Origin of the sequence: Nocardioides sp. AX2bis (assembly GCF_902506435.1) — a bacterium.
Taxonomy (GTDB): Bacteria; Actinomycetota; Actinomycetes; order Propionibacteriales; family Nocardioidaceae; genus Nocardioides.
On sequence record NZ_LR733215.1, the window covers coordinates 2,377,145 to 2,423,884 of the forward strand.

Here is a 46,740-nt window from a genome sequence, read left to right on the forward strand (position 1 = left end):
CCGGAGCCCCCACCCATGAGCCCCTTCAAGCGACCGGTGGCATGTGGTCTCGTCGTCTCGACGGCCGCCCTGTTCACCCTCACCGCCACCCCCGCGCCGGCCGTCGCCGACGTCGCCGACCAACCGCTGACCAGCTCCGCCTCCGCCCAGGTCCTCGAGCTCGGCGCACTCAAGCTGCCGGGCCTCCCGGCCGTCGCCGCCGCCGGCGTGGCCACCTCCGAGGGCACGGTGACCACGACGGTCGCCGGCGGTCAGGCGGCCACGGCCGACGCCCGCAACCTCGACGCCTCCCTCCTCGGCACGAGCCTGCCGGGCCTGCTGGCCGAGGCCAGCCAGACGGCGCCGCCGGACAACGCGCAGCCCACGGTCGACGGTGGCGCTCCCGGCACCGTGCCGGGGCTGCTCACCCTCGGGATCTCGCGGGCCGAGGCCCAGGCCCGCGCCGTCGCTCGGGGGTGCCCGACCGGCCCCTTGACGTCCTCGACCGTCTCGACCGCGAACCTCTCGCTGCTGCCCGTGCCGACCCTGGGCACGCTGCTGGCGCTGCCCGGCACCGTCTCGACGTCGCAGCGCACCGAGCTCGTCGAGGTCGGCGGCCCCGACTCCCAGGGCGTGGCCAGCTCCGCCCGCGGCAGCATCGCCTCCCTGGACCTGCTCAGCGGCTCGGTCCAGGTGCGCGTCCTGTCGGCGCCCGAGCTGACCGCGACGGCCACGGGGCAGGCGGGCGCCGACGGCGCGACCGTCACCTACGACGCACCGGTCGTGGAGGTCACCGGCGGCGGGCGGACGCGCACCCTGCCGGTCGACGGCAGCCCGCTCAGCTTCACCTCGCCCGACAACCCGCTGCTGCAGGTGACGCTGCGCGCCGGCCAGCTCGACGTGTCCGCGGACGCCCCCGACGGCACGCAGGCCGCCGGCTCTGCGGCGGTGCTCGAGGTGCGGGCGGGCTTGCTGGGCGCGGTGCCCGTGCTGGAGACCGAGCTGTTCCCGCTCGAGGCGGCGGCCACCGCGCCGGTCGGCGGACTCGACTGCACGCTGGTGCCGGGCGAGGACGAGGACGGCGACGGCCTGACCAACGCCGAGGAGACCGACCTCACCGGGACCGACCCCCGCGACCCCGACACCGACGGTGACGGCACCCGCGACGGCGCCGAGGACCCCGACGACGACGGGCTCACCAACCTCGAGGAGGTCGACGGCTCGGAGAACGTCGGGTACGGCAACCAGCCCACCGACCCCCGCGACCCCGACTCCGACGCCGACGGCCTCACCGACGGCGACGAGGTCGCGGCCGGCACCGACCCCAACACCGCCGACACCGACGGTGGCGGCGTCGACGACGGCACCGAGACCGACAACGGCACCGACCCCCTCGACCCCGCCGACGACACCCCCGTCGACCCCGGGGCCGACGACGACGGCGACGGCGACGGCCTGACCAACGGCGAGGAGACCGACCTCACCGGGACCGACCCCCAGGACGCCGACACCGACGGTGACGGCACCCCCGACGGCGCCGAGGACCCCGACAACGACGGGCTCACCAACCTCGAAGAGGTCTCCGGCTCCGAGAACGACGACTACGCCAACGAGCCCACCGACCCCCGCGACCCCGACTCCGACAACGACGGCCTCACCGACGGCCAGGAGATCGACCTCACCGGCACCGACCCCAACACCGCCGACACCGACGGCGACGGCACCCCCGACGCCGCGGACGACGCCGACAACGACGGGCTCACCAACCTCGAGGAGGTCTCCGGCTCCGAGAACCCGTTCGGCGGCGACCCCACCGACCCCCGCGACGCGGACAGCGACAACGACCGCCTCACCGACGGCCAGGAGGTGACCGGCTCGGAGAACGACGCGTTCGGCGAGGAGCCCACCGACCCGAACACCGCCGACACCGACGGTGGCGGCGTGCCTGACGGCACCGAGGTCTCCGGCACCCCCGCCGGCGACCCGAACGACGCCGCCGACGACGCGGTCACCGACCCCGACGCGGACGACGACGGGGACGGCCTGACCAACGGCGAGGAGGTCGGCCAGACCTTCACCGACCCGGCGGACCCGGACACCGACGGTGACGGCACGACCGACGACGCCGAGGACCCCGACGGCGACGGGCTCACCAACCTCGAGGAGGTCTCCGGCTCGGAGAACGACGGGTACGGCAACGCGCCCACCGACCCCCAGGACGACGACACCGACGCCGACGGCCTCACCGACGGCGAGGAGGTCGACCTCACCGGCACCGACCCGAACGCCGCCGACACCGACGACGACGGGACCACCGACGACGCCGAGGACGCCGACGGCGACGGGGCGACCAACCTGGAGGAGGTCTCCGGTTCGGAGAACGACGGCTACGACAACGAGCCCACCGACCCCCGCGACCCCGACTCCGACGCCGACGGCCTCAGCGACGGCGACGAGGTCGACGTCACCCTGACCGACCCGAACGTGGCGGACACCGACGGCGGCGGCGTGGACGACGGCACCGAGGTCGGGGCCGGCACCGACCCCCTCGACCCGACCGACGACACACCGGTGGTCGACGGGGACACCGACGGCGACGGCCTCACCGACGCCGAGGAGCAGGAGCTCGGGACCGACCCGCTCGACCCCGACACCGACGACGACGGCCTGCAGGACGGCCCCGAGGTCAACCAGCACCAGACGGACCCGCTGCGCAAGGACACCGACCGCGACGGGCTCACCGACGGCCGCGAGGTCCTGAGGACGTCGACCGACCCGCTGCGCAAGGACACCGACGGCGAGGGCCTGACCGACGGACGAGAGGTCAAGCGCTTCAAGACGGACCCGCTGCGCAAGGACACCGACCGGGACGGGCTCAACGACCGGGTCGAGGTCACGGGCTCGGCCAACAAGCGCTACGACCGGTGCCCGACCAACCCGCTGCGCAAGGACACCGACCGCGACCGCCTGAGCGACCGGGCCGAGATCAAGCGCTACCGGACCAACCCGTGCGACCGGGACACCGACAACGGCGGCATCAGCGACGGTCGCGAGGTCCGCAACGGCACCGACCCCCGGGTGAAGGGCCCAGGGAAGGGCGGCCGCGGCTGACCGCTCCACCCCACCAGCACGACGCCGCCCGGAAACCCCCCTACCCGGGCGGCGTCGTCACGTCCGGCCCACCCCTGACCGAACCCCCCCGGAGGACACGTGCGACACGGTGTCGCAGCAACCGCCCCACCGACCACCTCCGGGCGCTACCGTCGGCGCATGGTCTCCTCCGTCCCCGTCGTCGTCCCCGGCCCCGGGTGGTCGCGCGTCGCGGCGCTCGCCGCGCTCCCGGTCGACCTGGCGGTCGCGGCCACGAGGGCCACGCTCGCCGTCGGCGTCCTCGCCGCGCCGGACGGCCCGATCCGCCGCCAGGGCGGGTACGCCGACCTGGTGCTGCGGGTCATCGGCGACGGCGGGTACGCCGAGCAGCTGGTCCGGGTGCTCTCCGACCGCGAGGGCCCGGTGCGCCTGGCCCACACCCTCAACGAGCTGACCGCCCCCGACCGGCCGCTCGGTCGGCTGCTCGAGCCTGGCGGGGCGCTCGACCGGTTGCTGGCCGAGCGTGGTGCGGTGCTGACGCTGCTCGCCGAGGGCGGCCCGCTGGACCGGCTCCTCGTCGAGGGCGGCGCCCTGGACCGGCTGCTCGCCGACGGCGGCCCGTTGGACCGGCTGGTCGAGGCCGACGGGGTGCTGGAGCGGCTGCTGGCCCCCGGCGCCGCGCTCGACCGGCTGACCGTGGAGGACGGGGCCCTGGACCGCCTCGTCGCCCCGGGCGGCCTGCTCGACCGGGTGCTCCTGGAGGACGGCTTCGTCGAGAAGCTCGTCGCCGACGGCGGCACCCTCGACCAGCTGGTCACGCTCGGCGAGACGCTCGAGCAGATCCAGCCCAGGCTCGCGACGCTGAGCGAGCTGATCCCCTCCTTGGAGGCCGCGGCCGACGGCCTCGGGCGGGCGGTCGGTCCGCTCGCGGACCTCGCCGGACGGCTCCCCCTCCGCGGCCGGCGCACGGTCGGGGTCGACTGACACCTCAGTCCGGCTGGGCGTGCCAGTCCCTCGCACGGGCGACGGCCAGCAGCAGCGCGCGGGCCCGGCCCGCCTCGGGGTCGAGCGGCATGTCTGCTCCCGGTCTCGCCGCGAGGTCGAGGAGCGCGACCAGGTCTGCCGCCCGCGCCCGGTCGAGCAGGTCGCGACGTCCCTCGGCGGCGGGCACCCGCTCGCGGTACGCCGCAACGACTCCCTCCACATAGGCAGGGCGGCGGTCGTGCCGCAGCAGGTTGCCCAGGTCGGTGGCGGGGTGGCCGGCGTGGGCGAACTCCCAGTCGAGCACCGCGGCGATCTCGAGGCTCGTGGGGTCGACCAGCACGTTCTTCGGGTTGAGGTCGCTGTGGACCAGGCTGCGGCGGCGTACGTCGGAGAGCACCTCGTCGGCGCAGCCGGCCAGCTCCTCCAGCCCGTCGAGCTCCGACGGTCCCCACCCGTCGGCGAGGTGCAGGTCGTCACGGCGCGCCGCGAGAACACCGCCGACGTCGACCTGGTCGCCGTACGACCCGATCCGCAGGTCACCGTCCAGGAACGGCCCCGTGCTCGGCTGCGGCATGCACGCGAGCAGCCCGGCCACCCGGCCGAGGCCGCGCCCGAGACGGGCCAGCGCCTCGTCGTCCTCGCGGATCCCGTCCAGCGCCAGGTCGCCGCGCACCCCTGGCACGAACGAGGTGACCAGCAGGCCCGGCGAGCCGGACACCGGGTCGGCGCGGCGGACCTCCAGCACGTCCGGCACCGGGAGCAGCCCGCGTACGAGCGCCAGCACCGCCGCGTCGACCTCGGGCGCCGCCGGTCCCCGGGCCAGCGAGCGGCCGCCGTACACCCGCACGACCGTGCGCTCGGCTCCGACACCGGCCAGGAAGGTCTCGCCGGACCAGCCGCCGCTGAGGGGTTCGAGGGTCGGCTGCACGTCGTCCATGGTGCCAGCGCCCTGCGACCGGCCACCGGTCCCGCACGAGGTGCTCCCGCTAGGGTCCGGGGGTGGCCGAGCACGAGTTCCCACCGCCCGCCCCGGTCGTGGTCGAGCGGCGCGCCGTCGACGAGGACGAGTCCCGCCGGGCCAACGGCCCCGACTGGGACCGCTACGCCGACGAGTACCAGGCCACCCACGGCGCCTTCCTCGGCGACGCCGGCTTCGTGTGGGGCCCCGAGGGGCTGACCGAGGACGAGGCCGGCGTGCTCGGTGAGGTCGCCGGGCGCGACGTCCTCGAGGTCGGCTCGGGCGCCGGGCAGTGCTCGCGCTGGGTGCGGTCACGCGGAGGCCGCGCGGTGGGGCTCGACCTGTCCCACCGTCAGCTCCAGCACTCCCGTCGGCTCGACGAGTCCACCGGCGTCGTCGTGCCGTCGGTACGCGCCACCGCCACCGCCCTGCCCTTCGCGGACGCCTCGTTCGACGTCGTCTTCTGCAGCTTCGGCGCCCTGCAGTTCGTCGCGGACCTCGACGTCGCGCTGGCCGAGGCCGCGCGGGTGCTGCGCCCCGGGGGGCGGCTCGCGTTCTCGATCACCCACCCGACGCGCTGGATGTTCCTCGACGACCCCGGCCCCGAGGGCCTGACGGCCGTCTCCTCCTACTGGGACCGCACGCCGTACGTCGAGGTCGACCCCGCCACGGGCGAGGTGGCCTACGTCGAGCACCACCGCACGCTGGGCGACTGGGTGGCGCTGCTGCACGCCGCGGGCTTCGTGATCACCGACCTGCTCGAGCCGCGCTGGCCCGAGGACCACGACCGGGTCTGGGGCGGCTGGTCGCAGCTGCGCGGGCGCCTGACGCCGGGCACCGCGATCTTCGCGGCCGACCTGCGGGGCTGAGCGCAGGAACGTGTCACGAGAAGCAGCCCCGGAGGCAGTCAGGACCTGCTTGTCATGACACGTCCGGTCTGACGGTGGGGGTCCGGTACGCAGCACGGCCCCGGTCCGAGGACCGGGGCCGTGCTGGTGGTGCGGGTCGTCTCAGACCAGGAAGCGTCGACGGATCAGAAGCCCGCCACCGGCGAGGGCCGCAACCCCACCGGCGAGCAGCCCGCGACCGAGGTTGCGACCACCGGCCCCGTCCTCGCCCTGCAGCACGAAGCTGTAGGCCGTGAGGCCCTCGGCACCCGCGGGCGCCCCGTAGGCCATGTCCTCGGTGTCGGCGCGCTCGGCGCCGGCGACCAGGGAGGCGTACATCTCGCCGTAGGACTTCGCGGTGTCCTCGCCCTTGCCGATCAGCACCTTGGTGCCCTCGTCGGACAGGCGCTGCGCACCGTCGACGAGCTTCGGCGCACCGTCGGCAGCCGTGCCGAGACCGTCGGCCAGCTGCACCGAGCCGTCGGCCGCGTCGCCGATGCCGTCGGACAGCTCCTGCGAGCCGGCGGAGAGGAGGAAGGCACCACCGGCAGCGGCGCTGGCACCCGCTGCAAGCTTGCCTGCACCGGTATCGAGCTCGCCGGCTCCGGCGGCGAGCTCACCGACTCCGTCGTCCAGCTGCACGGAGCCGTCAGCGAGTGCCTTGGAACCATCGGCCAACTGCTGCGTTCCCTCACCGAGGTCACCAAGCCCGACGGCGAGCTTCCCAGCACCGGCGGAAACCTTCTGGCCGCCGGCGTTCAGCTCCTCGACTCCGCTCACGAGGTCTGCGACCCCGGTGACCAGGTCATCGCCGCCGACGCTGAGAGCGTCCGCGGCGCAGGCCAGCGTCTGAGTGGGGTCGCAGCCCGGGGCGCCGTTACCGATCGAGTCGAGAAGGCTCGTGCTGATGTTGGCGGTGAGGCCGTCGATGAGCTGGGGGATGCCACCCTGCACGAGCTGAACGGCCTGCGCCACCCCGCAGTCGTCGGCCGGGTTCGAGTCGTCGGCCTTGATCCGGTCACACGTGGTGGGGAGTCCATTGCTAAGCCCCGCTCGCAGTTGATCAATGCCTGCACCGGGCCCCGTGATTTGAGCCTTGACGCTGTTGGACAGCAGTTCGAGTCCGTTGCGAAGCTCGGTCAACCTGGCAGTCTGAGCCTCGGCAACTGCATCTGCTGTGCCGCTGGCGGTTGCCCGGCAGACTGGGCCACAGTCCGGGGCCGAAGCAATATTGGCAATCGAGGCGCGGAGCCTAGCGACCGTGCCGTCGGCCGTCACCGGACCCTGAAGGGCCTGGTCGAGCGCCTGCACTGTCGTGTCAACGTTGCCGGTCAGGCCGTTCAAGCCGCCTTTAATGCGATTCAAACCACCCAGCAGGGTCGGCTGCGTCGTGTCGGACAAGGTGCCGATACCAGCTACGACGCCTTGGAGTGCCCCCAGCAGCTGCTGATAGTCGGGATTCTGGGCTAACTGCGCCCGCACACCCGCTGGGAGCGCACTCACACCCGCACGAAGCTTTGCCAGACCATCGACCAGTCCCTTCTGGCCGGCTGCCAACTGACCGACTCCGCTGCTCAGCTCGGGCAGCTTGCCGTCGAGAGTGTCGATCCCCTCTCCAAGCCGCTGCGCCCCGTCGGCGAGCTCGGCACCTCCCGCTGCCGCGTCCGAAGCTCCGTCACGGAGCTTGATCGCGCCCAGGGACAGGGCACCCGACCCGTCGCGGAGCTTCGACGTCCCAGTCATGAGCACGCCGACTCCGACACTCAGCTTGCCGGTCCCCTCCGCGAGCTGTCCCGCGCCGGTGTCGAGCTGCCCGAGACCGTCCGAGAGTTCTCCTGCGCCGGCCGCCAGCTCGGCGGCACCCGGAGCAGCCTGACCGACCAGGCCCTGGGAGAGCTCCTCGGACCCCGCCTGCAGCTTGATGAGGCCGGCCAGGAGGTCCCCGGCGCCGTCACGCAGCTTGAGCAGGTTGTCGTCGATCTCGACTGCACCTTCGGTCAGCGCGACACCCGTCTGGGCGCCACCCTGGTAGCTCTCGGCGGCCTTGGCGAAGCTCGGGCTCTTGAGCGGGTTCACCGGAAGGCCGGTGAAGTCGGCACGCGGCACCACGCCGTCGGTGATGTCGGCCTCGTAGCCGAAGACCGCGGTGTCGTCGCCGATCGGCGGGATGAGGGTGGCGGTGAAGGACAGCCTGGTGCCTCCCTTGCCGTCACCGGCCATGTTGGCCTGGGAGGAGGTCACCTCGTCGAAGGTCGGGGGCGCGACCGTGGTCAGCGAGCCGACCATCGGGATCGGCACCTCGACCGTGTCGGTGACCTCGCCGCCCCGGCCGTCCGGGTAGGAGATCTCGGTGGCGACGCCGCTGACGTTCTTGATCGTGTACTCGACGACCAGGTGGCCGGACTCACCGACCACGTCACCAGGCTCGACGGGCTCGCCGTCGAGCTCGTAGGTCGCGGAGACCGCCAGGGGGAGCTCACCGTCGAACTCGCTCACCGAGCGCAGCTGCTCGACACCGTCGACGGTCGTGGTCGTGACCTGGGACCCGTCCTCGGTCTCGACCCCGCCGAAGCCGTCGAGGTTGCGCAGGCCCTCGAGCGCGATCGGGTTGTCCAGCGTGACGGTGCCCTGACCGCTGAGCTCGACCTGCTCGTAGACGCGCTTGGTGTCGACCGCGCCCTCGGCGTCGGTGTAGACCTGCACGGTCTCGGTATTGACGACCTCGACGTCACCGCTGTCCGCGGCGGCGAAGGTCGGCCCGAGGGACCAGGACGCGACAGCGGCAGCCCCGACCGTGACGGCGGCGACGTGCAGGGGGCGCCGGAGACGGCTACGAGCGTGACGGTGACGGGCGGCGCCGGTCATCGGGTGACCTCCATGGTCTGTGCCCCGGTGGGGGCCTGGTCGGGGGGGCCTGGTCGGGGGTGGGGGCGCCGGTGGGCGCGGTGGGACGGGCAGCGTTCGCCCGCGGTGCGAGCGAGGCGACCAGGAAGCCGACGGCGACCGTCAGCGCCAGCGCGGTCAGGGTGTTGACCGAGGTGGTGGCGGTCTCGGCGACGGCGGCTGCGAAGGTCCGCTCGTAGACGCCGGCAAAGGCGCCCGCGCCGAGCAGCAGGGACCACAACGGCAGCCGGTCGAGGCTGGCCGCCGCGATGGCGGTGCAGAGCAGGACGGTGGCGATCGCGGCCACGGCCAGCCCGCTCGCAGCGTCGGGCAGGGTTCCTGCCCGCAGCAGGTAGCAGGCGAAGGCGACCAGGACGCCGACGGCGAAGCCGCCGAGGCGTACCCCGATGGAGCGGGCCGGCACCAGACCGACCACCGCCCCGAGCAGGACCCCGCTGAGGACGACCTGCGAGACCTGGAGGTCGAGGACGGCGTCGAGGCCGACCGCGACGGCCACCCCGATCGCCAGGACGACACCGGTGATCAGGGTGGCGGGGACCGGAGTGCCCCTCGCCCCTTCCTGCCCGTGGTCGTCGATGTTGGTGCGCGCCGACAGGCGTGCGGGCATGACTCACTCCCCTTGTGTCGACGGCCACCCTCCGTGGCCGACGTAGAACGACGTGCCGCCCCTCAGCAGCACGTGACGCACCCCACTCGTTCCGAGGTGCCGCCGGATCATAAGCCAGTTACCTTTCGGTAACAAAGGGACGAACGTCCCGTGTCCGAGACTCCGCGAGTGGCGACATCCAGGTGAACGGACCCTCCACGAGCGCGCTGCCTGGGTGGTCCGGGGCGGGTTGACCTAATCTCGGCCTCGTGACCGCGACCCCCCAGGCGACCCCCCAGGCGCCCGCGCGAAGCCTCGGCACCCGCCTGCGCGACGCCACCCGCGACGGCGGCGCGATCGCCGCGGCGATCGTGATGATGAATGTCGCGACGTACTCCTTCCAGATGGTCGCGGCCCGCGTCCTGGGCCCCGAGCAGTACGGCGGGGTGTCGGCGCTGATGGCGCTCTTCCTGGTCGTGGCCGTGGTGCAGCTCGGCCTGCAGGCCACCGCGGCGCGCCGGATCGCTGCCGACCCCGACGACGTGGAGCAGATCGAGCGGGTGATGCTGACGGTCACCTACCGCGCCGGGTGGCTGGTCGGCGGCGTCCTGCTGCTGCTCGCCCCCGTGGTGTGGCAGGTCCTCCGGCTCGACAGCATCGTCCCCGCGCTGCTGCTCGCCGCAGGCGCCGTGCCGCTCACGATCATGGGCGGCCAGGCCGGCGTCCTCCAGGGCGAGCGCCGCTGGGTGCCGCTGGCCCTGGTCTACCTCTCCCTCGGCGTCCCGCGGCTCGTGCTCGGCACCGTCGCGATCCTGATCCGTCCCACCGAGGGCGCGGCCATGGCCGGGGTCGCGGCGGCGATGCTGGTCCCGGTCGCCGTGGGCTGGTGGGCCCTGCGCGGCACCCGCAGCCCGGGCGCCGACAACGACCACAACCGGATCCGCCCGACGGTGCGCGAGGCCGTGTCGGGCTCCCTGGCGCTGATGGCGTTCTTCGTCCTGTCCAACGTCGACATCGTGATCGCGCGCAACGTGCTGCCGGCCCAGGAGGCCGGGCTGTACGCCGGCGGGCTGATCCTGACCAAGGCCGTGCTGTTCCTGCCGCAGTTCGTGGTCGTGGTCGCGTTCCCCGCGATGTCGACGGTGGCCGAGCGGCGGCGAGCGCTGCTGCGGAGCCTCACGGCGGGTGCGGTGCTCGGCGGCGGGTGCGTGGTCGGCGCGCTCGTCCTGGCCGACCTCGCCACGTTCTTCGTCGGCGGGTCCGAGTACGCCGGGGTCAGCGGCCGGCTGTGGGCCTTCGCGACCGTCGGCACGCTGCTGGCGCTCCTGCAGCTGCTCGTCTACTCCGTGCTGGCGCGCCAGGGCACCGCCTCGACGTACCTGACCTGGGGGGCCGCGGTGGTGCTGGTCGGCATCGCGCTGCTGCAGGACACCGTGAACGGGCTGCTGCTCACCGTCGCGGGCGTCGACGCCGTCCTGCTCGTCGTGCTGCTCGCGATGAGCCTGCGGCACATGAAGCACGACCAGGCGCCGGTCGCGGACTGACGGGCCGCGACCGGGTCGTGGCTAGTGCGCGGCCTCGTGCCAGCTGCGGCCGGTGCCGACGGAGACGTCGAGGGGGACGGTCAGGTCCGCGGCGCCACCCATCTCACGACGGACCAGGGCGTCCAGCTCGTCCGCCTCGCCGGGGGCGACCTCGAAGACGAGCTCGTCGTGGACCTGCAGCAGCATCCGCGAGGAGAGCTCCGCCTCGCGCAGCGCCACGTCGACCCGCAGCATCGCCAGCTTGATCAGGTCGGCCGCCGAGCCCTGGATCGGGGCGTTCAACGCCATCCGCTCGGCCATCTCCCGGCGCTGGCGGTTGTCGCTGGTCAGGTCGGGCAGGTACCGGCGACGACCCCAGATGGTCTCGGTGAACCCGGTCCGGCGGGCCTCCTCGACGACACCGCCGAGGTAGTCGCGGATCCCTCCGAAGGTCTCGAAGTACTCGTCCATCAGCTCGCGCGCCTCGCCGGGGTCGATCGAGAGCTGCTGGCCCAGGCCGTAGGCGGACAGCCCGTAGGCGAGGCCGTAGTTCATCGCCTTGATCTTGGCCCGCATCTCGGAGGTCACCGCGTCCGCGTCGGTGTCGAAGACGCGGGCCGCCGTGATCGAGTGGAAGTCGCGGCCGGAGCGGAACGCCTCGATCAGCAGCGCGTCCTCGGAGAGGTGCGCCATGATCCGCATCTCGATCTGGCTGTAGTCGGCGGTGAGCAGCGACTCGTACCCCGGACCCACCACGAAGCCCTCCCGGATCCGGCGGCCCTCCTCGGTGCGGACCGGGATGTTCTGCAGGTTGGGGTCCGTGCTCGACAACCGCCCGGTGGCGGCGATGGTCTGGTTGAAGGTGGTGTGGATGCGACCGTCGGGCGCGACGGTCTTGAGCAGGCCCTCGATGGTCTGGCGCAGCCGGATCACGTCGCGGTGCCGCAGCAGGTGCAGCAGGAACGGGTGCTCGGTCTTCACGTAGAGCTGCTGGAGCGCGTCGGCGTCGGTGGTGTAGCCGGTCTTCGTGCGCTTGGTCTTGGGCATCGCCAGCTCGTCGAAGAGGACCACCTGCAGCTGCTTGGGCGAGCCGAGGTTGATCTCCTTGCCGATCACGGCGTACGCCTCCTCGGCCGCCTGCGTGACCTCGGCGCCGAAGTGGGACTCGAGCGACTCGAGGTGCTCGGCGTCGACGGCGATCCCGGTCTGCTCGAGACCCGCGAGCAGGTCGACCAGCGGCAGCTCGACGTCGGCGAGCAGCTCCGTGCCGCCGTGCTCCTCCACGGCCGCGTCGAGCGCCTCGGCGAGGTCGAGGACGGCGCGTGCGTGCAGCATCGCGGTCTGCGCGACCTCCTGGTCCTCGTCGAAGAGCATCCCCTGGTCGCCCGCGTCCTCCCCCTTGAGCTCGCGCCGCAGGTAGCGCAGCGTCAGGTCGGCGAGGTCGTAGGAGCGCTGGTCGGGGCGCACGACGTAGGCGGCGAGCGCGGTGTCGCTCTGCAGCCCGCGCAGGGTCCAGCCCTGCGCGGCCAGCGCCAGGCCCGGACCCTTGGCGTCGTGGAGGACCTTGGGCCGCTCGGGGTCGGCGAGCCAGCCGGCCAGCGCGGCGTCGTCCTCGGGGGTGAGGGTCTCGGTGGAGACGTACGCCGCGCGGCCCGTGCCGCTCGCGAGCGCGAGCGCGTCGACGCGGCCGGTGCCGGCGCCCCACGCGCCCCGCACGTGCACCCCGACGGTGCCCGTCGGCAGGTCCGCGAGCCAGGACGCGACCTCGCCGCCCCCCAGCACGTGGCCGTCGAGGTCGAAGCCGCTGCCGTCGACGTCCTCCTCGGACTCGAGGGTCTCGAAGAGCCGGTCGCGCAGCACCCGGAACTCCAGGCCGTCGAAGAGGGTGTGCACCTCCTGGCGGTCCCACGGGCGCAGCGCGAGGTCGCCCGGGGCCGCGGTCAGCTCCAGGTCGCGGACCAGGGCGTTCAGGCGGCGGTTGCGGAGCACGTCGTCGAGGTGCTCGCGCAGCGACTCCCCCTTCTTGCCGGTGATCTTGTCGGCATGGGTGATCACGTTGTCGAGGCCGTCGTAGGTCGCCAGCCACCGGGCGGCGAAGCCGGGACCGACCCCGGGGACGCCGGGCAGGTTGTCGGAGGTCTCCCCCACGATCGCGGCCAGCTCGGGGTAGCGCTCGGGGCGCACGCCGTACTTCGCCTCGACCGCGTCAGGCGTCATCCGCGCCAGGTCGGAGACGCCGCGCATCGGGTAGAGCACCGTGGAGCGCTCCGTCACCAGCTGCAGGGCGTCGCGGTCGCCGGTGAGGATCAGCACCTCCATGTCGTCCTCGGCCAGCGCCTGCGTGGTGAGCGTCGCGATGATGTCGTCGGCCTCGTACCCGGGCTTCTTCACGTACGGGATCCGCAGTGCGTCGAGGACCTCCTCGATCAGCGGCAGCTGGCTGCTGAACTCGTCGGGCGTCTTGTTGCGCCCGGCCTTGTACTCGGCGTACTCCGCCATCCGGAAGGTCTGCCGCGAGACGTCGAAGGCGACCCCGACGTGGGTGGGCTGCTCGTCGCGGAGCACGTTGATCAGCATCGAGGTGAAGCCGTAGACCGCGTTCGTGGTCTGCCCGGTGGTCGTGGAGAAGTTCTCCACCGGCAGCGCGAAGAACGCGCGGTAGGCCAGGGAGTGCCCGTCGAGGAGCAGCAGTCGGGGACGTGGGGGGATCACGGAAGCAGCCTCGGGCACGGTCGCGACTCTAACCGCCGCCGGCGACACCGTCGCGGTGGGTGATGATGACCGGCATGAGCCACGACGACGACGCGACGCCCGACCTCGACGCCTTCCTCGCCGCGATGCCGGCCGGCGCGCTGAACGAGAAGATGGGCGTCGAGATCACCGAGGTCGGCCCCGAGCGGGTCGTGGCCACGATGCCTGTGGAGGGCAACACCCAGCCGTACGGCCTGCTGCACGGCGGGGCGTCGGTCGTGCTGGCCGAGACCCTCGGCTCGGTGGGGGCGGCCCTGCACGCGTGGCCGGACAAGGTCGCCGTCGGCGTCGACATCAACGCCACGCACCACCGCGCGGCGCGTGCCGGCACCGTCACCGGGGTCGCCACCCCGGTCCACCTCGGCCGCTCGATGGCGAGCTTCGAGGTCGTCGTCAGCGACGAGCAGGGCCGGCGCGTGTGCACCTCGCGGATCACCTGCGCCCTGATCGACGCTCCGCCCGCAGCCCGCTGACCGTCAGCCGGTCGGCTCCTGACCCTCGGACGAGGGCCGCTGCTCCTGGGCGCGGCGCAGGGAGCGGCGTGCGGCCAGGACGCTGCCGATCGAGCGGGCCCCGGTGGCGGGGTCGGTCCGCGGGCCCCCGACCTGGGCGCGCACCATCGCCGTCGAGGCGGTCCGGTAGGTCGCGCGCTGGCTGAACCCCAGCCGGGCCATGAACCGGTTGGCCTCCCGGGACCCGGCCTCCGCGGCGGTCGCGACGTGACCGGCGTCGTGCTCCTCGGCGAAGACCACCGCCGCCTCCATCAGCGCCCGGCCCACCCCGTGGCGCCGCAGGCGCGGCAGCACCGTCGGGACCAGGACCTGGACCACCGGGTCGAGGTCCACCGGCGACAGCGTGGTCAGCCTCAGCAGCACCGCACCGGCCGGCTCGCCGGCGTGCTCGGCCACCAGGACCCGCTCCCCCTCGAGCTGCTCGGCCCGGGCCAGGACCGCGGCCACGTCGCGCAACCGGTCGGCGTCCTCGCCCCGGCGCATCGAGGCGTGCCAGACCTCGGCGAGGAACGCGGCGTCGTCGGGGGTCGCGTCACGCAGCACCACCGCGCTGCGGGGCGTGCGGGCCACGGCCACTCCTCCTCGGGTCCACGGACGGCGGTCCGGGGTCGGACGGCCGGGCGCAGACTACGCTCGGCGCGCGCCGAGCGGTCACCGAGAGCACATCTCGAGCAAGGAGAAGGACCATGGTCCCGGGTCTGGGAACCCTCGTGAACGTCGTCACGGTCCTGGTCGGGGCGGGGCTCGGCCGCCTGATGGGAGACCGGCTGCCCACCCGTACGCGGGACCTGGTCACCGACGCGCTCGGCCTGGTCACCCTGCTGATCGCGGGCACGTCGGCCGTCGCGGTCCTCGACCCCGCCCTCGCCGACCGGGTCGGCGACAGCGCTCCGATGCTCATCGTCCTCGGCGCGGTCGTGGGCGGCGGCATCATCGGCTCCGCGCTGCGGCTCGAGCTGCGCCTCGAGCAGCTCGGCGGCTGGCTGCAGCGGCGGCTGACCCGCCGCGCCTCGGCCGACCGAGAGCGGTTCGTCGAGGGGTTCGTGGTGGCCTCGCTGCTGTTCTGCACCGGCCCGCTGACGATCCTCGGCTCGCTCAACGACGGTCTGGGCAACGGCGCCGAGCAGCTCTACCTCAAGGCGGTGCTCGACGGGTTCGCCGCGATGGCCTTCGCGGCCTCCTTCGGCTGGGGCGTCGCGGCCAGCGCCGTGACCGTCGTGGTGGTCCAGGGCGGGCTGACCCTGCTGGGGGTCCTGCTCGGCGACGTGCTCCCGGCGGCCGAGCTGGCTGCCACGACCGCGGTCGGCGGCCTCGTCCTGGTCGGGGTCGCCCTGCGGCTGCTGCGGATCCGGGAGGTGGCGGTGGCCGACCTGCTGCCCGCCCTGCTGCTCGCCCCCCTGCTGGTCACCGTGGTGGGCTCACTGCGATGAGCGCGCTCGTCCTCGCGCCTGCGTGAGGACGGTCACGACACGGGACTGTGGCCTTCTCGTGACCTCCGACCCGCGACTGCCACACCCCGGAGGACGTACGCTCCGTGACGCCTCGCCGACGTGCGCGACCCGCTCGGGGGCTACGATCCGGCGACCACCCCGCCGCCTGTGACAGGAGACACATGCCTCACGGCCCCGCCTCGCCGCGGCCCGCGCCCGACCTCCGGGCCGGTCCACGCGCCGCTGCTCTGCTGCTGACCCTCGTCACCGGGGTGCTGCTCGCCCTGCTCTCCGTGGCGACGCCCGCCTCGGCCTCCGGGGACGGCGGTGAGGAGGAGAACAGCAACACCGTCTCGGGCACGCTCACCAACACCGCCACCGACGGCAGCCCCGTGCCCGGCGTCGAGATGATCGTGCGCGACGCCGCCGGCGAGGAGTTCTCCGACACCACGGCCGAGGACGGCACCTGGTCCATCGAGGTCCCCGGTGAAGGTGGCCTGGTCGAGATCGAGCTGGTCATCGACAGCCTGCCCGAGGGCGTCGAGCTCCGCCAGGAGGACAACGTCCGCGAGCTCAACCTGCTCCCCGGCCAGAGCCTGCCGGTGCTGTTCGCGATCGGCCCGGACAACCGGGACGTCGAGACGGCCTGGGACCGCGTGCCCGGCCTGATCTACAGCGGTCTGCTGTTCGGCCTGATCATGGCGCCCGCGGCGCTGGGCCTCTCGATGGTCTTCGGCACCACCGGCCTGACCAACTTCGCCCACGGCGAGCTGGTCACCTTCGGGGCGCTGATCACCTACCTGTCCAACACCGTGCTGGGGATGCCGTTCGTGCTCGCGGCCGTGGTCGCGGTGGTCGTCGGCATGGCCTTCGGCTGGGCGCAGGACGCCGGGCTCTGGCGCCCGCTGCGTCGACGCGGCACCGGCCTGATCGCGATGATGATCGTCTCGATCGGCCTGCAGTTCTTCCTGCGCAACATGTACCAGTACTTCACCAAGGGCCGGCTGCTCAGCTACGACGAGTACCTCACCCCGGCCGGGCGTGACGTCGGCGGCCTCTTCGTCTTCACCAGCCGCGACCTGGTCATCGCCGTCACCAGCATCGTGGTCCTCGCGGCCGTGCTGCTCGCGCTGTCGCGGACCCGGCTCGGCCGCGCCACCCGGGCCGTGTCGGACAACCCCGCGCTGGCCTCGGCCACGGGCATCGACGTCGACCGGGTCATCTCGGTCGTCTGGATCCTCGGCAGCGGACTGGCCGCCCTGGCCGGTGTCTTCCTGGGCTTCCAGCTCGGGGTCACCTTCCAGATCGGCCAGCTCATCCTGCTGCTGCTCTTCGCCGCCGTCACCGTCGGCGGGCTCGGCTCGGTGTGGGGCGCGGTGATCGGTGCGCTGCTCATCGGCGTCCTGATCGACCTCTCCACCCTGGTGGTGCCGGCGGACCTGAAGAACGCCGGCGCCCTCCTGCTGCTCATCGTCATCCTCCTGGTCCGTCCCCAAGGCCTGCTCGGCCGCCGGGAACGGGTCGGTTGAGGCCGGAGAGGACAACGACATGGACCTGATCACCAGCCCCCTCTACGACGCCTTCACCCCGACGGCGATCTCCTTCGTCCTGGCCGCCATCGGCCTGAACATCCACTTCGGCTACGCCGGCCTGCTCAACTTCGGCCAGGCCGCGTTCGCCGCGGTCGGCGCCTACGGCATGGGCGTGGCCATCGCCTCGTTCAACCTGCCCCTGGTCGTCGCGATCCTGGTCGGCCTGGTCGCCGCGGTGCTGCTCGCCCTGGTCATGGGCGTGCCCACGCTGCGCCTGCGGGCCGACTACCTGGCCATCGTCACGATCGCGGTGGCCGAGATCCTGCGCCTGGTCTTCTCGACCACGTTCAAGGAGTACTTCCGCGCCCGTGACGGCGTGAGCGGCTTCACCGGCAGCTTCCGCAGCCTGAACCCGCTGCCGGACTCGATGGACACGTTCTTGAACTTCAGCCGCAACGACCTGTGGGTGATGCTCGTCGGCTGGCCGCTGGTCGGGCTGATCCTGCTCTTCGTGTGGGCGATCATGCGCTCGCCCTGGGGCCGGGTGGTGAAGTCGATCCGCGAGGACGAGGACGCCGTACGCTCGCTGGGCAAGAACGTCTACAGCTACAAGATGCAGGCCCTGATCCTGGGTGGTGTCATCGGCGCGGTCGGCGGGTTCGTCGGCGCGCAGGGACTGGCCTCGGTGCAGCCCGACTCGTACAACCTCGACTTCACCTTCATCGCCTTCACCATGCTGATCCTCGGCGGCGCCGCGCGCGTGATGTCGCCGGTGGCCGGCGCGGTGATCTTCTGGGCGCTGCTGTCCTTCCTCGGGGAGCTGCTCACCAAGCTCTCCAGCGGGGACAACCCGATCATCCCGCCCGAGTTCATGACGCCCGACCAGGTCGGCAACATCCGCTTCGCGTTCGTGGGCCTGGCCCTGATGCTGCTGATGATCTTCCGTCCGCAAGGCCTGTTCGGCGACAAGAAGGAGATCGCGCTCGATGCCCGCTGACATGGACAAGACCGACGCCTCGGTCGGCGCGCGCGCCGGCCTGCGGGGCCTGGCGACCGAGCCCGGGGTCAAGAAGCCCGACCCGATCCTGGTGGCCACCAACGTGAGCCGCAGCTTCGGCGGCCTGAAGGCCGTCGACGTCGACCACCTGGAGGTCCAGCGCGGCGTCATCACCGCGCTGATCGGCCCCAACGGGGCCGGCAAGACCACCTTCTTCAACCTGCTGACCGGCTTCGACGACGCCGACTCGGGCGACCGTGCCTTCAACGGCAAGTCCCTGAACCGGGTCTCGGCCTCCAAGGTCGCCCGGATGGGCATGGTCCGCACCTTCCAGCTGACCAAGGTGCTCTCCAAGCTGACCGTGCTGGAGAACATGCGGCTGGGCGCGACCGGGCAGAAGGGCGAGAAGTTCTGGGCCGGCCCCTTCGCGTTCCTGTGGCGCAAGGAGGAGGAGGCCAACAGCGACCGTGCGCGGGACCTGCTGCGCCGCTTCAAGCTCGACGCGAAGGAGTCCGACTTCGCCGGGTCGCTCTCCGGCGGGCAGCGCAAGCTGCTCGAGATGGCGCGCGCCCTGATGGTGCGTCCGGAGCTGGTGATGCTCGACGAGCCGATGGCCGGGGTCAACCCCGCCCTGAAGCAGTCGCTGCTGGGCCACGTGAAGTCGCTGCGCGAGGAGGGCATGACCGTGCTCTTCGTCGAGCACGACATGGACATGGTCCGCGACATCTCCGACTGGGTCGTGGTCATGGCCCAGGGCCGGATCATCGCCGAGGGCCCGCCGGACTCGATCATGTCCGACCAGCGCGTCATCGACGCCTACCTCGGCGCCCACCACGACACCGACATCTCCGAGCTCGACAAGGCCGCCCTCGAGGTCGAGGCCATGGCGGAGATCGACACGCTGAAGAAGGAGGGCCGATGAGCCTCGCCGCCACGCCCGACCCCGCTGCCGAGCAGCGCGCGCAGGCCGCGCGCGACGCGCACCTGCGCGCCGCCGACGGCGCCGTGCTGCGCGCCGACAACCTGATCGCGGGCTACCTCCCCGGGGTCAACATCCTCAACGGTGCCGACATCTACTGCCAGCCCGGTGAGCTGGTCGGCATCATCGGCCCCAACGGCGCCGGCAAGTCGACGTTCCTCAAGGCGCTCTTCGGCCTGGTCAAGATCCACACCGGGACCGTCACGCTGCGCGGTGACGAGGTCACCAACCAGCGTGCCGACACCCTGGTGGCCAAGGGCATCGGCTTCGTGCCGCAGAGCAACAACGTCTTCCCGAGCCTGACCATCGCCGAGAACCTGCAGATGGGGTGCTACCAGGCGCCGAAGAAGTTCACCGAGCGCTTCGACTTCGTCACCGGCATCTTCCCGGCGCTGGCTGCGCGCAAGAACCAGCGGGCGGGCTCCCTGTCCGGCGGTGAGCGCCAGATGGTGGCCATGGGCCGGGCGCTGATGATGGAGCCGTCGGTCCTGCTGCTCGACGAGCCGTCGGCCGGCCTCTCCCCCGCCATGCAGGACGAGGTCTTCGTGCAGACCCGCGAGATCAACAAGGCAGGTGTCTCGGTCGTGATGGTCGAGCAGAACGCCGCCCGGTGCCTGCAGATCTGCGACCGGGGCTACGTGCTGGACCAGGGCCGCAACGCCTACACCGCCACCGGTCGCGAGCTGGCCACCGACCCCAAGGTCATCGAGCTCTACCTCGGCACGCTGGCCAAGAAGGCCTGAGCACCACCCGCCCCCAGGGCGCCCTCGCAGCGGCGCGGACCCAGCCGGGTCCGCGCCGCTTCGACGTTCCCAGCCGGCACGAGGAGCCACGCCAGGCCCCCGACCGGACGGAGGGTCGCCGGGCGGGCCGTACGGCCGTCGCCGCGGCCGCGAGGGGGCCGTCCGCGATAGAGCTCCGGGGGGCCGCTCCGCCTCGTCGGGGTCTGACGACGCAGGTCGCGACCGAGGGGCTCGTCCTCGACCGCGGCGTCCGGCGCCGCAACCGTCATCTCGGCTGCCCGCGAGCGTCACCTCGGCTGCCCGCGAACGTCACCTCGGCTGTCCGCGAGCGTCATCTCGGCGGAGCACGAAGGCCCCGGGTGCGCGGTGTGCGCGCCCGGGGCCTCGTGGGTGGTGCTGGTCGATCAGGTGGTGCGGTGGTGCTGGGTCAGCTGTTCTGCCCGACGCCCGCACGGATGAGCTCGGGCACGATCTTCTTCGTCTCGTCGAAGGCGATCAGCACGATGGCGTCGGGGTCCTCCGAGGCCAGGGACTGCACCTCGGCGTTGAAGTTCGGCGCCTCGGGGCTGTAGGTCTGGTAGGAGACCACGGTGCCGCCGGCCTGCTCGTAGAAGTCGCGGACGTTCTCCGCGAGCGCCTCGCCGTAGGAGTCCTGGCGGGCCAGGATGGCGATGTTCTGCTTGCCGTCCGCGATCAGCGTCGAGGCCATGACCTGGCCCTGCAGCACGTCGGACGGGGCGGTGCGGAAGTAGAGACCCGCGTCGTCGTAGGTGTCGAACTCCGTGGAGGTGTTCGCCGGGGAGATCTGGGCGACGCCCGCCCCGGTGATGCGGTCGATGACGCTGAGCGAGACCGAGGACGAGGCCGCACCGACGATCACGTCGGCACCGCCGCGCAGCAGCTTGTCGGTCTCGGACGGGGCGATGAGCGGGGTGCCGTCGCCGGAGTCGGCGGAGACCGACTCGACGTCGTTGCCGTTCACGCCGCCGGCCGCGTTGATCTCCTCGACGGCCAGGTCGACGCCCGCGATCTCCGGGGGGCCGAGGAAGGCGAGGTCACCACTCTGCGGGAGCAGGGTGCCGACGGTCAGGGTGCCGTCGCCGGACGGGATGTTGCCGCTGATCTCCTGGCCGGCGGCGACGTTGTCGACGTCGGGGATCTCACCGGTGATGTACTCGACCGGGGCGTAGGTGTTGTCGCTGCCGTACTCGAAGATCCCGATCGTCGCGGCGGACGGGCTGCCGGTGGAGTTCAGGTCGATCGGGCCGGAGACGCCGTCGTAGTCGATGTCGGTGCCGTCGGCGAGGAGGTCGAAGCACTGCTGGATCTCGGTGCACACCTCGCCCTCGGTGGTGACGTTCTGCAGCTCGGAGCCGATGGCCTTGCCCGAGTCGGCGCCGGCGGCGGTGGCGGCCAGGGCCGCGATCACGGTGGCGTCGTAGGACTCGGCGCCGTAGGTGAAGTCCTTGAGCTGGGGGTCGACGCCCAGGAGGCGGTCCCGGAAGTCGTCGTTGAGCTCGGAGCCCGGGTAGGTCGCCTTGACACCGTCGAGCGTGCCCGGGTCGAAGTCCTCCGAGTAGTCGGCGGTGTTGCCGTCGACGAAGTAGAGCTGGGTCCCCGAGGCCTCCTCGGTGGAACCCGAGCTCTCGCTCGAGCCCTCGGAGGGGCTGCTGGCGCCCTCGTCGGAGGAGGTGTCGCTGCCGCACGCGCTGAGCGTGAGCCCCGCGACGGCGAGCACCGCGATCGCGGTACGACGGATGGGGGTGGGGCGGGTCATGGGACCTCCATGGGTACAGGCCGGGCCCGGACTCGGTCCCGGGCCGCTGCGACGTGATCGGAACTGTAGTGGCGGGAGGCTGTGCGTCCAGGGGCCAGAGACCCGGTTGACCCAGACGTGCCTCAATCGTGACCCGTCAGGGTGAGCGGAGACCGTGTTAAGGCCCGCGAGACCGGTCCGTGACCGCAGGACGTCCCGTCGGCAGGACAGGGCGGCGTCAGGACTGCGCGAGCCCCGGACCGTGGGACACGACGCCCTCGGCGACCTCGCGCATCGACAGCCGGAGGTCCATCGCGGTCTTCTGGATCCACCGGAACGCGTCCGGCTCGGCCAGCCCGAGCTGCTGCTGGAGGATCCCCTTGGCGCGTTCGACGGCCTTGCGGGTCTCCAGCCGGTCGCTCAGGTCGGCGACCTCGAGCTCCAGCGCCGACAGCTCGGCGTACCGGCTGACGGCCATCTCGATGGCCGGCACGAGGTCGGACTGCGAGAACGGCTTGACCAGGTACGCCATCGCGCCGGCGTCGCGGGCCCGGTCGACGAGGTCGCGCTGCGAGAAGGCGGTCAGGATGACGACCGGGGCGATCCTGGCGGCGGCGATCCGCTCGGCCGCGGCGATGCCGTCCAGCACCGGCATCTTGACGTCGAGGATGACCAGGTCCGGCCGGAGCTGCTCGGCCAGCTCGACCGCACGGGCGCCGTCCCCGGCCTCGCCGACGACCTCGTAGCCCTCCTCGGAGAGCATCTCGGCGAGGTCCATCCGGATCAGGGTCTCGTCCTCGGCGACCACGACGCGTCGGGCGGGCGGGCCCACGGCGTCGGGGGCGGACGGCTGGTCGGTCACGGGCCGAGGGTAGCGGGCGGCCGCGCCGGCGAGGTCGGCTAGGGTCTCCGCCGGCGGCCCCGGTATCCCAACGGCAGAGGAAGCGGTCTCAAACACCGTCCAGTGTGGGTTCGAGTCCCACCCGGGGCACGTGCGCCCGTCCCGATCCCGCCACCTGGCCGCGCTCCTGGCGCTGGCCTGCGTCGGCGCGGCCTGCTCCCCCGGCACCGGGCAGGGCGGGGGCGACAGCAGTGGCGGCGACCGCGAGGTGGAGCGTGCCCGGTGCGTGGTCGCCGACCCCGAGGGCGAGCTGCTGCTGCAGGTCTGGTCGGTGCGCGCACCGGACGGCGGGCTGGGCCTCGCCGACGTCGCGCTGGTCGACGGCCTCAACCTCGAGGTCGTCGACGCCGTGGCCGTGCCGTTCGCCGGGACGCCCGGGACCCAGGGCGTCGTCCTGGACTACCCGCCGCGCAAGGACGCCGGGCTGGTCGACGGGCTCGCACGGTGGGAGGACAGACGCCCGCTGGACGACCTGAGGCTGCGGCCGCGCGACGGCGAGCAGGCGCTTCTCGTCGCGCTGCGCCTCTCGGACCCGACGACGCTCGGCCACCTCACCGGCACCTCCGTCGGCACCCGGACCGACCGTGGGGTGACCGTCACCGAGCACCCTCAGCCGCTCCTGGTCAAGCCGCACGACCAGCCCTGCCGCGTCGACGACCCGGACGAGGTCGCCGACTGGTGACCCCGGCGCCTCCCGGCACGCGAGGGGTCAGTCCTGGCGGCGGTAGCCCGGCGCCAGCTCGTTGATCGCGTCGCCCATCCGGTGGATGCGCAGCGCGTTCGTCGAGCCGGGGATGCCCGGCGGGCTGCCCGCGACGATGACGACCAGGTCGCCCTCCTCGACGCGGCCGATGCGCAGCAGCTGCTCGTCGACCTGGCGGACCATCTCGTCGGTGTGGTGCACCTCGGTGGTCTTGAACGTCTCGGTGCCCCAGCTCAGCGCCAGCTGCGAGCGCACCCGGCCCTCGGGGGTGAAGGCCAGCAGCGGCATGCTGCTGCGGAGCCGCGAGAAGCGGCGTGCGGAGTCGCCGCTCTGGGTGAAGGCGACCACGAACCTGGCTCCCACCCGCTGGGCGACCTCCTCGGCCGCCTTGGCGATCACGCCGCCGCGGGTGTGGGGGTCCCAGGCGACCTCGCGGATGCCGCTGAGCCCGACCGTCTCGTGGGCGCGCCGCTCGGTGGCCGACACGATCCGCGCCATCGTCTCCACGACGTGCACGGGGTGCTCCCCCACGCTGGTCTCGCCGGACAGCATCACCGCGTCGGCGCCGTCGAGCACGGCGTTGGCCACGTCGCTGGCCTCGGCGCGCGTGGGCGAGGGGCTGGTGATCATCGACTCGAGCATCTGCGTGGCCACGATCACCGGCTTGGCGTTGATCCGGGCCTTCTCGATGACCTGCTTCTGCAGGAACGGCACGTCCTCGAGGGGGCACTCCACCCCCAGGTCGCCACGCGCGACCATGAACCCGTCGAAGGCCGCGACGATGTCGTCGAGGTTCTCGATGGCCTGGGGCTTCTCGATCTTGGCGATGACGGGCAGCCAGACACCCTCCTCCTCCATCACCGTGCGCACGTCGTCGACGTCCTTACCGTCGCGGACGAACGACAGGGCGATGAAGTCGACGCCGAGGTGCAGCGCGAAGCGCAGGTCCTCGATGTCCTTCTCGGACAGTGCCGGGACGGAGACGGCGACCCCGGGCAGGTTGATCCCCTTGTGGTTGCTCACCGGGCCGCCGGTCAGCACGTCGCAGTGCACGTCCTGGCCCTCGACCGAGGTCACCCGCAGCCGCACCTTGCCGTCGTCGACCAGGATCGGGTCGCCCTCGGCCACGTCGCCGGGCAGACCGGCGTACGTCGTCGAGGCCACCTCGGCGTCGCCCGGGACGTCGCGGGTGGTGATGGTCCACTGCTGCCCGCGGCGCAGCACGACCGGGCCGTCGGCGATCTTGCCGAGCCGGATCTTGGGGCCCTGCAGGTCGGCCAGGATGGCCACGCCGTGGCCGCTGGCGTCGGAGGCCGCCCGCACGTGGCGGTAGGCCTCCTGGTGGTCGGCGTGGGTGCCGTGGCTCATGTTCAGCCGGGCGACGTCCATCCCGGCGTAGACCAGCTCACGTATCCTCCGCTCGCTGCTCGTCGCCGGACCCAGGGTGCACACGATCTTGGCTCTCCGCACACTGCTGAGCATAGCGCGTTTGAACGTTCCAACACCCTCGGCGGCCTGACGTCCGGGTCAGACGGTCAGGGGACGCTCCGTGGGCTTGATCGGCGCCGGCAGCGTGGTCGAGCCGGTCAGGTGCGTGTCGACGGCCGCGGCGGCGGCCCGACCCTCGGCGATGGCCCACACGATGAGGGACTGGCCGCGGCCGGCGTCGCCGGCCACGAAGACGCCGGGCACCGAGGAGGCGTACGTGTCGTCGCGCGCGACGTTGCCGCGCTCGTCGAGCTCGACCTCGAGCGACTCCACCAGACCGGGCTTCTCCGGGCCGGTGAAGCCCATCGCGAAGAGGACCAGCTGGGCCGGGAGCTCGCGCTCGGTGCCCTCGATCTCCTGGGGGCGCCCGTCCTTGAACTCGACGTCGACCAGCAGCAGCGCGCGGACCCGGCCGTCCTCGTCGCCGAGGAACGCCTTGGTGTTGACCCCGAAGACCCGGTCGCCGGCCTCCTCGTGCGCCGAGGAGACCTTGAAGGTCATCGGGTAGGTCGGCCACGGCTGTCCCGCGGGCCGCGAGCCGGGCGGCTCCGGCATGATCTCCAGCTGCGTGATCGAGGCGGCGCCCTGGCGGGTGGAGGTGCCGAGGCAGTCCGCGCCGGTGTCGCCGCCACCGATGATGACCACGTCGAGACCCTCGGCGCTGACCTGGTCCAGCACGGGGTGGCCGAGCGCGGCGCGGTTGGCCTGCGGCAGGAAGTCCATCGCCTGGTGCAGGCCGTCGAGCTCGCGGCCCTCGGTCTGCAGGTCGCGCGGGACCGTCGAGCCCATCGCCAGGACCACGGCGTCGAAGCGGTCGCGCAGGCTCTCGGCCGTGAGGTCGCGGCCGACCTCGACACCGGTCCGAAAGACGGTGCCCTCGCGGCGCATCTGGTCCAGGCGCCGGTCGAGGTGCTTCTTCTCCATCTTGAACTCGGGGATGCCGTAGCGCAGCAGCCCGCCGACCTGGTCGGCGCGCTCGAAGACGACCACGGTGTGGCCGGCGCGCGTCAGCTGCTGCGCGGCGGCCAGGCCCGCAGGCCCGGACCCGACGACCGCGACGGTGCGGCCCGAGAGCCACTCCGGCGGCTGCGGGCGCACCAGGTTGGACTCCCACGCCCGGTCGATGATCGAGACCTCGACGTTCTTGATCGTCACCGGGTCCTGGTTGATGCCGAGGACGCAGGAGGTCTCGCACGGCGCCGGGCAGAGGCGGCCGGTGAACTCGGGGAAGTTGTTCGTGGCGTGCAGCCGCTCGATGGCCCCGGCCCAGTCGTCGCGCCAGACCAGGTCGTTCCACTCCGGGATGAGGTTGCCCAGCGGGCAGCCCTGGTGGCAGAACGGGATGCCGCAGTCCATGCAGCGCCCGGCCTGGGGGCTGATGATCGGCAGCAGCGCGCGGCCGACCCCGTCGGGGTAGACCTCGTTCCAGTCGTGGACGCGCTCCTCGACCGGTCGACGCTCGGCGCCCTCACGGCCGTGCTTCAGGAATCCCCGCGGGTCAGCCATGGAGTGCCTCCATCATCTTGTTCGCCGTCTCCTTCTCGTCGAGCCCGTCGGCCTCGGCCTTCGCCTTGGCCTCGAGCACGATCCGGTAGTCGCGCGGCATGATCTCGGTGAAGCGGGTCAGCGAGGTCTCCCAGTCGGCCAGCAGCTCCTCGGCCACCGTCGACCCGGTCTCCTCGTGGTGGGTGCGCACGAGCCAGGCGAGCTCCTCGGCCGCCTCCTCGGTCACCGGGCCGAGCTCGACGAGCTCCTTGTTGACCCGGTGCTCGGCGAGGTCGAGGACCCAGGCCACACCGCCGGACATGCCGGCGGCGACGTTGCGCCCGGTCGGGCCGAGCACGGCCACGCGGCCGCCGGTCATGTACTCGCAGGCGTGGTCGCCGACGCCCTCGGTGACCGCCCACGCGCCGGAGTTCCGCACGCAGAAGCGCTCCCCCACGCCGCCGCGGACGAAGATCTCGCCCGACGTGGCGCCGTAGCCGATCACGTTGCCGGCGATGATCTGCTCGCTCGCCTCGAAGACCGCCGAGCGCTCGGGGCGCACCGCGATCCGGCCTCCGGAGAGGCCCTTGCCGACGTAGTCGTTGGCGTCGCCCTCCAGGCGCAGGGTCATGCCCGAGGGCACGAACGCACCGAACGACTGGCCGGCCGAGCCGGTGAAGGTGAGGTCGATGGTGCCCGCGGGCAGGCCCTCGCCGCCGTACTTCTTGGTGACCTCGTGGCCCAGGATCGTGCCGACCGTGCGGTGCACGTTGCGGATCGAGACCTGGGCGCGCACCGGCTCGCCCCGCTCGAGGGCGTCCTGCGCCAGCGGGAGCAGCTCGGTGACGTCCAGCGAGCGGTCCAGGCCGTGGTCCTGCTGCTGGGTGCAGCGCCGGTCCTGATCCTCGAAGTGGCCCAGGCCCGGGTCGTGGAGCACCGGCGTCAGGTCCAGACCGGCCGCCTTCCAGTGGCGCACCGCGTCGTCGACGTCGAGCGAGCCGACCTGGCCGACGGCCTCGTCGAGGGTGCGGAACCCGAGCTCGGCGAGCAGCTCGCGGACCTCCTCGGCGATGTAGGTGAAGAAGTTGACGATGTACTCGGCCTTGCCGGAGAAGCGCTCGCGCAGCACGGGGTTCTGCGTGGCGACACCCACCGGGCAGGTGTCGAGGTGGCAGACCCGCATCAGGATGCAGCCCGAGACCACCAGCGGTGCGGTGGCGAAGCCGTACTCCTCGGCGCCGAGCAGGGCGGCGACGACGACGTCGCGGCCGGTCTTGAGCTGGCCGTCGGCCTGCACCACGATCCGGTCGCGCAGGCCGTTGAGCAGCAGGGTCTGCTGGGTCTCGGCGAGGCCGAGCTCCCACGGACCGCCGGCGTGCTTGAGCGAGGTCAGCGGCGCCGCGCCCGTGCCGCCGTCGTGGCCGGAGACCAGCACCACGTCGGCGTGCGCCTTCGAGACGCCCGCCGCGACCGTGCCGACCCCGACCTCGGCGACGAGCTTCACGTGCACCCGGGCCGAGGGGTTGGCGTTCTTCAGGTCGTGGATGAGCTGGGCGAGGTCCTCGATCGAGTAGATGTCGTGGTGCGGCGGCGGGCTGATCAGGCCGACGCCCGGGGTGGAGTACCGGGTCTTGGCGATCCACGGGTAGACCTTGTTGCCGGGCAGCTGGCCGCCCTCGCCGGGCTTGGCGCCCTGCGCCATCTTGATCTGGATGTCGTCGGCGTTGGTGAGGTACTCCGAGGTCACCCCGAACCGGCCCGAGGCGACCTGCTTGATCGAGCTGCGGCGCTCGGGGTCGTAGAGGCGCTCGGCGTCCTCGCCGCCCTCACCGGTGTTGGACTTGCCGCCGAGGCGGTTCATCGCGATCGCCAGCGTCTCGTGCGCCTCGCCGCTGATCGAGCCGTACGACATGGCGCCGGTGGAGAAGCGCTTGACGATGGCCTCGACGGGCTCGACCTCGTCGAGCGGCACGGCCGCCCGACCGGTGGCCCCGGCGTCCTTGAAGCGGAACAGGCCACGCAGCGTCATCAGCCGCTCGGACTGCTCGTCGACGCGGGCGGTGTACTGCTTGAACACGTCGTAGCGCCCGGTGCGGGTGGCGTGCTGCAGGCGGAAGACCGTCTCGGGGTCGAACAGGTGCGGCTCGCCCTCGCGGCGCCACTGGTACTCGCCGCCGATCTCGAGCTCGCGGTGCGCCGGGGCGATCCCGCCGCGGGGGTACGCCGAGGCGTGCCGGGCCGCGACCTCGTCGGCGATGGTGTCGAGGCCGATGCCGCCGAGCTTGGAGGTGGTGCCGGTGAAGTACCGGTCGACGACCTCCTGGGAGAGACCGAGCGCCTCGAAGATCTGCGCGCCGGTGTAGGAGGCCACGGTGGAGACGCCCATCTTGGACATCACCTTCAGCACGCCCTTGCCGAGCGCCTTGACCAGGTTCTTCACCGCGGTCTCGGGGTCGGCCTGCACGTAGTAGCCCTCGCGGGCGAGGTCCTCGACGGACTCCATCGCCAGGTACGGGTTGACCGCCGCGGCGCCGTAGCCGACCAGGAGCGCGACGTGGTGCACCTCGCGCACGTCGCCGGCCTCGACGACCATGCCGACCTGGGTGCGGGTCTTCTCGCGGACCAGGTGGTGGTGCACGGCGGCGGTGAGCAGCAGCGACGGGATCGGGGCCATCTCGGCGGTGGAGTGGCGGTCCGACAGCACGAGCACGCGCGCGCCCTCCGCGATCGCCGCGCTGACCTCGGCGCAGATCTCCTCGATCCGGGCAGCCATCGCCTCACCGCCGCCCTCGACGGGGTAGAGCCCGCGCGAGACGTGGGTGGTGAAGCCGGGCATGTCGCCGTCGCGGTTGATGTGGCGGATCTTGGCGAGCTCGTCGTTGTCGACCACCGGGAACGGCAACACGACCTGGCGGCAGGAGGCCGCCTGCGGCTCGAGGAGGTTCGACTCGGGGCCGATGGAGCCGTTCAGCGAGGTGACGAGCTCCTCGCGGATGGCGTCCAGGGGCGGGTTCGTGACCTGGGCGAAGAGCTGGCTGAAGTAGTCGAAGACCAGCCGCGGCTTGGCCGAGATCGCCGCGACCGGGGTGTCGGTGCCCATCGAGCCGATCGGCTCGGCGCCGGTGTTGGCCATCGGGGTCAGCAGCACGCGCAGCTGCTCCTCGGTGTAGCCGAAGACCTGCTGGCGCCGGGTCACCGAGGCGTGGGTGTGCACGATGTGCTCGCGCTCGGGGACGTCCTTGAGGTGGACCAGACCGGCGTGGAGCCACTCGCCGTACGGGTGCTCGGCGGCCAGACCGTGCTTGATCTCCTCGTCCTCGATGATCCGGTGCTCGTCGGTGTCGACGAGGAACATCCGGCCCGGCTGGAGGCGGCCCTTGCGCACGATGCTGGCGGGGTCGAGGTCGAGCACGCCGACCTCCGAGGCCAGCACGACCAGGCCGTCGTCGGTGACCCAGTAGCGCGAGGGGCGCAGGCCGTTGCGGTCGAGGGTGGCGCCGATCTGGGTGCCGTCGGTGAAGACGACGCAGGCCGGGCCGTCCCAGGGCTCCATCATCGTGGAGTGGAACTCGTAGAAGTCCCGCTGGTCCTGCGACATCTCGGCGTGGTTCTCCCACGCCTCGGGGATCATCATCAGCACCGAGTGCGGCAGCGAGCGCCCACCCATGTGAAGCAGCTCGAGGACCTCGTCGAACGAGGCGGAGTCGGAGGCGCCGGGCGTGCAGATCGGGAAGATCCGGTCCAGCTCGCCGGGGATGAGCTCGGAGCGCAGCAGCGCCTCCCGGGCGCGCATCCAGTTGCGGTTGCCCATCACGGTGTTGATCTCGCCGTTGTGGGCGATGAACCGGAAGGGGTGCGACAGCGGCCACGACGGGAAGGTGTTGGTGGAGAAGCGCGAGTGCACGACGGCCAGGGCCGAGGCGACGCGCTCGTCGACCAGGTCGGGGTAGAAGTTGTCCAGCTGGTCGGTGGTGAGCATCCCCTTGTAGGCCAGGGTGCGCGCCGACAGCGAGGGGAAGTAGACGTCCGTCTCGTGCTCGGCGCGCTTGCGCAGCACGAAGGCGAGCCGCTCGAGCGCCATCCCGGTCACGCGGGTGCCGGCGCCGGCCAGAAAAACCTGGCGGAAGGTCGGCATGACCCCACGCGCGGTGCTGCCGAGGATCTGGGGGTCGATCGGCACGTCGCGCCAGCCGAGGACGGCGAGCCCCTCCTCGGCGGCGAGCTCCTCGATACGGGCCGCGGTGGTCGCCACCTGCTCCTCGTCGCCGGGCAGGAAGGCGGTGCCCACGGCGTACGCCGAGGCCGGCGGCAGCTCGAAGCCCAGCCGCGTCGCCTCCTCGCGCAGGAACGCGTCGGGCACCTGCATCAGGATGCCCGCGCCGTCGCCGGAGTTCGGCTCGGCACCGGCGGCGCCGCGGTGGTCGAGGTTGCGGAGCGCGGTGAGGGCCTTGGCCACGATGTCGTGGCTGGCCTCACCGGTCAGCGTGGCCACGAAGGCCACACCGCAGGCGTCGTGCTCCCGGGTCGGGTCGTAGAGCCCCTGGGGCGGCGGGAAGGCGTGCGAGTAGGTCACCGGAATGACTCCCGTCGTCGTGCGAGTCCTCATGACGTCGGCCGCTGAGGGCCGGGACGCACGGGACGACCTTGGCCCACGCGGCTATGGCCAGAAGATTACCACCGGGTTTCACGACCCCCGGTGGCGGCGACGCCTGTCGGGACCGGACCCGTCGTCGGTGGGCTCCGAGGTCGGCTTCCCGGCCTTCTCCGCGGGCGGTGCGGCGGGGTCCTCGGGCTCGTCGTGCTCCGGCCCGCGCCCGGTGTCGTAGACCGACTCCTCGCGCCCGGGGTGGCGTCGGCCGGCCCACACGAAGTACGCCGTGGCGGCGACCAGCAGCACCAGCGAGGTCCACACGTTGAGCCGCAGGCCGAGGACGTCGTTCAGCTCGACGTCGTCGATACGCAGGTTCTCGATCCAGGCCCGGCCCAGGGTGTAGGTGATGACGTAGAGGGCCAGCACGCGGCCGTGGCCGAGCCGGAACCGGCGGTCGGCCCACACCACCACGGCGAAGGCGGCGAGGTTCCAGAGGAACTCGTAGAGGAAGGTCGGGTGGAACAGCGTCGCGGGCGTCAGCCCGAGGGTCTCGGCGGCGCCGGAGGGCCAGTACGAGGGATCGATCTCCAGGCCCCAGGGCAGCGTGGTGGGGCCGCCGTACAGCTCCTGGTTGAACCAGTTGCCCCAGCGGCCGATGGCCTGGGCGACCAGGACACCGGGGGCCATCGCGTCGAGCACCGGCAGCAGCCGGATGCCGCGCCGGCGGGCACCGATGACGACCCCGACGGCGCCGAGGGAGATGGCACCCCAGATGCCGAGGCCGCCCTGCCAGACGTAGAGCGCGGCCCACGGGTCGCCGCCCTCGCCGAAGTAGCGGCCGGAGTCGGTGATGACGTGGTAGAGCCGGCCACCGACCAGGCCGAAGGGGACCGCCCAGACGGCGAGGTCGGAGATCTCCCCGGCGCGGCCGCCGCGGGCCACCCAGCGGCGCTCGGCGATCCAGATCGCGGCGACGATGCCGAGGATGATGCACAGGGCGTAGCCGCGCAGCGGCAGCGGGCCGAGGTACCAGGTCCCCTGGGAGGGGCTGGGGATGGCCAGCAGGGTGAGGCTCACGCGGACTCCTGGTCGGGCGGGTCCGGCCGGGGCCGGGAGGCGGTCCCTAGCTGGTCAGCAGGGTGTGGATGTCGGCGGCGTACTCGGTCGCGGTGGTCTCCTGGGTCCACAGCACGGGGACCTCGTCGGCGACGTCGATGCCGAGCACCTGCGTGGAGTGGGTGACCTCGTAGCCACCGCTGGGCAGGCGGTCCTCCTCGGTGAAGCCGACCGCCATGGAGGACGCGACCTGCTCGATGGTGCCGAGGTCGCCGGTCAGGCCCTCGAAGGAGGGGTCGAGCCGGTCGAGGTAGCTGCGGATCACGCCCTCGTTGTCGCGGGCGGGGTCGGTGGTGACGTAGACCATCTGGACGTCGTCGCGGTCCTCGGCGTCGAGCTGCTGCACCGCCGAGGCCAGCTGGGCCATCACCACCCCGCAGATGTCGGGGCACTGGGTGTAGCCGAAGAAGACCAGCGTCAGGCGGGCGTCGGTGTCGTCGACCAGCGAGAAGCTGCTGCCGTCGGTGGCCGTCAGCGGGGTCGGGTCCACCTGGTACGGGTTGTCGAGCACCGTGCCGGCGAAGGCGTCGTCGCCGGAGGCCGGGCCCCCGCAGGCCGAGACGACCAGCGCCAGCGACGCCAGGGCCCCGGCCAGGGTGGTGCGTCGGGCGCGCCCGACCGGCGTCCTGCGCTCAGCCACGACGCACCCCGTCCGCGAGGTCCTCGGTCAGCGCGCGCAGCGCGGCGAGGCCCGCGCGGCGGTCGTCGGCGTGGTCGAGCAGGGTCCGCACGAAGGCGGAGCCGACGATGACGCCGTCGGCGTAGGCCGCCACCGACGCGGCCTGGTCGCCGTTGCCGACGCCGAGGCCGACGCCCACGGGCAGGTCGCTGACCGCGCGGGTGCGGGCCACGAGCGGACCGGCGAGGTCGCTGGTGGTGGTGCGGGCGCCGGTCACGCCCATCACCGCGGTCGCGTACACGAACCCCCGGCAGGCGGCCGTGGTCATCGCGATCCGGTCGTCGGTGGAGGACGGTGCGACCAGGAAGATCTTGTCGAGGCCGCGCGCGTCGGCCGCGGCGATCCACTCGGGGGCGAAGTCGGGCGTGAGGTCGGGCGTGATCAGGCCCGCTCCCCCGGCGTCGGCGAGGTGCTGGGCGAACCGGTCGACGCCGTAGCGCTCGACGGGGTTCCAGTAGGTCATCACCACGGTCGGGACCCCGGTCGCCGCGACCGCCTCGACGGTGCGCAGGACGTCGGTGGTGCGGGTGCCCTGCTCGAGCGCCACCTGGGCGGCGGCCTGGATGGTGGGGCCGTCCATGACCGGGTCGGAGTACGGCAGCCCGACCTCGATGACGTCGCAGCCGGCGTCGACCATCACCTGCAGCGCCTCGATCCCGCCGGACACGTCGGGGAAGCCGGCCGGCAGGTAGCCGACCAGGGCCGAGCGCCCCTCGGTGCGGGCGGTGGCGAAGGCGGTCGCGACACCGGTCGTGGTCGTGGCGCTCACAGCTGCTCCCCCGCGCCGCTGCCCTCACCCTGGGTCACGTCGACCCCGCCGCCGGCGTCCGTGCGACCCACCGGCTCCTCGGTGACCCGGTCGGGGTCGCCGAGGCCGAAGTACTCGATGGCGGTGCCCATGTCCTTGTCGCCGCGCCCCGAAAGGTTGATCAGCACGGTGGCCTCCGGGCCCTTCTCGACGGCCAGCCGCTCGGCGACCCGCAGGGCGCCGGCCACGGCGTGCGCGGTCTCGATCGCGGGGATGATGCCCTCGGTGCGGCTGAGCAGGGCCATGGCGTCCATCGCCTCGGCGTCGGTGACCGGCACGTAGGTGGCGCGGCCGATGGCCGAGAGGTGCGCGTGCTGCGGCCCCACCCCGGGGTAGTCCAGCCCGGCCGAGATCGAGTGGGACTCGATGGTCTGGCCGTCGTCGTCCTGCAGGACGTAGGTGCGGGCGCCGTGCAGCACCCCGCGGGCACCGGCGTGGATCGTGGCGGCGTGGCGGGGGGTGTCGACGCCCTCGCCGCCGGGCTCGAAGCCGTAGATCGCGACGTCCTCGTCGTCGAGGAACGCGGTGAACAGGCCGATCGCGTTGGAGCCGCCGCCGACGCAGGCCGCGATCGCGTCGGGCAGCACGCCGTACCGCTCGAGGCACTGCGCGCGGGCCTCGTCACCGATGCCGCGGGTGAAGTCGCGGACCATGGTGGGGAACGGGTGCGGCCCGGCGGCGGTGCCGAAGAGGTACGCGGTGTGGTCGACGCTGGCGACCCAGTCGCGCATGGCCTCGTTGATGGCGTCCTTGAGGGTGCCGCTGCCGGACTCGACCGGCACGACCGAGGCGCCGAGCAGGTGCATCCGGGCCACGTTCAGGGCCTGGCGGCGGGTGTCGACCGCCCCCATGTAGACGGTGCAGTCGAGCCCGAAGTAGGCCGCCGCGGTGGCGCTGGCCACGCCGTGCTGACCGGCGCCGGTCTCGGCGATGACGCGCTTCTTGCCCATCCGCCTGGTCAGCATCGCCTGGCCGATCACGTTGCGGATCTTGTGGGCGCCGGTGTGGTTGAGGTCCTCGCGCTTGAGCAGCACGCGGCAGCCGACCATGGCGGACAGGCGCTCGGCCTCGTAGAGGGGGCTGGGCATCCCGGCGTAGTCGCGCAGGACGGCCTGGAACTCGGCGACGAACGCCGGGTCGGCCATCGCCTCGCGACGGGCCTCGTCGAGCTCGTCGAGCGCCGCGACCAGGGCCTCGGGCATGAAGCGCCCGCCCCAGCCGGTCTCGGACCCGCCGAACCAGCCGAGACCGTCGGCGTCCCAAGACGTGGCCCCGGACGGCACGGCGCCGGGCGGGACGGCCCCGGCGGGGGTGCCGGGGGTCGTGGAGGTGGTCGGGTTCTCGGTCGTGGTCATGCGTCGGCTCCTGTGCGGGCGGGGCGGAGGCCGGTCATCGCGGCGACGGCCTCCTGGGGGGCGCCGCCGCGGACGAGGGCCTCGCCCACGAGCACGGCGCGGGCGCCCTGGTCGGTGTAGCGCTGGACGTCGGTGGGCCCGGTGACGCCGGACTCGGCGACCAGCACACGGTCGGCAGGCAGCTGGGCGACCAGCCGCCCGAAGGCGTCGGGGTCGACGTCGAGGGTCTTCAGGTTGCGCGCGTTGACCCCGAGCAGCTCGGCGTCGAGGGCCAGGGCCCGCTCGGCCTCGGCCTCGTCGTGGACCTCGACCAGGACGGTCAGGCCCAGGCCGCGGGCGCGGTCGTGGAGGCGGCGCAGGGTGTCGTCGTCGAGCGCGGCCACGATCAGCAGGGCCAGGTCGGCGCCGGCGGCGCGGGCCTCGACCAGCTGGTAGTCGGTGACGATGAAGTCCTTGCGCAGCAGCGGCGTGTCCACCGCGGCCCGGACGGCCCGCAGGTCGGCCAGGCTCCCCCCGAAGCGGCGCTCCTCGGTGAGGACGCTGATCGCGGCGGCCCCTCCGGCGGCGTACTCGACGGCCAGGGCGGCGGGGTCGGGGATGTCGGCGAGGTCGCCCTTGCTGGGACTGCGCCGCTTGACCTCGGCGATCACGCTCGACCCGGCCGCGCGCAGGTGCGGCATCGGGTCCCGCGGGGCGGGGGCGTCGGCCGCGGCGGCCTCGACCTCCCGCAGCGGGACGTCGGCCTCACGCCGGGCCAGGTCGAGCCGGACGCCGGCGACGATGTCGTCGAGGACGGTCATGTCGGGCGGGACCTCCGGGTCGTGGAGCGCTGTGCGTCAGTGGCTGCTGCGGTTGAGCACCTTGTCGAGGACGAAGTACAGGACCAGGGCGACGAGCGCGATGGCCACGCCGATCCAGAACACCGTCATGTTGATCGGCGAGAACATCAGACCCACGCCGCCGACGACGAAACCGACCAGGCCGAGCACGACGGCCGTCCATGCGGCCGGGGTGTTGCCGTGGCTCTCGTCAGACATCAAGGCTCCTTGGTGATGGGGTCTCGCCGGAGTCCCCATCCTAGGGGGGAGGCGGTCACCTCAGGTCGTCGGGTCGCGGCCCTGGTCGAGCGACTTCCAGAGCTCCAGGTTGCTCGCCTCGCTGCCCGGCTCGGGCGCCGCGGGAGCGGCGCCGGGGGCGTCGTACCGGCGTCCCATCTCGGGCCAGGACGGCGCCCAGCGCACGGCCAGGACCGCCGCGACCAGCGCCGCCACCGCTCCGAGGCCGGTCAGCCACAGCGAGACGGTGAACCCCACCGAGGGCTCCCCCTGACCCAGCACGGCCACCGCGTCACGGACGTCCTGGCGCACGCCCTGCGCACCGACGACGACGGTGGCGACCACGCCGGCCGCGGCCGCCGCGGCGAGCAGCGCCAGGAGCCGCCGCACCCGGCCGCGGGTGACCAACAGCACGCCCCAGCAGGCCAGGGCGACCAGCGCCAGCGCGCCGGCCAGCGGGACCTCGCCGCTGCCGGCGGCCACGGCGGACGAGCCGAGCGCGTCGACGGCCTGCGGAGGGGCGGCGTCGTCGGCCGCCGCCCACGCCCGGCTCCCGCCGAACGCGGCCAGGCCGGCGCCGGCCAGCCCGAGCAGGATGACCGGCCCGAAGGTCCGGCGCGGGCCCCGACCCCCGCCGGCCCCGGTGCGGGTCACGCCGTCACCGGGTCCGGGCCGAGCGGGAGGACGTCGGCGTCGAAGCACGTGTGGTCGCCGGTGTGGCAGGCCGCACCGACCTGGTCCACCCGCAGCAGCAGCGTGTCGCCGTCGCAGTCGAGCCGGACCTCCCGGACGTGCTGCACGTGCCCGGAGGTGTCGCCCTTGACCCAGTACTCCCGCCGGGACCGGCTCCAGTAGGTCGCCCGGCCGGTCGTCAGCGTCCGGTGCAGCGCCTCCTCGTCCATCCAGCCCAGCATCAGCACCTCGCCGGTGTCGTGCTGCTGGACCACCGCGGGGAGCAGGCCGAGCGAGTCCGGGCCGGTGCGCTTGAGCCGGGCCGCGACGCCGGCGTCGAGGGAGGAGGTCACGTCTCCAGTATGGCCACCGGGGGGTGGGTGACCTCAGGCGCCGTGCTGGGCGGTCCAGGACGCGTGCAGCCGGGCGTACGGCGTGCCGGGCTGCGCGACGAGGGCGGCGTGCGGGCCGCGCTGGACCACCCGGCCGGCGTCGACGACGACCACCTCGTCGGCGTTCTCGGCCGTGGAGAGCCGGTGGGCGATGGTGATCGAGGTGCGCCCGGACATCAGCCGGTCGAGCGCACGTCCGATCCGCATCTCCAGCGCGGGGTCGACCGCGCTGGTGGCCTCGTCGAGGACCAGCAGGTCGGGGTCGGCCAGGTGGGCGCGCAGCAGGGCGACCAGCTGCCGCTCCCCCGCCGACATCGCCTCGCCGCGCTGGCCCACGCGCGTCTCCAGCCCGAGCGGCAGGGTGGCCAGCCAGTCGCCGAGGCCGAGCTCCCGGGCGCTGGCGAGGATCTCCTCGTCGGTGGCGTCGAGCCGGCCGTAGCGGACGTTGGCGGCCAGGGTGTCGTCGAAGAGGAACCCCTCCTGCGGGACCAGCACCACGCCGCTGCGCAACGAGCGGGGGGCCACCTGGCGCAGGTCGACCCCGTCGAGCAGGACCCGGCCGTGGGTGGGGTCCATCAGCCGGGTGACCAGCTTGGCGATGGTCGACTTGCCCGAGCCGGTCTCCCCGACGACCGCGACCCGGCTGCCGGCGGTGATCGCCAGGTCGACGTCGCGGAGCACGGGCGGCCCCCCGGGGTAGGCGAAGGTGACGCCGTCGAGGCGGACCTCGATCGGTCCGCGCGGCAGGTCGACCCCGTCGGGGCCGGGGTCGACGAGGTCGGCGGGGGTGTCCAGGATGCCGATCACGCGTCGCCAGCCGGCGATCGCCAGCTGCGCGTCGGTGACGATCTGGGTGCCCATCTGGACCGGGCCGACGAAGAGCGAGACCAGGAAGGCGAAGGCGAGCACGCGGCCGGCGGTGAGGTCGCCCGCCAGGCCGAGCCAGATCCCGACGACGATGACGCCGGCGTTGGCCAGCCCGGCCGAGAGACCGCCGAGGGAGAACGAGAAGGCGGTGAAGCCCTGCGCCCGGACGCTGGCGGCCTGGTGGGTGGCGATGGCCTCGTCGATGCGGGCCTGGGTGCGCTCCTGGACGGCGTAGGCCCGGACGACCTCGGCGCCCACGACCGGCTCGGAGACGGCCGACAGCAGCACGCCGACCTGGCGGCGCACGACGCCGTAGGCCAGCGACAGCCGGCGCTGGAAGTAGCGCAGGGACAGGAACAGCGGCGCGAAGCAGACCCAGACCACGATCGCCAGCGGCCAGGAGTAGAACGCCATCACGATCGTGGCCAGCAGGACCTGGCCGATGCTGACCACGAAGAGGAGCCCGCCGAAGACGAGGAACTGGCTGACCTGGTCGACGTCGCTGGTCACCCGCGAGACCAGGGCGCCGCGGCGCTCGGTGTCCTGGGTCAGCAGCGGGAGGTCGTGCACGTGGCGGAACGCCTTGACCCGCAGCGTGGTCAGGCCGCGCTCGGAGGTGGTGAACAGGCGTCGGGTCATCGCGTAGGACGCCCAGCCGGTCAGCACCACGGCGAGGCCGGCGAGCACCGCCATCAGCGTGGTGTAGGCGACGTCGACGCCGCCGGGGGCGCCGAGGCCGCGGTCGAGGGTCTGCTGGACCGCGATCGGGACGACGACCTGGCCGGCCGAGGCCAGCACCGCCAGCGCGAAGGTGCCGCGCAGGCCGTCCTTCAGCTCAGGCGAGTGGTGCAGCCCCCGCCGGATGGTCTCCATCGGGCGCATCTCCTCGCCGCTGACCATCACGCTCACGGGGCACCCACCCCCTGCGCGACGGGCTCGGCGCGGTCGTCCTCGTAGGCGTTGACCAGGGCGGCGTACGACGGGGACCGGCGCAGCAGCGCGGCGTGCGGACCGCGGTCGGCCACCACCCCGTCGTCCAGGTGCAGCACCTCGTCGGCCAGGGCGATGGTCGCCTTGCGGTAGGCGACGACGACCAGGGTGGTGCCCTCCGCGCCGCCACCGGGGGCGGTGCCGTCGCGCAGGGCGCCGAGGATCCGGGCCTCGACCTCGGGGTCGACCGCGGAGGTGGCGTCGTCGAGGACGAGCAGCCGCGGGCGGCGCACCAGGGCGCGGGCCAAGGAGATCCGCTGCCGCTGCCCGCCCGACAGGCTGGTGCCGCGCTCCCCGAGGCGGGCGTCGAGCGCGTCGGGCAGCGCGGCGACGAAGCCGTCGGCCTGGGCGGTGCGCAGCGCGGCCCAGACGGCGTCGTCGTCGACGTCGAGGCCGAGCGTGACGTTGCCGCGCACGGTGTCGTCGAAGAGGAAGGCCGACTGCGGCACGACGGCGACGGTGCGCGCCAGCTCGCCCGGGGCGAGGTCGCGCAGGTCGACGCCGTCGACGCGGACGGTGCCCGCGCGCGGGTCGACGAGGCGGGTGAGCAGCCCGGTCAGGGTGCTCTTGCCGGACGCGGTGGCGCCGACCAGCGCCACCGAGCGGCCGGGCTCGACGGTGAACTCGACCCCGCGCAGCAGCGGCCGGTCGGCCTGGTGGTGGTGGACCAGGCCGTCGACCTCGAGCCGCACGCCGGCACCCTCGGCGGAGGCCGGGACGACCGCGTCGCCGTAGGACATCTCGCCGGTGGCGTCCAGCACGGCCCGCACCCGCTCGTAGCCGACGACGCTGCGGGGGAACTCCCCCAGCACCCAGCCCAGGGAGCGGATCGGGAACGACACGATGGTCAGCAGGTAGGCCACGGTCACGACGTCGCCGGCCGCCGTGGCCCCCGACAGCACCCGGGAGACCCCGACGACCAGCACCACCAGGACCCCGAGGCTGGGCAGCGCCGCCAGGACCGGGTCGAAGCCGGCCCGGATCCGGCCGACGCGGATGTTGGTCTCCCTGAGCTCGACGGCCTTGGCCTCGAACCGGGCCGTCTCCTCGCCCTCGCGGCCCAGGGTCTTGACGACCATGGCGCCGTCGAAGGACTCGTGGGCGACCTCGGAGAGCTCGGCGCGCAGCCGCTGCGCCTGGGTGGCCCAGCCCTGGGCGCGGCGCTGGTAGACGACGTTGACGAGCAGCACGGCGGGGAAGACCAGGATGCCGACGACGGCGAGCACCAGGTCGGCCAGCAGCATCTGCACGACGGCGATCGCCATCATGGCCAGCGTGCCCACGGCCATCGGCAGCGGCGCGATCGGGGACCAGGCGGCCTCCACGTCGGCGTTGGCGTTGGACAGCAGCTGGCCGGTGGGGTGCCGCTGGTGCCACTCGAGCGGGAGCCGGAGGTACTGCCGGGTGACCGCGCGGCGCGTCGAGGCCTGCATCCGGTACTGCATGATCCCAGCGCCGAGCCGCCGGGCGACGATGCCGACGGCGCGCAGGATCGCCACGCCGACGAAGAGCGCCAGCACCGCCCACAGCATCGAGGTGTCGGTCTCACCGGTGCGGAAGGCCGGCAGCACGACCTCGTCGGTGGCCCAGCCGAGCACCCAGGCGTCGGCGACGGTCAACGCCCCGAACAGCACGCTGCCGAGGGTGGAGAGGGTGAAGATCCAGGGCTCGCGACGGATCGCCACCCCGACCACCTTCAGGCCCGCGGTGGTCGATCCGCGTCCCTCCGGGGCAGTCGTGCTCACGCTCGTCAACCTACGTCGGGGCACCGACACCCCGGCGTACGGGGCCCGGACGCGCACACGCCCCCGACGACCTCGCGGTCGCCGGGGGCGTGGGCCTGTGTCGGTCGGGGGGGTTCCGACTCAGCTGGGGGGTCCTGCTCAGCTCGGGGGAACGGGCTGCCCGTTGAGCAGGAACGGGCCGCCGACGTTGTAGAACTGCGGACCCTCCGGTGCGGTGTTGCCCTCGACGGTGAGGCCGGTGGCGGTGATGCTGCCGGTCTCGCTGTTCCAGAGGCCACCACCCTGCGCCGCTGCGGTGTTGCCGGTCACGCTGCCGCCGGTCCAGAGCACGGTGGCCCCGCCGGTGACGTGCAGGCCGCCACCGTTGCCCGGGTTGGCGCCGGTGTCGTTGTTCGTGGTGTCGACATCCGTCAGGGTGACCTGACCGACGTTGGTCTCGATGCCGCCACCGGCCCGGACGGCGCTGTTGCCGTCGAGCGTGGTGCCGGACATCGTCAGGACGCCGTTGACGTTGAGCACGCCACCACCGGAGCCGGCGGCCCCGTCGGCGGTGTTGTCGTCGACGGTGGAGTCCTCGACGGTCAGCCGGCCGCCGTCGTTGTAGAGGCCACCGCCGCCCGCGTTGGCCTCGGCGCCGCTGGCGGTGTTGCCGGTGACCGTGGTGCCGCGGACCGTGAAGACGCCCGTGGCGGAGTTCCACAGGCCGCCGCCCTCGTTGGCCGCGGTGTTGCCGGTCACGGTGGCGTCCTCGACCAGGACCGTGCCGGCACCGGTGAGGTGGAAGGCACCGCCGTTGCCCGGGGTGGCGCCGGTGCTGTTGCCGTCCAGGGCGGTGCCGGTGACGGTGGTGTCCCCGGCGTTGGCCTCGATCCCGCCGCCGGCGCGCACGGCGTCGTTGCCGGAGATCTCGCCGCCGTTGACGGTCAGGGTGCCGAGCTCGTTGAAGACCCCGCCGCCGGAGCCCGCGGCGCCGGTGGCGCTGTTGCCCGTGATGGTCGAGTCGTTGACGGTGAGGGCACCGGTGTTGTTGAACAGCGCGCCGCCACCGTTGGTGGCCTCGGCGCCCTGGGCGACGTTGCCGGTGAGGGTGGAGTTGCGCACCTCCATCGTCCCGGCGCTGTTCCACAGCCCGCCGCCCTCGGAGGTGGCGGTGTTGTCGCTGATGGTCGAGTCCACGACGCGGACGTCGGTCGTGGCCGCCGTCGCGTGCAGCGCCCCGCCGTTGCCGGGCGTCGGACCGGTGCTGTTGCCGACCAGGTCCGAGGTCCACACCTCGACGATCCCGTCGGCGACCTCGATGCCGCCGCCCGCGCGGACCGCGGTGTTGCCGGACAGCACCGAGTCCTCGACGCGGACGTCGCCGGCGCCGACGGCCAGCACGCCGCCGCCGGACCCGGCGGTGCCGGTCGCCTCGTTGCCGGTCAGCTGCGAGCCCAGGACGGTCAGCGTGCCACCGTCGTTGTAGAGCGCGCCGCCGCCGTTGGTCGCCTCGACGCCGGCCGCCGAGTTGCCGCTCAGGGTCGTGCCGGTGACGGTGAAGACGCCGGTCGCGGAGTTCCACAGCCCGCCGCCCTCGGCCGAGGCGGTGTTGTTGTTCACGCGCGAGTCGGTGACGTTGACCTCGCCGGCACCGGTCAGGTGCAGCGCCCCGCCGTTGCCGGGGGTCGGGCCGGTGCTGTTGGCGTTCATCCGGGTGCCGGTGACGTCGGTGGTGCCGAGGTTGGCCTCGATCGCACCGCCCGCACGCGTGGCGGTGTTGCGGAGCAGGACCGAGTCGGCGACGGTCAGGGTGCCCTGGTCGTTGACGATCGCACCGCCCGAGGCGTTCGTGCCGCTCGCGGTGCTGTCGAGGATCCGCGACCCGCGCACGGTGACGTCCGCGCTCGTGCTGCGCACCGCGCCGCCGCTCTCGGTGTCGGCCGCGAGGCCGTTGCGCAGCGTCACGTTGCGCAGGTGCAGGTCGGCGCCGGCAGCCACGTCGAGGACGCGGTCGACCTGGTTGGCGTCGATCTCGTTGCCGGCGCCGCGCAGCACGAGGCTGTCGGTGACGTCGATGTCGCCCTTCAGCGGGCCGCCCTCGGTCGGACGGTCGGTCGAGAAGCCGATGGAGCGCGACAGCAGGATCCGGTCGCGGCCCTCGGTGCGGTTGGCGGCGAGGACCGCGCGGCGCAGCTGGCGCTCGTTGCCGACGACCCTGGTGGTGCGGCTCTGGGGCGCGGCGCTCGCGGCGCTCGCCGTGGCCGCGGCGGCCGTGGTGGTCGCGGCGCTCGCGGCGGGCGCCGCCGAGGCCGTACCGGGCAGGACGGTCAGGCCGGCGAGGGCGAGAGCCCCCACCGCCGCCGCTGCCAGCGAGTGGACCTTGCGGTTCCGGGGTGAGCTCATCGAGGGTCTCTCTTCCGTCTCGTCGTGCAGGTTCGTTGCTCCGCGGCTCCTGCCGCGGCCACCGCTGGCCCCATGCGCCCTCGGTGGACACGGGTGCATACGGGTCCGGTCCCGGTCGCGTTCACCGCCGGCGCAGTCCGTCCGGAGGCGGTCCGGACCACCTGCCGGCGACCAATCCGGGGAACCGCCGGTGACGAAGGTCACGAAGGACCCCGCCGCGCCGCGGGCGGTGAACGCCGGCGGCGCGGGCTCCGTACCCAGGACGACGGGCAGCGCACGACGAGTGGCCGGAGGCCGACGTGGACGAGGTGGACGACCGGCACGACGCCGGCGCCCCGGGAGCCCCGGGAACCGCGGTGGTGGCCGGCTTCGACAGCGAGGAGGCCGTGCACGCGGCGTGGCTGCTGCACGGCGCGGAGATCTACCGGTTCCTGCTGCGCGGCCTCGGGGACCCCGGTGCCGCCCAGGACGTGACCCAGGAGACCTTCCTCAAGGCCTGGCGGGCGGGGCACCGCTACGACCCCACCCTGGCCTCGCTGCGGGTGTGGCTCTTCGGCATCGCCCGCAACGCGATGATCGACCACGCCCGCGCCTCGCAGGCGCGGCCTTGGCAGCAGCGCCTGGTCGACCCGCCGACCGCGCAGGAGAGCGCGAGCACCGTGGCCGACCCGTCCGAGGAGGTCGTGGGCCAGTGGCTGGTCGAGGAGGCCCTGCGGCGGATCTCCGACCACCACCGGGTCGCCATCGTGCGCACCCACCTGGAGGAGCGTCCCTACGACGAGGTGGCGGCCGAGCTCGGCATCCCGGTCGGCACGCTGCGCAGCCGGGTGTTCTACGGGTTGAAGGCGCTGCGGTCGGCCATGGACGAGATGGGGGTGGTCCCGTGACCACGCGGGAGGAGCACCAGACGTTGCGGGAGATGCTCGGGTCGCTGGCGCTCGGTCACCTGACCGCGGCCGAGACCGACCGGGTGCGGGCGCACCTCGACGGCTGCGCCGAGTGCCGCGCGGAGCTGGCCGAGGTGGCCTCGGTGGTGCCGCTGCTGGACCGCGTCGACCCGTCCACCTTCGCCTCCCCCGTGTCCCCACCCGCCGACCTCGGGGCCCGGATCCGGGCCGCCGTGGCCGCCGAGCCACCCCGGGCCGACGACCTCGCGGCGCGGCGTGCCGCCCGGCACGCCCGGCCCGGACGGACGCGCACCCGGCTGGCCGTCGCCGCGGCGGCCGTCCTCGTCGTGGGCGTGGGCGTCGGGGGCGTGGTGGGTCGCACCACGGCGCCGCCGGAGCCTGCGGCGGCCCCGGGGCCGTACGAGCCGATCACCCTGGAGGAGGTCGGCGCCGGGGACCTCGACGTCGACGAGGCGGGGCTGGTCCCGCACACCTGGGGGGTCGAGCTGGCGATGGACGGCGCCGGGTTCACCGAGGGCGCGGTCTACCGCGCCGCGTTCCGCGACGAGCGGGGCGTGTGGCAGCCCGCCGGGCGGTTCGTCGGCACCGGCGCGGCGGGGATGAGCTGCAGCCTGCAGTCCGGGGTGCTGCGCGAGGACGTGCAGGAGGTCGTCGTGCGCGACGAGCAGGGACGTACGGTGCTGCGCTCCTCGCTGTGAGGATCTGGTAGACCTCCGCCATGCCCCTGCTTCGGACCTCCGCGACCCTGGCCCGCCGCGAGCGCCGGGCACTGTGCGACACCGCCATCCTCGTGGGCTCGGACGCACCGACCCTGTGCGGCGGGTGGACCGCCCGGGACCTGGTGGTCCACCTGCTCGTCCGGGAGCGGCACCCGCTCGGGGCCCTCGGGATCGTCGTCGGCCCGTTGGCCGGGCTCACCGAGCGGGCGACCAGGCGCGCCGGCCGCGCGGACTTCCCGGTCCTGGTCGAACGGGTCCGCTCGCCCTGGCCGGTGCCGTTCGGGCTGGCGCCGCTGGACGCGCTGGCCAACACCGCCGAGATGTTCGTGCACCACGAGGACCTGCGCCGCGGCTCCGCCCGCTGGGCGCCGCGCGCCCTCCCGCGGGCCGACGAGGACGTGCTGTGGCGGGTGCTGACGGTGGCGGGTCGCGCGCTGGTGCGGCCGGCGGGCGTCCCGGTCCGCGTCGAGCGCGCCGACGCCGCCGGGTCGGCCACCCTGGTCGGCGGCTCCGGCGGACCGGTCGTGCTGACCGGCCGCCCGAGCGAGCTGCTGCTGTTCGTCTACGGCCGCAGCCAGGTCCGCGACGTGCAGGTCGAGGGCCCGGACGAGAGCGTCGCCGCGCTCCGGGCCGCCGACCTCGGGCTCTGAGGGGCGGCCGCAGCACGTCGGGCAGGCGTCAGACCGGGGGCGCGCTCGCGGTCTCGCGGCGTACGGGGTGGCCTGCGGCCGCCAGCGAGTCCTTGACCTCGCCGACCCGCAGGGTGCCGAAGTGGAAGACCGTGGCCGCGAGCACCGCATCGGCGCCGGCGTCGACCGCCGGGGCGAAGTGCTCCAGCCGGCCCGCGCCGCCGGAGGCGATCACCGGGACGGTCACCGCGCGGCGCACCGCGGCGATCAGGTCGAGGTCGAAGCCGTCCTGGGTGCCGTCGGCGTCCATGGCGTTAAGCAGGATCTCCCCCGCCCCGAGCTCGCTGGCACGCGCCGCCCACTCGATGGCGTCGAGCCCGGCCGACTGCCGTCCGCCGTGGGTGGTCACCTCCCAGCCCGACCCGCCGGCGCCCGCCCCGCCCGGGCCGTCGGTGGTCCGTCGGGCGTCGACGGAGAGCACGAGCACCTGGTTGCCGTAGCGGTCGGCGATCTCGGAGACCAGCTCCGGGCGGTGGATCGCGGCGGTGTTCACCGCGATCTTGTCGGCACCCGCGCGCAGCAGCCGGTCGACGTCGGCGACCGACGAGATCCCACCGCCGACGGTCAGCGGGATGAAGACCTGCTCCGCGGTGGCCGAGACGATCTCCATCGTCGTGGCGCGGCCCTCGTGGGAGGCCGAGATGTCGAGGAAGGTCAGCTCGTCGGCACCCTCCGCGTCGTAGGTACGGGCCAGCTCGACGGGGTCGCCGGCGTCTCGCAGCTCGAGGAAGTTGATCCCCTTCACCACCCGGCCCCCGTCGACGTCGAGGCACGGGATCACGCGGACGGCGAGGCTCATGCGCCCGAGCCTGCCCGGTCCGGCCAGGTCAGCGCGAGCGCGTCCTCGAGGGTGAAGCGTCCCTCGTACAGCGCGGTGCCGACGATGGCGCCCTCGACGCCGTCGCCGACGAGGGCCGTCAGGGCCTCGAGGTCGGCCAGCTCGGTGATCCCGCCCGAGGCCACGACCGGGCGGTCCGTGGCGGCGCAGACCTCGCGCAGCAGCTCGAGGTTGGGGCCCTGGAGCATGCCGTCCTTGTTGACGTCGGTGACGACGTAGCGAGCGCACCCCTCGCCGTCGAGGCGGGCGAGCACCTCGTAGAGGTCTCCGCCCTCGCGCGTCCACCCGCGGGCGGCCAGCGTCCGGCCGCGCACGTCGAGGCCGACGGCGACCCGGTCGCCGTACGTCGCGATCGCCCGGGCGCACCACTCGGGCTGCTCGAGCGCGGCGGTGCCGATGTTGACCCGACGGCAGCCCGCGGCCATCGCCGCCTCGAGCGAGGCGTCGTCGCGGATCCCGCCGCTCATCTCCACGTTGATGTCGAGCTCGCCGACGATGCGGGCCTGCAACTCGCGGTTGTGGCCGCGCCCGAAGGCGGCGTCGAGGTCGACGAGGTGGATCCACTCCGCGCCGGCCCGCTGCCACCGCAGGGCAGCCTCGACGGGGTCGCCGAACCTCTTCTCCGAGCCGGCCACGCCCTGGACGAGCTGGACGGCCTGCCCGTCGGCGATGTCCACGGCGGGCAGCAGCTCGAGGCGGCGGGCGGGGGTCTGGCTCATGCGTGCTCCTGGGTCAGGGTCTGCGGT

General features: G+C 73.3%; 37 protein-coding genes and 1 tRNA gene. 15 read left to right on the forward strand and 23 right to left on the reverse strand.

The window, feature by feature from the left end; all coding sequences use genetic code 11:
- The first annotated feature begins 15 nt into the window (after positions 1 to 15).
- Positions 16 to 3,090 (forward strand): hypothetical protein, encoded by a 3,075-nt coding sequence (locus tag GV155_RS11405; protein WP_160008029.1) that lies wholly within the window; start codon positions 16 to 18, stop codon positions 3,088 to 3,090.
- A 159-nt stretch (positions 3,091 to 3,249) separates the two neighbouring features.
- The gene (locus GV155_RS11410) at positions 3,250 to 4,053 is read left to right on the forward strand and encodes a hypothetical protein (protein ID WP_201300148.1); all 804 of its coding nucleotides are present in this window, start codon (positions 3,250 to 3,252) and stop codon (positions 4,051 to 4,053) included.
- Positions 4,054 to 4,057: 4 nt separating this feature from the next.
- On the opposite strand, the gene GV155_RS11415 is transcribed toward GV155_RS11410, so the two are convergent.
- Positions 4,058 to 4,981 (reverse strand): phosphotransferase family protein, encoded by a 924-nt coding sequence (locus GV155_RS11415; RefSeq protein WP_236554267.1) that lies wholly within the window; start codon positions 4,979 to 4,981, stop codon positions 4,058 to 4,060.
- 71 nt (positions 4,982 to 5,052) lie between these two features.
- On the opposite strand from GV155_RS11415, the gene GV155_RS11420 reads away from it, so the two are divergent.
- Positions 5,053 to 5,880, forward strand: a complete 828-nt coding sequence (locus tag GV155_RS11420) for a class I SAM-dependent methyltransferase (RefSeq protein WP_236554268.1) — start codon at positions 5,053 to 5,055, stop codon at positions 5,878 to 5,880.
- Between the two features lie 141 nt (positions 5,881 to 6,021).
- Here the strand turns inward: GV155_RS11420 and GV155_RS11425 are convergent, their stop codons facing one another.
- Both GV155_RS11425 and GV155_RS11430 read right to left on the reverse strand, forming a co-directional pair.
- Positions 6,022 to 8,763 carry a hypothetical protein gene (locus tag GV155_RS11425; protein WP_160008033.1) on the reverse strand — a complete coding sequence of 914 codons (2,742 nt, stop codon included), beginning with the start codon at positions 8,761 to 8,763 and terminating at the stop codon, positions 6,022 to 6,024.
- Positions 8,729 to 9,409: a hypothetical protein gene (locus GV155_RS11430; protein ID WP_160008035.1), complete on the reverse strand. Its 681-nt coding sequence runs from the start codon at positions 9,407 to 9,409 to the stop codon at positions 8,729 to 8,731. The genes GV155_RS11425 and GV155_RS11430 overlap by 35 nt, the downstream gene beginning before the upstream one ends.
- A 248-nt stretch (positions 9,410 to 9,657) precedes the next feature.
- On the opposite strand from GV155_RS11430, the gene GV155_RS11435 reads away from it, so the two are divergent.
- Complete coding sequence (locus tag GV155_RS11435; RefSeq protein ID WP_236554269.1) at positions 9,658 to 10,932, forward strand: lipopolysaccharide biosynthesis protein; 1,275 nt, start codon at positions 9,658 to 9,660, stop codon at positions 10,930 to 10,932.
- A gap of 21 nt (positions 10,933 to 10,953) precedes the next feature.
- Here GV155_RS11435 and polA read toward each other — a convergent pair whose 3' ends face one another.
- The gene (polA, locus tag GV155_RS11440) at positions 10,954 to 13,623 is read right to left on the reverse strand and encodes a DNA polymerase I (RefSeq protein ID WP_236554270.1); all 2,670 of its coding nucleotides are present in this window, start codon (positions 13,621 to 13,623) and stop codon (positions 10,954 to 10,956) included.
- A 74-nt stretch (positions 13,624 to 13,697) separates the two neighbouring features.
- On the opposite strand from polA, the gene GV155_RS11445 reads away from it, so the two are divergent.
- The gene (locus GV155_RS11445; protein ID WP_160008039.1) at positions 13,698 to 14,135 is read left to right on the forward strand and encodes a hotdog fold thioesterase; all 438 of its coding nucleotides are present in this window, start codon (positions 13,698 to 13,700) and stop codon (positions 14,133 to 14,135) included.
- Positions 14,136 to 14,138: 3 nt separating this feature from the next.
- On the opposite strand, the gene GV155_RS11450 is transcribed toward GV155_RS11445, so the two are convergent.
- Complete coding sequence (locus GV155_RS11450) at positions 14,139 to 14,744, reverse strand: GNAT family N-acetyltransferase (protein ID WP_160008041.1); 606 nt, start codon at positions 14,742 to 14,744, stop codon at positions 14,139 to 14,141.
- A 116-nt stretch (positions 14,745 to 14,860) separates the two neighbouring features.
- Here GV155_RS11450 and GV155_RS11455 point away from each other — a divergent pair, with 116 nt between their 5' ends.
- The 5 genes from GV155_RS11455 to GV155_RS11475 all read left to right on the forward strand — a co-directional run bounded on the left by GV155_RS11455 (position 14,861) and on the right by GV155_RS11475 (position 19,855).
- Positions 14,861 to 15,604, forward strand: coding sequence for a DUF554 family protein (locus tag GV155_RS11455; protein ID WP_160008043.1), 744 nt, complete (start codon positions 14,861 to 14,863; stop codon positions 15,602 to 15,604).
- A gap of 182 nt (positions 15,605 to 15,786) precedes the next feature.
- Positions 15,787 to 17,133, forward strand: coding sequence for a branched-chain amino acid ABC transporter permease (locus tag GV155_RS11460; RefSeq protein WP_160008045.1), 1,347 nt, complete (start codon positions 15,787 to 15,789; stop codon positions 17,131 to 17,133).
- Positions 17,134 to 17,152: 19 nt separating this feature from the next.
- On the forward strand, positions 17,153 to 18,133 hold the full coding sequence (locus tag GV155_RS11465) for a branched-chain amino acid ABC transporter permease (protein WP_160008047.1): 981 nt from the start codon (positions 17,153 to 17,155) through the stop codon (positions 18,131 to 18,133).
- Entirely contained in the window at positions 18,123 to 19,055 is a 933-nt protein-coding gene (locus GV155_RS11470; protein ID WP_160008049.1) for an ABC transporter ATP-binding protein, read from the forward strand. Before GV155_RS11465 ends, GV155_RS11470 begins: the two co-directional genes overlap by 11 nt.
- The gene (locus tag GV155_RS11475; RefSeq protein WP_160008051.1) at positions 19,052 to 19,855 is read left to right on the forward strand and encodes an ABC transporter ATP-binding protein; all 804 of its coding nucleotides are present in this window, start codon (positions 19,052 to 19,054) and stop codon (positions 19,853 to 19,855) included. The genes GV155_RS11470 and GV155_RS11475 overlap by 4 nt, the downstream gene beginning before the upstream one ends.
- A gap of 427 nt (positions 19,856 to 20,282) precedes the next feature.
- On the opposite strand, the gene GV155_RS20725 is transcribed toward GV155_RS11475, so the two are convergent.
- Positions 20,283 to 21,632, reverse strand: coding sequence for an ABC transporter substrate-binding protein (locus GV155_RS20725; protein WP_236554271.1), 1,350 nt, complete (start codon positions 21,630 to 21,632; stop codon positions 20,283 to 20,285).
- Between the two features lie 217 nt (positions 21,633 to 21,849).
- Complete coding sequence (locus GV155_RS11485) at positions 21,850 to 22,473, reverse strand: ANTAR domain-containing response regulator (protein ID WP_160008053.1); 624 nt, start codon at positions 22,471 to 22,473, stop codon at positions 21,850 to 21,852.
- Between the two features lie 56 nt (positions 22,474 to 22,529).
- Here GV155_RS11485 and GV155_RS11490 point away from each other — a divergent pair.
- Positions 22,530 to 22,602, forward strand: a tRNA-Leu gene (locus GV155_RS11490).
- Position 22,603: 1 nt separating this feature from the next.
- Entirely contained in the window at positions 22,604 to 23,194 is a 591-nt protein-coding gene (locus GV155_RS11495; protein ID WP_160008055.1) for a hypothetical protein, read from the forward strand.
- 27 nt (positions 23,195 to 23,221) lie between these two features.
- Here the strand turns inward: GV155_RS11495 and pyk are convergent, their stop codons facing one another.
- The 14 genes from pyk to GV155_RS11565 all read right to left on the reverse strand — a co-directional run bounded on the left by pyk (position 23,222) and on the right by GV155_RS11565 (position 42,840).
- A complete protein-coding gene (pyk, locus tag GV155_RS11500; protein WP_160008057.1) occupies positions 23,222 to 24,685 on the reverse strand; it encodes a pyruvate kinase in 1,464 nt (487 codons plus the stop codon).
- A gap of 57 nt (positions 24,686 to 24,742) precedes the next feature.
- The gene (locus GV155_RS11505) at positions 24,743 to 26,209 is read right to left on the reverse strand and encodes a glutamate synthase subunit beta (protein ID WP_160008059.1); all 1,467 of its coding nucleotides are present in this window, start codon (positions 26,207 to 26,209) and stop codon (positions 24,743 to 24,745) included.
- Positions 26,202 to 30,761 (reverse strand): glutamate synthase large subunit, encoded by a 4,560-nt coding sequence (gltB, locus tag GV155_RS11510; RefSeq protein WP_236554272.1) that lies wholly within the window; start codon positions 30,759 to 30,761, stop codon positions 26,202 to 26,204. Before gltB ends, GV155_RS11505 begins: the two co-directional genes overlap by 8 nt.
- A gap of 111 nt (positions 30,762 to 30,872) precedes the next feature.
- The gene (gene lgt, locus GV155_RS11515; RefSeq protein ID WP_160008063.1) at positions 30,873 to 31,856 is read right to left on the reverse strand and encodes a prolipoprotein diacylglyceryl transferase; all 984 of its coding nucleotides are present in this window, start codon (positions 31,854 to 31,856) and stop codon (positions 30,873 to 30,875) included.
- A 46-nt stretch (positions 31,857 to 31,902) separates the two neighbouring features.
- Positions 31,903 to 32,535, reverse strand: a complete 633-nt coding sequence (locus GV155_RS11520; protein WP_160008065.1) for an SCO family protein — start codon at positions 32,533 to 32,535, stop codon at positions 31,903 to 31,905.
- On the reverse strand, positions 32,528 to 33,343 hold the full coding sequence (trpA, locus tag GV155_RS11525) for a tryptophan synthase subunit alpha (RefSeq protein WP_160008067.1): 816 nt from the start codon (positions 33,341 to 33,343) through the stop codon (positions 32,528 to 32,530). Before trpA ends, GV155_RS11520 begins: the two co-directional genes overlap by 8 nt.
- A complete protein-coding gene (trpB, locus tag GV155_RS11530; RefSeq protein WP_160008069.1) occupies positions 33,340 to 34,737 on the reverse strand; it encodes a tryptophan synthase subunit beta in 1,398 nt (465 codons plus the stop codon). The genes trpA and trpB overlap by 4 nt, the downstream gene beginning before the upstream one ends.
- Positions 34,734 to 35,537 carry an indole-3-glycerol phosphate synthase TrpC gene (trpC, locus tag GV155_RS11535; protein ID WP_160008071.1) on the reverse strand — a complete coding sequence of 268 codons (804 nt, stop codon included), beginning with the start codon at positions 35,535 to 35,537 and terminating at the stop codon, positions 34,734 to 34,736. The genes trpB and trpC overlap by 4 nt, the downstream gene beginning before the upstream one ends.
- Before the next feature lie 36 nt (positions 35,538 to 35,573).
- Positions 35,574 to 35,774: an HGxxPAAW family protein gene (locus tag GV155_RS11540; protein WP_160008073.1), complete on the reverse strand. Its 201-nt coding sequence runs from the start codon at positions 35,772 to 35,774 to the stop codon at positions 35,574 to 35,576.
- Positions 35,775 to 35,834: 60 nt separating this feature from the next.
- Entirely contained in the window at positions 35,835 to 36,446 is a 612-nt protein-coding gene (locus GV155_RS11545) for a Trp biosynthesis-associated membrane protein (protein WP_160008075.1), read from the reverse strand.
- Positions 36,443 to 36,817 carry a phosphoribosyl-AMP cyclohydrolase gene (gene hisI / locus GV155_RS11550; RefSeq protein WP_160008077.1) on the reverse strand — a complete coding sequence of 125 codons (375 nt, stop codon included), beginning with the start codon at positions 36,815 to 36,817 and terminating at the stop codon, positions 36,443 to 36,445. Before hisI ends, GV155_RS11545 begins: the two co-directional genes overlap by 4 nt.
- A 33-nt stretch (positions 36,818 to 36,850) precedes the next feature.
- The gene (locus GV155_RS11555) at positions 36,851 to 38,623 is read right to left on the reverse strand and encodes an ABC transporter ATP-binding protein (protein WP_160011229.1); all 1,773 of its coding nucleotides are present in this window, start codon (positions 38,621 to 38,623) and stop codon (positions 36,851 to 36,853) included.
- A 5-nt stretch (positions 38,624 to 38,628) separates the two neighbouring features.
- Entirely contained in the window at positions 38,629 to 40,458 is a 1,830-nt protein-coding gene (locus GV155_RS11560) for an ABC transporter ATP-binding protein (protein ID WP_160008079.1), read from the reverse strand.
- 138 nt (positions 40,459 to 40,596) lie between these two features.
- Complete coding sequence (locus GV155_RS11565; RefSeq protein WP_160008081.1) at positions 40,597 to 42,840, reverse strand: beta strand repeat-containing protein; 2,244 nt, start codon at positions 42,838 to 42,840, stop codon at positions 40,597 to 40,599.
- Between the two features lie 299 nt (positions 42,841 to 43,139).
- Between GV155_RS11565 and GV155_RS11570 the strand changes: the two genes are divergently transcribed.
- Genes GV155_RS11570 through GV155_RS11580 form a run of 3 tightly spaced genes read left to right on the forward strand, consistent with a single transcriptional unit; the run spans position 43,140 to position 45,117 of the window.
- Positions 43,140 to 43,727, forward strand: a complete 588-nt coding sequence (locus GV155_RS11570; protein WP_236554273.1) for an RNA polymerase sigma factor — start codon at positions 43,140 to 43,142, stop codon at positions 43,725 to 43,727.
- Positions 43,724 to 44,446, forward strand: coding sequence for an anti-sigma factor family protein (locus GV155_RS11575; protein ID WP_201300149.1), 723 nt, complete (start codon positions 43,724 to 43,726; stop codon positions 44,444 to 44,446). Before GV155_RS11570 ends, GV155_RS11575 begins: the two co-directional genes overlap by 4 nt.
- Positions 44,447 to 44,466: 20 nt before the next feature.
- Positions 44,467 to 45,117 carry a TIGR03085 family metal-binding protein gene (locus GV155_RS11580; RefSeq protein ID WP_201300150.1) on the forward strand — a complete coding sequence of 217 codons (651 nt, stop codon included), beginning with the start codon at positions 44,467 to 44,469 and terminating at the stop codon, positions 45,115 to 45,117.
- Between the two features lie 28 nt (positions 45,118 to 45,145).
- Here the strand turns inward: GV155_RS11580 and hisF are convergent, their stop codons facing one another.
- Both hisF and priA read right to left on the reverse strand, forming a co-directional pair.
- On the reverse strand, positions 45,146 to 45,955 hold the full coding sequence (gene hisF, locus GV155_RS11585) for an imidazole glycerol phosphate synthase subunit HisF (RefSeq protein WP_160008083.1): 810 nt from the start codon (positions 45,953 to 45,955) through the stop codon (positions 45,146 to 45,148).
- Positions 45,952 to 46,713 (reverse strand): bifunctional 1-(5-phosphoribosyl)-5-((5-phosphoribosylamino)methylideneamino)imidazole-4-carboxamide isomerase/phosphoribosylanthranilate isomerase PriA, encoded by a 762-nt coding sequence (gene priA, locus GV155_RS11590; RefSeq protein WP_160008085.1) that lies wholly within the window; start codon positions 46,711 to 46,713, stop codon positions 45,952 to 45,954. The genes hisF and priA overlap by 4 nt, the downstream gene beginning before the upstream one ends.
- Positions 46,714 to 46,740 lie beyond the last annotated feature (27 nt).

Coding starts and splice junctions, on each gene's coding strand:
- GV155_RS11405 (WP_160008029.1), top strand. CDS start 16: ATGAGCCCCTTCAAGCGACCGGTGGCATGTGGTCTCGTCGTCTCGACG.
- GV155_RS11410 (WP_201300148.1), top strand. CDS start 3,250: ATGGTCTCCTCCGTCCCCGTCGTCGTCCCCGGCCCCGGGTGGTCGCGC.
- GV155_RS11425 (WP_160008033.1), bottom strand. CDS start 8,763: ATGACCGGCGCCGCCCGTCACCGTCACGCTCGTAGCCGTCTCCGGCGC.
- GV155_RS11430 (WP_160008035.1), bottom strand. CDS start 9,409: ATGCCCGCACGCCTGTCGGCGCGCACCAACATCGACGACCACGGGCAG.
- GV155_RS11445 (WP_160008039.1), top strand. CDS start 13,698: ATGAGCCACGACGACGACGCGACGCCCGACCTCGACGCCTTCCTCGCC.
- GV155_RS11455 (WP_160008043.1), top strand. CDS start 14,861: ATGGTCCCGGGTCTGGGAACCCTCGTGAACGTCGTCACGGTCCTGGTC.
- GV155_RS11460 (WP_160008045.1), top strand. CDS start 15,787: ATGCCTCACGGCCCCGCCTCGCCGCGGCCCGCGCCCGACCTCCGGGCC.
- GV155_RS11465 (WP_160008047.1), top strand. CDS start 17,153: ATGGACCTGATCACCAGCCCCCTCTACGACGCCTTCACCCCGACGGCG.
- GV155_RS11470 (WP_160008049.1), top strand. CDS start 18,123: ATGCCCGCTGACATGGACAAGACCGACGCCTCGGTCGGCGCGCGCGCC.
- GV155_RS11475 (WP_160008051.1), top strand. CDS start 19,052: ATGAGCCTCGCCGCCACGCCCGACCCCGCTGCCGAGCAGCGCGCGCAG.
- GV155_RS20725 (WP_236554271.1), bottom strand. CDS start 21,632: ATGACCCGCCCCACCCCCATCCGTCGTACCGCGATCGCGGTGCTCGCC.
- GV155_RS11505 (WP_160008059.1), bottom strand. CDS start 26,209: ATGGCTGACCCGCGGGGATTCCTGAAGCACGGCCGTGAGGGCGCCGAG.
- trpB (WP_160008069.1), bottom strand. CDS start 34,737: ATGACCACGACCGAGAACCCGACCACCTCCACGACCCCCGGCACCCCC.
- trpC (WP_160008071.1), bottom strand. CDS start 35,537: ATGACCGTCCTCGACGACATCGTCGCCGGCGTCCGGCTCGACCTGGCC.
- GV155_RS11540 (WP_160008073.1), bottom strand. CDS start 35,774: ATGTCTGACGAGAGCCACGGCAACACCCCGGCCGCATGGACGGCCGTC.
- GV155_RS11555 (WP_160011229.1), bottom strand. CDS start 38,623: ATGGTCAGCGGCGAGGAGATGCGCCCGATGGAGACCATCCGGCGGGGG.
- GV155_RS11565 (WP_160008081.1), bottom strand. CDS start 42,840: ATGAGCTCACCCCGGAACCGCAAGGTCCACTCGCTGGCAGCGGCGGCG.
- GV155_RS11580 (WP_201300150.1), top strand. CDS start 44,467: ATGCCCCTGCTTCGGACCTCCGCGACCCTGGCCCGCCGCGAGCGCCGG.
- hisF (WP_160008083.1), bottom strand. CDS start 45,955: ATGAGCCTCGCCGTCCGCGTGATCCCGTGCCTCGACGTCGACGGGGGC.
- priA (WP_160008085.1), bottom strand. CDS start 46,713: ATGAGCCAGACCCCCGCCCGCCGCCTCGAGCTGCTGCCCGCCGTGGAC.